Genomic DNA, 54,485 nt, shown 5'->3' on the forward strand with positions numbered 1-54,485 from the left:
TATAAGAGACAGAGCCAGGCGGGTGCGTACGAGGAGTGCGGCGCCGGCCACGGCGGCGGGCATGGCGATGACCGCCACGAACGGGATGAGGAAGAGCAGGAACACGGCCACCCCGAATCCCAGCGTGGCGGCCTTGTTGGCGCGGAGGAGGGCGAAGCGTTCCTTGCGGGCCATGCCGCGCCGTTCCAGGGACAGCGTGGTGAGCTCCACTGTCATGAAAAATCCGGAAACGGCCGCTCCCAGCACCGGCACCACCGTCTGCCCCACCACGGGTACGAACCCGAGCGCGAATAGCGGAACCGCGAAGAGCAGCATGTAGAGCAGGGTGACCAGGCTGTCGCGGATGGACCGCGGCAGCGTGCGCCACCAGGGCTGCTCGTCCTCCGTCTCCAGCACGTCGACCGCCGCCGACAACTTCTCGTAGAACGGATCACCGATCGCGAGCGTGAGCGCGACGAACGTCAGCACCGCCAGCGCCAGCCCTCCGAGGAACAGGGCGACGCCCACGAGCGCGCGGAACGCCTCCCGCCAGCTCCACGAGTCGGCGAACGGCGTCAGGAACGCGGCCAGGTCGGTCGCGTTGGTGCCGAGGAAGATCAGCGCGACCACATAGACGGCGAACGCGATGACCGCCGGGACGAGCCCGAACAACCACCATCGCCCGTTACGGGAGACCCAGCCGAACCCCTGGAGGAAGAAGCCCACGCCGGAGAAGAAGTCGCGCACTGATCGCATGTCCGGCAGGCTAACGCCAGAAGTCCGTCACCGCGTAGCCGAGCTCCGCGAACAGGTCTCGAAGGAGCGGCAGCGAGATGCCGAGCACGTTGCCGTGGTCGCCCTCGATCCCTTCGACGAACCATCCGCCGCGCCCTTCGATGCTGAAGGCTCCGGCCAGGCCGAGCGGCTCGCCGGTGTCGACGTAGGCGGCGATCTCCTCGGGGGAGGGCCGGCCGAAGTGCACCACGGTGGTGGCGCTCTCCGCCGCCTGCCGGCCGGCGACGACGTCGATGACGCAGTGACCGGTGACGAGCCGCCCCGTGCGGCCCCGCAGGAGCCGCCACCGCTCCAGGGCCTCCTCGGGCGTGGCCGGCTTGCCGTAGGGGCGGCCGTCGAGCTCGAGGATCGTGTCGCAGCCGATGACCAGCCCTTCGTCCAGCCCGCTCGCGACCGCCTCGGCCTTGGCCTTGGCCAGCACCAGGCTGAGCGCCGCCGGAGAGTATGCCGAATAGGCCTCCTCGTCCACGCCGCTGACGATGACCTTGGGGTCGAGGCCAGCACTGCGCAGGAGAGCCAGGCGGGCGGAGGATGCTGAGGCCAGAACGATCACTCGCACAGCCTACCGGTCACCAGTCGGGGGTCGCTGTGCCCGGTGTGATCTCACGCCTGCTCGCGTTCCTGCGGCCGCGAGTGAGGGCCGCCGTGTCGTACGGGCTGGTCCGCTGCGCGGGCATGCCGCCGAAGATGCCGTCGAGCAGGGTCGTGACGAGGTCCCCCAGCTTCTCGGGGAGGGTGGACCGTTCGTGGTCGAGCTCGTCGGCCAGGGCGCGCGCGTCCAGGCCACGCCCGGCGGCGCGGTCGGCGAGCAGCGACATGATCATGGGGGCGATCAGCGGCAGCAACTTCATCATGGCTCCGGGGTGCACCGCGGCGAGCTGCGACAGCCCGGCCGCCGCCCGCTCGGTGCCCTGGCCGCCGAACACGTGGCCGAGGATGCTGTGGCCGTCGCGGGTCAGCGAGGCCACGTCGCCGTTGAAGGGGTCGGTGTCCTTGTGGTCGTCCAGCGCGCTGAGCAGGGCGTCGGCGCCGTCAAGGTGCTCGGCGTCGCGGGCCATGCCACCGATGATCGTGCCAGCGACGGCCTGGATCACGATGCGGGCCGTGGCCGGGTCGGTGCCGAGCATCCCGGCGACCTGTTCCAGCCCTGAGTCTCCGAGCCCGGCGAGAAGCTCGTCAGTCAGTGTCACGACAAGTCCCCCGATCGTTGTCCGAACATCTGCCCCGGCCGCGATCGACGTCAACGTCCGGATTGCCTAATTCTCGGAAAATTCCCTCGGCCGGCTCCCGGCGGTGTCCGTGGACCGGCTCGGCAGGCCCGCGGCGGTGTACGCCCCGGCCTCGTCGAGGGTCTCGTGCTCCAGCAGAGCCTCCACGATCGCGTCGAGCTTGTCGCGGTTCTCGCTCAGCACCTGGACCGCGCGCTCGTAGCACTCGTCCACGATGCGCCGCGCCTCCTCGTCGACCATGGCGAGCGTGACCGGCGAGGCCTGGGGCTGCTGGCCGTCGCTGGGCAGGATGGTCAGCGGGCCGATCTTCTCCGACATGCCCCAGCGGCCGACCATGCCGCGGGCGATCATCGTGACCTGTTCGAGGTCGTTCTCGGCGCCGGTGGTGATCACGCCGAACACGACCTGCTCGGCCGCCATGCCGCCGAGCGCGCCGGTGATGCGCCCGCGGAGATATTGCTCGTCGTAGGCGTAGCGGTCGCTGTCGGGTGTGGACAGCGTGACGCCGAGCGCCCGGCCGCGCGGGATGATGGAGATCTTCCTGACCGGGTCGGCGCCCGGCTGGAGCATCCCGAGCAGCGCGTGCCCGGCCTCGTGGAAGGCGGTCCTGGTGCGCTCCTCCTCCGGCATGACGATGCTGCGGGCCGCGCCGAGCTGCAGTTTCTCCAGCGCATCGGTCAAGTCGGCCGTCGCGACCTTCTCCTTGCCGCGCTTGGCGGCGAGCAGGGCCGCCTCGTTGACGAGGTTGGCCAGGTCGGCGCCGGTCATGCCGGGGGTGGTCTTGGCGAGCTGGTCGAGGCCGACCTCGGGGTCGAGCGGCACGCCCCTCGTGTGCACCGCCAGGATCGCGGTGCGGCCGGCCGCGTCGGGCAGGCCCACCTGCACCGTACGGTCGAAGCGCCCGGGACGCAGCAGCGCCGGGTCGAGGATCTCGGGGCGGTTGGTGGCCCCGATGACGATCACGCCCTCGGCCCCGGAGAAGCCGTCCATCTCGGTGAGGATCTGGTTGAGCGTCTGCTCGCGCTCGTCGTGCCCGCCGACGCCACCGGCGCCGCCCCTGGCCCGGCCGATGGCGTCGATCTCGTCGATGAACACGATCGACGGCGCCACCTTCCGCGCCTCCTCGAACAGGTCGCGCACGCGTGAGGCGCCCACGCCGACGATCATCTCGATGAACTCGGAGGCGCTGGCCGAGAAGTACGGCACCTTGGCCTCGCCCGCGACCGCCCTGGCCAGCAGCGTCTTGCCGGTGCCGGGAGGGCCCGCGAGCAGCACGCCCTTGGGCAGCTTCGCGCCCAGCCTGCGGTATTTGCCGGGGTCTTTGAGGTAGTCGACGATCTCGACGAGCTCGTTCTCGACCTCGTCGATGCCCGCGACGTCCTCGAACGTGACGCGCACCTGCCCGGCCTCGACCGGCTTGGCCGCCTTCGACTTGCCGAGCCCGCCCAGGCCGCCGCCGCCCATCATGCTGGCGCCCCGCCGCATGATCCAGATCCACAGGCCCGCCAGCAGCAGCACGGGCAGCAGCGACAGCAGCAGGTTGGAGAAGAACCCGCGCGTGATCGGCTTGGAGGTGATCTCGACCTGCCCGGCGGCCAGCTGCTGGTCGAGCTGGTCGGTGTTGGCGAAGGCCGGGATCTCGGTGGCGAACTTGGTGTAGGACTCGTTGCTCTCGGGGTTCTTCGCCGCCGCCCTGAGGTCGCCCTCGACGGAAAGGCCCTCGGCGTAGATGTCCTTGACGTTCTTCGCGTTCACCTGCTTGGTGAACTCGGTGTACGAGATCGTCTCGACCGAGCCGCTGTCGACGAACGACGAGACCACGAAGAAGGCCGCGTACACGACGAGAAGGGTGACGGCGAACCGCCACCAGTTGATCTTGGGTCGCCCTCCGGGTGTGCCGGGCAGGCCCTCCGAGCGCCAGGGCGGCTTGCCCTTGCCGTTGTCGGATGCCTGCGGCGCTCCAGAGCGTTCCACGGCGTCACTCCCCCAAATCGCCGCATTCAATGATCTTTCTAGCCTAGGACACGCACCCCTGCGGCCATGCGGCCGACATCGGACCAGTGCTTTCGCTGCGTGTCAGGCACTGTGACGAACGCCAGGCCTGGCTTGCGCATTCCCCCGTCCATGACGACGACGGCCGCGCGGGAGGAGTGTTTTCCGTACTTGACCCGATAAATCAGCATCCATCCGCGCTTGACCGGTTGCGCGGCCAGCCAGGTGATCCGGGAGCCCTGGGGGTGGTGGTTGAGCGTCCAGCGGGCGGCCAGCAGCGCCGTGTCGCGCGGCGACTTCTGCTCCATGATCGGGAGCGGGCAGCTCACGAGGATCCCGCGCAGGCTCGTGCCGCGCTGCCTGGGCAGCACCTGCTTGGTGGTGAACGGCGCCGGGTTGTGCGCCTTCCACGGCAGGCCCAGCCTCGGCACGGCCAGCCCCGTGCGCCGGTCCTTGAGCACCCGCCTGGCGGGCGGGCGCGGTTCGATCTTCTTGACCTTGGGGGTCAGCTTGGGGACGCGCGGGTCGGCGTACAGAGCTTCCATGGCCGTGTAGCCGGGCGGGAGCGAGGCGCCGGGAGTGGGTGACGCCTTCGCCGCCTGGACGGGCTCGCCGGCCTCGGGAGAAGGTGCAGGGCCGGACGAGGACGGTGCGGCCGGCGGCGCGGTTACCGGCCCCGCCGCGACCTCGTCCGGCCCTGACGGGAGCACTGCCACGACCAGCGTCACGGCGACGGCCACGACGGCGACGGCCACGGCGAGCCCCCGGTACACCACCCGCATGCGGAGATCACCGATGCGGGAGCGTTTGGGCGGAGAATCAGGGATCCAAGGTCTGGAAGCGGTTCTCACGCGGGAACCCTTGATCACATCTTCCCCATCGAGCACGAGCGGAGCGTACGACATATCCCGCCATGGCGTCCTCGAAGCGACCGAAGTGCAATCATGGCGTCGTGGAACAGGTGGAGCTTCGCTTCGATCAAGCCTCCAGAGCAGCCCAAACCCATACAAATCTCTCAGCAATCAGGCAGAGCGCGACGGGGCTCTGGATCGCCGGCGACGAGACCGCGACGTTCGAGCACCTGGCGTGGACGGGCGACCACTTCGGCGCCCAGCGCACGTTCGAGCTGGCGGACTACGTCGACCTCCCGGCCGGACCCGTGGACGAAGCCGACATCGAGGGCCTCGCCCGCGCCGACGGCCACCTCTGGCTGGCCGGCTCGCACAGCCTCAAGCGCAAGAAGGTCAAGTCGAAGGACCCCGCCAAAGCCGCCGACCGGCTGGCCACGGTGGTCAGGGAGGAGAACCGCTTCATCCTCGTACGCCTGCCGCTCCTCGACGAGCAGACCCCGGGCCGGGGGGCGATCCTGTCCGGCGGGCAGGGCCTCACCGCGCACCTGCGCGACGACCGGCACCTCGGGGCGTTCCTCGATCTGCCTGGCAAGGACAACGGGTTCGACGTCGAAGGCATCGCCGTCGTGTCCGAGCAGGTCTACCTGGGGCTGCGCGGCCCCGTGCTGCGGGGCTGGGCGGTCGTGCTGGAGCTGCGGCTGGACGACGCGGGCAGCGGGCGGCTGCGGTTGCGCGAGCCGTACCGCAAACACTTCCTGGACCTGGACGGGCTGGGCGTGCGGGACCTGTGCCCCGACGGCGACTCGCTGCTGGTGCTCGCCGGGCCCACCATGAGCCTCGACGGGCCCGTACGCCTGGTCCGCTGGCGGCCGGGCCTGCGCCGCGACGTCGTTCCCGCCGACGAGCTCGAGACGGTGCTGGAACTGCCGTACGGCGCCGGCTGCGACCACCCCGAAGGGCTCGCGCTGCTGGCCGGCGGCCGGGTCATGGTCGTCTACGACAGCCCGTCGCCCGCGCGCATCACCCCGGCCGGCGGCGTGCTGGCCGACGTGTTCACGCTCTGAAGAAGCGCCCGGCGAGCCAGGGCGCGTCCGCGACGAACGTGCACGAACCCGCCTCGATCTCGGTGAACCCGGCGTCGCGCACCACGGGCAGCCCTGCGGCCGCCTTGGCGTCGAAGTCGCCCTGCGCGGGAGCCTGGCGCACCGACACCGCCAGCCCGCGCTCCCGCCAGGCGGCACGCTCGCCCGCGTCGCAGGCCCACCACGCGAGCTGAGCGGCGTGCCCGGCCTGCGCCATGGCCTTGCCCGCGGACATCTCCAGCTTGGGGTTCTCCCACAGGATCGGGGGCCCGACGGGAGGCGGCTCGGCGGTGTCGGCCAGTTCGGTGCCCGACACCTGCAGCCGCGCGAGGTCTCTCGGCCAGTCGTCGAGCGGCACCGGCGGATGCACGCGCATCTCCGCCGTGCGGTGCCCGATCGTGCGCCCCGGCAGCGCGAGCGCCCGCCGCCACTCGGCGCCCCGCGCCCGGCGCACGACCTTGCGGATCCTGCCGGTGGACTGCCAGGCGTGCAGCTCGGCGGCCCACTCGCCCGGGTCGGCCAGCAGGCTCAGCACGGCCATGGCGGCGGCTTCCAGGGCGTCGGTGCGCTCGGGGGGCGCGGCCCGCTCGATCCTGACGACCAGCGGCAGGACGTACAGCTCGGTGCTCATCGCTCTCAAGAGGTCATCGCTTGCTCAGGTTCGTCGCTCCCTAGCATGCCCGATCGCCAGGGACATGCCGGCGGCCACCAGGCAGAGGGCGCCGGCGGCGTACCAGGCGAGGTCGTAGGCGCCCAGGTGGTCGCGGGTGAGGCCGGCTCCGAACGCGGCGATCGCTGCCCCGACCTGGTGCGCGCCGAACACCCAGCCGAACACGACGGCTCCGTCGGCTCCGTAGACGCGCCGGCACAGGACGACGGTGGGCGGCACGGTCGCCACCCAGTCCAGGCCGTAGAAGATGATGAAGATCAGCATGCTCGGCTCGGTCGTGGCCGCGAACAGGCCGGGCAACACCATCAGGGAGAGCCCGCGCAGCCCGTAGTAGACGCCGAGCAGCACCTTCGGGTCGATCTTGTCGCTCAGCCAGCCGGACGCGACCGTGCCCACGATGTCGAAGATCCCGATGACCGCCAGGAGGCCGGCGGCGACCGGCTCGGCCATGCCGTGATCGTGCGCGGCGGGGATGAAGTGGGTGCCGACCAGGCCGTTCGTACTGGCTCCGCAGATCGCGAAACCGCCCGCCAGCAACCAGAACGGCCGCGTCCTCGCCGCCGCGGCGAGCACGGTGACGGCTCTGACGGCGGCGTTGGCCGTGCTGGGCGCCGCACGCACGGCGCCGGGCTGCGCGCCCAGCGCCGTGGTGCCCACGTCCTCGGGCCGGTCGCGCAGCAACCACCACACGCACGGCACCACGACCAGCGCGGCCGCGGCCACGGTCAGCGAGGCGAACCGCCATCCCGGACCCTGCGCGAGCTGCGCCAGCACGGGCAGGAAGACGAGCTGCCCGGTGGCGCCGCCCGCGGTCAGCACGCCGGTGACCAGCCCGCGGTGGCGGACGAACCAGCGGTCCACCACCGTCGCGGCGAACACCAGCGCCATCGACCCCGTGCCGAGCCCGACCAGCACGCCCCAGAGCAGCAGGAGGTGCCAGCTCGCCGTCATCAGCACGGTGAGCCCGCTGCCGCAGGCGATCAGCAGCAGGGCCACGGCGACCACGCGGCGCATGCCGAAGCGGTCCATCAGGGCGGCGGCGAAGGGCGCGGTCAGGCCGTAGAGCACCAGGTTGATCGAGACGGCCAGCGAGATCGTGCCGGCCGACCAGCCGAACTCGTTCCGCAGCGGGGTGATCAGCACACCGGGGGTGGCGCGGAAGCCGGCCGCGCCGAGGATCGTCACGAACGCCACGGCCGCGACGTACCAGGCCCGGTGCAGCCCGCGACGGGTGGGGGTGGTGCTCAAGGTCATGCGCCCATCCTGATCGACCTCCTCAAGCGGCCACGAGTGGCCGGAAAGCCAATATGTGAAAGAATCCAGCCATGGCCCATCGGATCGCGGTCGTGGTGCTGGACCACTTCGCCCCGCTCGACCTCGGCGTGCCCGGCCAGGTGTTCGTGAGTGCCCGCGACGCGGACGGCGAGCGGCTCTACGAGGTGGTGACCTGCTCCGAGGGCCGCATGCCGGTGCGCTGCTCGGCTGGCTACGCCGTGCAGCCCGACCATGACCTCGACGTGCTCGACACGGCCGGCACGGTCCTGGTGCCGGGCATCCACGGCGGCCGGGCGCTGGTGAAGGGCACGATCTCGGAGCGGCTGTCGGCGGCCCTGCGCGCCGGACGGAATGGACGGACGCGCACGATGTCGATCTGCACGGGCGCGTTCGTGCTGGCGGCCGCGGGCCTGCTCGACGGGCGGCGGGCCACCACGCACTGGCTGGAGGCGGCGCGCTTCGGCGCGCTGTTCCCGCAGGTGAAGCTGGATCCCGACGTGCTCTACGTGGACGACGGCGACCTACTGACCTCGGCCGGGGTGGCGGCGGGCATGGACCTGTGCCTGCACGTGATCAGGCGCGACCACGGCAGTGAGGTGGCCAACCGCGCCGCCCGCCGCTGCGTCATGCCGCCCTGGCGGGAGGGCGGCCAGGCACAGTACGTCGACCGGCCGCTCCCGGACGGCGACGGCGACGGCACGGCGGCCACCCGCGCCTGGATGCTGGCCAACCTCGACACCCCGCTCGACCTCAACGCGCTGGCCACGCACGCGAGGATGAGCGTGCGCACGTTCACCCGGCGCTTTCGCGAGGAGAGCGGCGTGAGCCCGGCCAAGTGGCTCAACCGGCAGCGCGTGCAGCACGCCAGGCACCTGCTGGAGACGACGGACCTGGGTGTGGAGGAGGTGGCCAGACGGGCCGGCTTCGGCACGGCGGTCTCGCTCCGCCAGCACCTGCACGCGGCCGTGGGCGTCGCGCCGCTGGCCTATCGGCGTACCTTCCGGCGCACCTGATCGGCCGATCGCCGCAGGGCCCCCGGATCCCGGCAGGTTCCCCGCCTAGAATCGGCGCCAAAGATCGACGTCCGAAGGATCGTGACATGGCCGAGGTTGACCGCTTACCTTCAGAGATCAACCCTCACATCCCCAGTGTCGCCCGCATGTACGACTACTATCTCGGCGGCCGCGACAACTTCCCCGCCGATCGCGAGGCGGCCGAGAAGATGATCGAGATCGGCCGCCGGATGGGCAACGACACCCGGCAGATCGCGCTGGCCAACCGCGCCTTCCTGCGACAGGCGGTGCGCGTGATCGCCGAGGCCGGCGTGCGCCAGTTCGTCGACATCGGCGCCGGGCTGCCCACCCAGGACAACGTGCACCAGGTGGCCCACCGGCACGCCCCCGGCTCCCGCGTCGTCTACGTCGACAACGACCCGATCGTGTTGTCCCACGCCCGTGCGCTGCTGGCCAGGGACCCCGACGTCGTCGCGGTGGAGGGCGACCTCAGGGACCCCGACGCGATCCTGGACGACCCGCGCGTCACCGGGCGCATCGACATGGCCGAGCCGTACGCGGTCCTGCTGGTCGCGGTGCTGCACTTCGTGCCCGACGACGACGAGGCCGCCAGGATCGTCGCCCGCGTCAGGGAGCGGCTGCGGCCCGGCGGCCATCTCGTGCTCTCGCACCTGTACGCGGGCAACGCCGCGGCCGACGTGACCGACGCGGGCCAGTCGGTCTACCGCGGCACCGCCGCCGGCGGCCTGGCCGGCCGCGATCACGGCCAGATCGCCGCCTATTTCGACGGTCTCGACCTGATCGGCCCCGGGGTCGTCCCGGTCGCCGACTGGACGCCCGACGCCTCCCCCGAAGGCCCGTACGACTACGTCAGGCCGGGCATCCTCGCCGGCGTCGGCCGCGCCTGAGCCGGGTCGCTCAGCGCTGGTCCCGCGCGCAGGGCACACGGCTGCCACAGGACGCCGCCCTTCGGGAACACCTCGGTGGTGGCGGCGCGCACGGCCCCGAAGGGGACGCCGAGCAGGGCCGTAGTCGTCGATCCGGGCGCCCGCCGGGACGAAGTGGTGGACGCGGTGTTCCGCGTCGTGCGGCGCGCGGGCTTCGAGCAGGCGTCGCTGCGCAATGTGGCCGAGGGAGGCGGGGCTGGCCATCGGCTCGGTCCGGCACTATTTCGAGGGCCACACCGACCTGGACGTTCACGACGGCGGCCCGCACCCGGCCCGAGCTCCAGCCGCTGGCGCGGGAGGTGTACGACGGCACGCGCAGGCTCGTGTCGACGGCATCGCCCGGCACCGGCCGCGGGCACGGACGCCGGGGTGAACACCGGGCGGCTGGCCGCGCTGATCGACGGGCTCACCCTCGCGGCCGTGCTCCGTCCCGAGCGGATGACGCCCGAGCTGACGCGCGACGCGCTACGCCGCCACCTCCAGGCTTTCGCCGAACCACGTCCTCAGCGCCTCGTCGAGCGTCTCGCCGGGCGTGCCGGCCCAGGCCACGTAGCCGTCGGGACGCACCAGCACGGCATCGGGGCCCTCGGACGCCACCACGTCGACCCGCCCGTGACGCACCCGCAGCCGCCCTGCCGGGTCGAGCAGGACCGGCCTGGCGCGGGCGGCAGGCCCGGCAGGCAGGTCGGGCAGGAAGCGTCCGAGCAGCGGATGCGGCGGCGCGGGCATCGGATAGACCACGTCAGAGCCGGCCAGCAGGGAGGCGATGCGGCGCCGGGCCGCCTCGTCGTCCAGCAACTCGCCGAACACCGCGCGCAGCGCCGTGACCTCGGCCCCGGGAGCGGCCAGCGCGAGCTGGGCCTGCGTGTGCAGGGCGACCCGCTCGGCGGCCGGGCGGCGCTCGGCCTCATAGCTGTCGAGCAGCCGCGGCGGCGCCCATCCGCGCACCTGGGCCGCGAGCTTCCAGGCCAGGTTCACGCAATCCTGCAGGCCCACGTTGAGCCCGGGCGCGCCCATGGCCGAGTGGACGTGCGCGGCGTCGCCCGCCACGAACACCCTGCCCGCGCGGTACCGCCCGGCCACCCGCGTGTTGCGCCCGTTCAGCCGCCTGAGCAGGTGAGGGCCCGCACCGCCGGGGCCGGCCAGCGGCAGGTCGGCACCGGTCACGCGGGCGAGGCTCGCGCGCAGTTCCTCGACGGTCATGGGCACGTCGTCGCCGGGCGCGCCGGGCTCCCACTCCATCACGCTGATCATCAGCGTCCCCGGGCCCGCCGGCATGATCGCGTACGCGCCGCGCTCGGTGCGGTGCCAGGCGTAGAGCCCGAACGTGCCCGCCCCCGGCACCTCCACCTCGGCCCGCTCCATCCGCAGCACCGCACCCGGGACGCTGACGTGGGCGGCGCGGCTCACGACGTCGGCCGTGACCACCCCCGGGAAGCCGATGCCGGCGAGCTTCCGCACCGTGCTGTGCGCGCCGTCGCAACCGACCAGATAGCGGGTGCGCAGAACGTGGGGCCCCGCGGGCCCTTCGAGGCGCAACGTGACGCCCGCGGCGTCCCGGTCGAAGCCGGTCAGCTCGTGCCCGCGCCGGATCTCCGCGCCCAGATCGACCGCCCGCTTCTCGAACAGCTCCTCCAGCCCGGACTGCTTGATCCCGTGCCCGTGGAGCGGGTTGTCGTCGAGCCCCGACAGGTCCAGCGGCAGCGCGCCGAACACGAACGCGCGCACCGGGGCCTCCTCAGCGGCGAGGCCACGCCGGCGCAGCAGCCGCACGACCTGGCCGACGATGCCGTTGGCCTTGGGCTGGTCACTGCGGTGTGGCAGGCGTTCGACGACGAGCGGCCGGACCCCGGCCAGGCTCAGCTCGCAGGCCAGCATCAGCCCGTTGGGACCGCCGCCGGCGATGACGACGTCGAAGTCGCCGTCAATGTCAATGTCACTGTCCATGTCACGGGCTCCTCAGGTGGACGGGGCGGGCAGCCCGGCCGCCAGCGCGCGCAGGGCGTCGCGCAGCAGCGGTGCGAGCGGGATCGGCGGGTCGGCGCGCAGCCAGTGGCCGACGGCCGCCTGGACGGCCGCGGTCGCGGCGCCGGCGACGAGGTGGGGGTAGAGGTCACGGGAGCAGTCGGTGCCGGTGCGCTCGGCGATGGCCGCGGCCAGGGCGCCGTCGGCGGCGAAGGCCACCCGCAGCGACTCGGCCCGCAGCGCGGGCTCCCTGGACAACATCCGGATGCTCGCCAGCACCTCTGGAGGCGGCGGCGAGTGGGCGTCGCCCGCGTGCTGCTCCCACGGCTCGACCATGGCCTCCGTCAGCGCCTCCCAGAGCGTCTCCTCGGGGGGCCGCGCGCGCAGCACCGCCACCGACCGCTCGATCCGGTCGGTGTGGCGGGCGGCGATCGCTTCGTGCTTGCCGGCGAAGTAGTTGTTGAACGTCCGGGGCGAGACGCCGGCCTCGGCGGCGATGTCGTCGACGCGGACGCCCTCCAGCCCGCGCTCCAGTGCGAGCCGGAGCGCGGCTGCCATCAGCGCCTCACGTGTGGCACGCTTCTTCCGCTCTCTCAGCCCGCTCATGAGAGCAGCTTAGACAAATGTGCGGATTGCGCAAATTTTCTGATCTCGCATAATTCAAGGAGAGACGAGTCTCACAGCAGCGGGTCCGTGACGGGGACCGCACTGTAGTCCTCTCCCGCGACCGGGCGGATCTCAGCCCAGTGCACCCACCGGGCCCGCCGGTCGCGCGACTGCGGGGGCCCCAGCAGAAAGCCCCATCGTGCACCCCTGGCGTCGTCGCCCCAGGCCAGCAGATAGCGCGCCTCACCAGCGCGGATCGTCGCGGCATGCTCCACAATGGGCGGCCTCCAGAGCTCGGGAAGTTCTTCGGGACTGAGATCCATGCCGACCATTATACGAACTTGTGTTCGAGAAACCTAGGAGACACTCTCCATGTTCAGCACAACGTCTCTCCAGAACCCGGTACGGTGCGCAGAACACATAACATCGTCGGACCATCAAAGTCAGCCTGAGAAGTCATGCTCAATTAATGAGAACCCGTTTAGCGTGTGATAAGGCTGGTTAGCTGCAAGCTGCGGACAACCCGTAGGCGACACACCGACGCAGGACCGCGGGATGCGGATGCGTCTACAACAAGTCAGGATGGATTTATGCGGATCTTGGTCCTCGGCGGCGACGGATACCTCGGATGGCCGACGGCTCTCCACCTGTCGCAATGCGGCCACGAGGTGGCGGTGGCCGACAACTTCGTGCGCCGCCAGTACGACCTCGAGCTCGGCGTGGACAGCCTCGTTCCGATCGAGTCCCTGCACACGCGCGTCACGGCGTGGCAGGAGCGGACCGGCAAGACCATCGAGATGTTCATCGGCGACCTCACCGACGCCGACTTCACGTACGAGATGATCCGCGAGTTCCGCCCCGACGCCGTGGTCCACTTCGCCGAGCAGCGGGCCGCCCCCTATTCGATGATCGACCGCAAGCACGCGGTCTACACGCAGACCAACAACGTCGTCGGCACGCTCAACCTGCTCTACGCGATCGCCGAGATCGACCCGGAGATCCACCTGGTCAAGCTCGGCACGATGGGCGAATACGGCACGCCCAACATCGACATCGAGGAGGGCTGGCTGGAGCTGGAGCACAAGGGGCGCAAGGACCGTGTGCTCTATCCCAAGCGGCCGGGCTCGTTCTACCACCTGTCCAAGGTGCACGACAGCCACAACATGGAGTTCGCCTGCCGCATCTGGGGCCTGCGCGCCACCGACCTCAACCAGGGCGTGGTCTACGGCCAGGAGACGCCCGAGACGACGCTCGACGACCGGCTGGCCACCCGGTTCGACTACGACGCCGTCTTCGGCACCGTGCTCAACCGGTTCGTCATCCAGGCGGTGCTCGGCCATCCTCTGACGGTCTACGGCTCCGGCACCCAGACCCGGGGCATCATCGACATCCGCGACACGGTCCGCTGCATCCAGCTCGCCTGCGAAAACCCGGCAGAGCGCGGTGAGTTCCGGGTGTTCAACCAGATGACGGAGTCCATGTCGGTCAGAGACATCGCCGCCACGGTCTCCGAGTCCTTCCCCGGCGAGGTGACCATCGACAACCTCGACAACCCCCGCGTCGAGAAGGAGGAGCACTACTACAAGGTGACCCACACGGGCCTGGTGGAGCTGGGCCTGGTTCCGCACATGCTGTCCGACACGCTCATCACGTCGCTGTTCGACGTGGCCAAGCGCCATGTCGACCGGGTCCGTGAGGCAGCGCTCATGCCGGGCGTCAACTGGCGCAGCCCGGGGGCGGAGCGGACCAGTGAGCGCTGACGAGGGAGCCTTCGCCCGCGCCACCGGCCGTACGGCGGAGCGCGAGGACGGCGGCCCCGACAAGCCCCGTTACCGCCGTTACCAGTACGACCTGATCGCCCCCCATTGCGGGCGCAGCGTGCTGGAGGTCGGTGCCGGGCTGGGCGAGTTCGCCGCGCAGTTCACCGGCCTCGACCGGCTGGTCGTCACCGACGTCGACCCCGACGCGGTGGCGCTGCTGAAAGAGCGCTTCGCGAGCGCCCCCGAGGTCGAGGCCATGCAGTTCGACCTCTCCTCCGGCGCGCAGCTGGAGCGCCCGGTCGAGACGGTGATCGCCATCAACGTGCTCGAACATTTCGAGGACGACGCCGCGATCCTCACCCTGCTGGCCGGTTCCGTCGCGCCTGGCGGCACGATCGTGTTGTGGGTGCCCGCCTACATGAGCCTGTACGGAGAGTTCGACCGGAAGGTCGGCCACTTCCGCCGCTACACGCCCGCCACTTTGCGCGACGCCGCCCGCCGCGCCGGACTGGGCGTGACGCTGGCCAGGCCGGTCAACCTGCTGGGCGGGCTCGCCTGGTGGGCCGCGGTGCGCATGGGCAAGGCGGGCTCGCCCAAGGCGGGCGCCGTCGGCCTGTACGACAAGGTCATCGTGCCGGTCACCCGGGTGCTCGACCGGGTGCTCCCGATCCCCTTCGGCCAGTCGGTGCTTGGCGTGCTCCGCGTGCCGCACGACGGGGAGCGCACCGGCCGTGATTGACCTCCACCGCTTCCTCCGTGGCGCACTGCCACGCATCTTCACGCGCTACACGCTCGGCTCCGTGCTCGCGGCCGTGGTGAGCGAGGTGACGCTGCTGGTGACCTACGGTCAGGAGCTGCTGGGAGCCCAGCCGGCCGCGGTGGCCGGCTGGGTCCTGGGCGCGGTGACCAACTACGTGCTCGCCCGCTGGGCGTGGCGGCGCAGGGGACGTCCCCGGGTGCTGCGCGAGCTGCTGCCGTTCTGGCTGACGTCAGTGGCGGGGCTGCTGCTCTCCACGTGGGCGACCGGGGTCGCCCACGATGTCGGGCCCCGGCTGTTCGCCACCGACGGAGCGCGCGTTCTGTTCGTGGGCGCGGTCTTCCTCGGCGTTTACGGCGTCCTGTTCATGGCGAAGTTCTGCTTCTTCCACTACTTCGTCTTCGCCGACCCCCGCGCGGGCTCCGCCGGCGAGGCGGACGAAGAAGGCGAGGCGGAGGCGGAGGCGGACGGCGCGGAGGACCCTGACGGCGCGGTGCCGCGGCGCTCCCGGAGCCAGGTGCCGAGCACCACGCGCAAATAGCGGTAACCGTAGACCAGGTTGCCGCCCTTCTTGGTGGTGCCGGCGACCCGCAACCGCATCGTCGCCGGCACCTCCACCACCTTGTAGCCCCGCGAGATGACGCCGATGAGCAGCTCGGACGACTGATACTGAGGCTGCTTCAGCGTGACGGCCCCGGTGACCTCGGCGCGCATCGCGCGCATGCCGAAGGAGGTGTCGGTGATGCGCTGCCCGGTCAGCAGGCTGATCATCCGGGCGAAGACGTGCACGCCCAGGCGGCGCACGCGGTCGTAGGTCTCCTGGCGCCCCAGCACCCGCGAGCCGGTGACGAAGTCGGCCTCCCCCTTCAGCAGGGGAGCGAGGATGCGCTCGATGTCGGCCGGGTCGTATTGCCCGTCGGCGTCGGTGGTCACGATGTAGCGGGCGCCGCCCGCCCTGGCGATGCGGTAGCCGAGCCGCAGGGCCGCGCCCTGCCCCCGGTTGACGGGGACGTCGCAGACCAGCGCGCCGGCCTTGCGGGCCACGGCCGCCGTGTCGTCGGAGGCGCCGTCGACGACCACGACGGTCGCCGTCTCGTGCCCGGCGATGACGGCCGGGATCGCGCTGACCACGTCGCCGATGCCGCGTTCTTCGTTGTAGGCGGCGATGACGATCGCGATGGGAGGAAGGTCGCCGCCGTGCTCGGCGGTGAACTCCGCCATCGCGGCGGCGTCGATCCGCGCGTCGGTGTTCGCCATGTGATCGGCGGTCATGCCAGGCCCTCCACACCACCGGGCACGAAGTCCGGCCACACGGTCGGCAGGCCGGTGGTCAGATCGTGCCGCGGTTCGTACCCGAGTGTCTTGGCCAGCGACGTGTCGAGCACGACCGCCGGCATCTCTCCTTGCTTGGCGGCGACGTGCTCGACCGGGATCGGCGCCCCGGTGACGTCGCGGGCCGCCTCGATCAGCTCGTTCACGCTCACCGAACGCCCCGAGCCGACCACCAGAGGGCCGTTGTGGCCCGTGCGCCAGGTCACCTGGACGGCCTGGACGATGTCGTCCACGTGGACGTAGTCGCGCAGTTGGGTGCCGTCGCCGTACACCTGGACGCCGGTGCCCTCGGCGGCGGCGCGCATCAGCCGGGGCACGAAGCTGTCCTTGTGCCGCATCCCCTGGCCGTAGACGTTGGCGAAACGCAGCGCGCAGGTCTGCATGCCGTACACGCCGGAGTAGGCGCTCAGCAACATCTCGCCCGCCGCCTTGGTCGCGCCGTAGGGGGTGAGCGGGCGCAGCGCCTGCCATTCGGTGATGGGCGCGCTGCCCACGTCGCCCGTCACGGCGTTGGTGGACGCGAACGTGAATCTGGGCACCTCCCGCTCGCGGGCGAGTTCGAGCAGCCCCGCTGTCGCCGCGACGTTCACCTCATAGGTTCCGGCGGGGTCCTCGACCGAGCGCAACACCGACGTGACCGCCGCGAGGTGCACGACGCCGTCGAGCCCCGCGGACACGGCCTCACCGCGGACCCCGGGATCGCGCAGATCTCCCACCACAGAGCGCACCGCGGGGTCGGGATGGGCGTTCAGATCGGCCACCACGACCTCGGCACCTTCTGCGAGCAGAGCCGCGACCAGGCGTCTGCCGATGAAGCCTGACCCTCCCGTGACGAGCACACGAGCTCCGGCGAACTCCGACATTCGCCGCTCCTTTCGCTTGACGTTCTGGAGACCCTACCGGCGCAACCTGTAGATTCGCTCAATCCGGCTGCCCAGGTTCGGGGTGTTCAGACGCATCGCACGGAGCCGTCGCGCACTTCACGTAGGCTACGGTTTTCTTCAACGTGATCGTGACAGCCGAGAACGGAGCCACCCCATGGAGTGCCGGTGACCCCCGAGGTGATGATGGGGCCGCCGCTGGCCGTCGGTTTCGCTCTGGCGGTGCTCGCCCAGCGCAAGGGCTGGGCCCCGCCGCTGTGGCTGGCGCTCTGCGCAGGAGCCGCCCTGCGTGTGCTCGCCATGCTGCTGGCCCCCCAGATGGCCGTCCAGCCCTACGACTTCGAGCACGACTTCCGCGACGCCGCCAACGCGGTGCTCGACGGGCTCAACCCGACGATGCACCTGCGTGAGGGGGGCTGGCATTTCTTGCCACTGCTCGCCTACGTGCTGGCCGGGCAGCAGGAGCTGGGCGAGACGCTGGGGCTGTCGTGGGCCGTCGCCGGCCGGATCGTGCCGATCGTCGCCGACCTCGCGCTCATTCCCCTGATCAGCAGGCTCGCGACCGAGCGCGGTGCGCTGCGCGGCTTCCAGTACGCGTGCCTGCCCGTCGGAGTCCTGGTGAGCGGGCTGCACGGGCAGTTCCCGCCGATCACGCTGCTGTTCGGCGTGGCCGCGCTCCTGGCCGCCCGCCGGGGTCGCGTCCAGCTCGCGGGGCTGCTCATCGGCCTGTCGGTGTCATGCACCCACTGGTCGCTGCTGCTCGTGCCGGGCGTCGTGCTGGCGGTGCCCGGCCTGCGCCGGCGGGTCACGGTGCTCGTCTGGACCGCGGTGGCGCCCCTCGCCATGCTGGCCAGCAGTGCGGTCTTCCTCGACACCGCGGTCAGCGAGCTGCCCGCCCTGGTGCGCGCCATCATGTCGACCCGCCCGGTGGTCGGCGACTGGGGCTGGACGGCCGTGGCGACCGGCGGGGAGCAGATGGTCTCGCCCGCCTTCGGCCGGACCGGCCTGGTCATCCTGGCCGCCGCGCTCCTGGCCGCGCTCTGGTGGTGGCGGCGGGCCGAGCCTGAGGTGCTGACCCTCGCCCTGCTCCTGGTCTTCCTCATCGTGACCTACCGGCTGGGCGCCCAGTATCTGCTCTGGCCGCTGCCCTATCTCCTCGCCCGGCCGCCGCGCCGAGCCTGGGCGGCCATCACCGCCACGAGCCTCTGGGTGGTGGTCGGCTATCTTCACCTGCTCTATTTCATGGCGGGGCTGGAGTGGGGGGTTGCCCACCGGCTGTGGGTGCTCTCGTCGCTCGTCGTCATCGCCGCGCTCGTCTGCGGCCTGCCCTGGCGGGAACGCGGCCCGCTCACAACAGGCCCGGCTACCGGCGCGGATGAAACCGGTCCCCGCCCGGCCGAACACGCCGCCCAGAAGGGCCGGGGTGCACCAAGCCGTAGATAGTGCCGGGGTTTCCTGTGAACCATAAAACCGTCGGACATTCCGCCCAGCGTGACGGTTGTGGACTTAGCATCTCTACATGGACGCCCACCGATGGGCCGAGGGCGGCGTAAAGCGGAGAGACGCACTCATCGTCGGAGTGGTTCATCTCATTGCGCTTCTCCTCGGGATAGCAGCCGGTCCAGGTTGGCTGGATTTGGACCTGGCCGCTCTGTTTGTCGGATATGCCGCATTAGCCGCAGCCGTGCTCGTGATCATCCGTAAGCCGTTGCTGGACCCGCCTCCCGCGACCCTGGCCATCGTGATCCTCACTGTTGTCACGCCGGCTCTGGTCGGGCTGACAGCCCACGCGATAGTGCAGGCGGTCGCCGTGGCGGATGGCAAGGCCGTGGTGGTGAAATGGTCTCCAGAGCTCCTCCACCCGGGCAACAAGGCCCGGACGAACGTTCGCGTTGAGAATGGATACACACGGCTGCGTGTTCCCGTGTCGTACGCGGACCCTGATGAGGAGCAAGGATCCTGTCCAGGCAACCGGGTCAATGTTCTGATGAACGGCCGTCAGCCGGACGGGAAGGAAAAAGAATTCACCGACGGAGAATCCGCCGAGTTCGACATCGAGGGAGAGAGCAGCGTCACCCTGTCCATGCAGCTGGTTTCCACCCAGAATTGCTCGGTGACCATCACGGCCAAAAATGTCACACTCTATCGGTAGTCAGGGGCCAAGATGAAGTCCGGTAAGCGCTCACGGAGTGCCGGCGCCCTCGCGGCGGCGCTCCTCCTCGTGACGGCCTGCGGGAGCAGCTCTGCGAAACTTCCTTCCCCCTTGGACCTGGATATCGTCACGGTGGGCGTCAAGGAATATCCAGGACTGTTTCAGAACGAGGGCCCCGACCCGGTCGGCTTCGAGGAATCCGCTCGGAACAAGATCATGGAGAACGCAGGGGTCAAACAGTCCACACCCACGTGGACACGGACGAACAACTGGCAGAGCCAACTGGCCGACAATAAGGTGCACATGGTGATGGGGATGATTTCCGACACCGACACCAGGGCGGACGATTTCCGGCTTGCCCGCTCCTATCTGAGGACCGATATCGGACTGCTGACCCTTGCCAATGCCAAGCAGGTCCGCAATGTCAAGGAACTCGCCGGCGAGACCATATGCACGGTGGAAAGAACCTCGGCAGACGAAACAATAAAAATGATAAAGCAGGCCGTTCCGCTGGTCCCCACCACCGCTCTTACCCCGGAAGCGTGCATCGAGAAAGTCAAGCAAGGGGAGGCTTTCGCCTACAGCACAGACCGGATCATCCTCATGGGATACACCATCGACGACAATAATGTCATCCGAGGAAAGTCCGTCCTCCAGGTGCTCGACCTGCCCTTGGGGAGGGAGCAGCACATCTCCATAGCGCTGCGTAAAGAGCATGAGGAAGCGTGTCGGCAACTGGTGAAGGCCATCGACACATATGTTAAGAGCAACCACTGGCTCGCCGATCTGCGAGCCCATCTCATCAATGAATACGAGAGGCTGGCGCCCGGCAACCCGCGTATGACCGACAAACAGATCAGGGACAAGTTCCAGCCGAGCGTGATCGACGCCGAGCGCTGCACCGACCAGGACTGACGTCAGGAAGCGAAGACGCGTTTCCAGCCGTAGACGATCTGGGTGGAGCTATGGGGATTCGAACCCCAGACCTCCTCCATGCCATGGAGGCGCGCTACCAGCTGCGCCATAGCCCCTTGCCGCGTGTACGAGTGTAGCCGACTTCCCGACCACCCAAGCACGCACATACATCCGGCAAAACCGGGGGCCGGCTCGGCGCGCGCCCGTGACGCCGAACCGGCCCCCGGTGGTCAGCCGACCGACCTGGCCTTCTCGATGAGCGTGGCCAGCTCCGCCACCATCGGGTCCTCGGAGTCGGCGGCCAGCCGGGAGGCGTGCTCCCCGAGCGTCGACAGGTCCAGGCCGAACGCCTTCTTGTCCCGCAGGTAGCCGGCGAACGCGGCGACGACCACGTCCACCTGGAGCCGGACCGGCGCCTCGTCCCACACGGACCCGGCCAGATCGTCCGCCCCCAACGACGCGCTCTCCTCGGACGCGGCCCTGGTGTCGGGGTCCTGCCAGCGCACGGTGGCCTGGGCGAGCTGGCCTTCGGCGCCGGGCTTGAGCCGCAGCGCGTACAGCGCGGTGACGGAGTGGCCCGGCCCGATCTCGCCGCCGTCGCGGGTGTCGTCGCGGAACTCCTCGGCGTCCAGCGCGCGGTTCTCGTATCCGACGAGCTGGTAACTGTCCACCACGGACGGGTTGAACACGACCTGTGCCTTGGCGTCGCGCGCCCGCAGCTCGATGGTGGCGGGCAGCTGCGTGGTGAAGATCTTGTCGGCCTCCTCCTGGGAGCTGACGTAGACGGCCATGCCGTCGCCATTGTCGGCGAGCTGCTCCATGAGCTCGTCCCCGTAGTCCCTGCCGACGCCGACGGTGAGCAGCGTGACCTGCTTGCCCGCGTGTTCCTTGACCCGGTCGAGGATGGTCCGCCACTCGGTGCTGCCCTGGTTGGCCAGGCCGTCGGAGAGCAGGATGACCCGGTTCGTGGCGGCGGTCCTGAACGCCTTGGACGCCTCCTCGTAGCCGGCGACCAGGCCGCTCTCCAGGTTGGTGCCGCCGTCGACGGCCAGCTCGTCCACGGCGCTCCGCAGCTCCTCCCTGGCGGTCAGCGGGGTCATCGAGGCCAGTACGGTGGCCTCGTCGCTGAACGCCACGATCGACACCTGGTCGCCGGGCGCGAGCTGGTCGAGCAGCTTGTTCAGGGCCGACTTGACGAGGTCGAGCCTGCCCGTCTCGGCCATCGAGCCGGACACGTCCACGACGAACGTGAGGTTGGCGGGCCGCCGCTGGGCGGCGTCCGTGCCGCGCGTCTGCAGGCCCACGCGCATGACCGCCTCGTCGCGGGACGGCAGCTTCGCGCCGTCCACGTGCACGGCGAAGCCGTCGCCCGACGGCTGCGCGTAGTCCTGCCGGAACGCGTTGACCCACTCCTCGGGACGGACCTCGGCCGGCGCGGGCCAGCGGCCCTCCTGGAGGGTACGGCGGGCGTAGCCGTACGACGCGGTGTCCACGTCCAGGGCGAACGTGGAGATCTGCGCCGTGGTGGTGTCCTTGTCGCCGTCCTCCTCGGCGTTCGCCGTCTGGGTCGCCGATGGGGCCGGCCGCCGGTCGGCGCGGCCCGCCTGTTCCACCGCTCGCTCTCCGGCCGCCGAACCGCCTGGGCCACCGCAGGCGGCGAGCGTCAGTACGGTCACCAGCCCTACACCGACCACCAAGGGACGAAACTTCATCACTTCCACCTCCGCCCCGTACGACGGAATCGATCAGGCCGTGGCCGGGCCGGTGACGTAAGCGAGCGCAAACCGCGACCGTCGCGTGATCAGTTGTGACAGATAGGGCATTTGAGGTAGGCATGACGCCGTGCGCGTGTATCTGGCTTTGGCCGCGAAGCGACATGACGTTCCCGCTGATGTCCTGAGCAGGGCCCGAACCGTTATCGAAACGGCCTTTCCGGTGCCCGCCGACGTCATCCGCGCGCGGGAATGGCACGGCAGAGGCGTGTCGCTGCTCGCGTGGACGAACGAACCCGGCGACACGCGGCAGCCGCCGCTGATCTCCGAGCACGACGGCCGGGTCATCGGGCTCAACGGCCACCTGGCCGACCCGGCCGACGTGACCAGGCTGCCCGGCGACTCCGTGGGCGGCTGCTTCTCCGCGTGGATCGCCCGCGACGGCGAGCTGACCGCGAGCACCGCCGTCAACCGGGTGTGCCCCGTCTTCTACGCCGAGACGCCCGACCTGCACGTCGTCGGCAGCCGCGCCCTGCTCGTGCACCTGGCGGCCCAGCCGGTCGACCGGATCGAACACGACGTGCTCGCCCTGCAGACCATGATCAGGCAGGGGTTCTTCCTGTCGGATGAGACGCCGTACAAGGGGGTGACGGCGTTGCGGCCGAACGCGCGGCTCGACGTCCAGGACGGGCGGCGCACCATAGCCGAGACCCCGCTGCCGGAGGCGGCGCCGGCGCCCACCTCAGCGCGGGCCAAGCGGGCCGCGATCGGCGAGCTGGCTGAGGCGCTGCTGGCCACCGTCACACCGCTGCGCGACCTGAGCGAGCCGGTCAACCTGGCGCTGACCGGCGGGCGCGACACCCGGATCCTCGCGGCGCTGCTGCACGCGGCGCGGGTGCCGTTCCGGGTGACGACCAACGGGCTCGACACGCACCCCGACGTGATCATCGCGCGGCAGATCGCGGCCCGGCTGAAGGTCGAGCACACCGTCATCGCGCCCCAGCAGACCGCCCAGAAGGACGCCGTGCTGGTGGAGCACCCGCTGAGCCGGACCTGGGAGACGCTGCGCACGTGCGAGGGCATGACGTCGGCGTACGAGTCGATCGTGAGCTATCTGCCGTACTCCGGCAAGCCCACCATGTCAGGGCAGAGCGGCGAGACGCTGCGCGCGGGCAGCCTGAACCTGCTCCAGACCGACCTCGGCGACAAGGCGCTGCTGCGGCGGATCACCACCACCTTCGCCAAGGACGAGAAGATGTTCACGGCGGACGCCAACGAGCACGCTCGCGAGCTGGCCAGGCCGTGGCTGGCCCGGCCGAACCGGCTGGAGGCTCTCGACCACCTCTATATCTGGTACAAAGTGGGCCGCTGGCAGGCCAGCGCCCGCGCGGGGTCGCTGCGGCGCGGCGATCCGGTGCGGCCGTTCCTGGACAACCGGGTGGTGCGCGCGGCGCTCAGCCTGGACCAGGGCTGGCGCCTGTCCGAAGGGGTGATCTATGACCTCATCCTGCGATTCGCCCCTCAGCTGCGTGATGTGCCGATCGAGGGGAAACCGTGGCGGTTCGCGGAGGGCATGACCAAACGGTGGTTCTGGTCCCGCCTGCCGGCCGGGCACATGCCCACCGCGAGGACCGACGGCGGGTGGAGCTGGCGCACCAGCCCCGGACCCGCGCTGACGGACATCCTGCGCAGGCAGGTGCTCGGCAACCTGGACGTCCTGACTCCCGTCGTGAACGCGGACGAGGTGCGCGCGTTGTTCGCCGACCCCGTGGTCAGGAAACCGGCCCAGGCCTGGCACCTCTACACGGTCAGCACCCTGCTCACCGGCCTCTATCCCGGCAAGGAGCCCGAGGGGCTCGAGCAGATCACGGTTTCCACGCCGGATCCCGCCCGATGACCCCGAGGAAACGGTCGAGCACGGACGCGCTTTCCGGCACCGGAACCTCCTGGCCGAACGCACCGCGCTCGCGGCCCGTCGGCGCCATCTGCCGGGCGAAGGCCAGCAGCGCGGCCGCCGTCTCCTCCTCCACCTCGTAGGTCCTCCCCGTCGCGCGGGCCAGATCCCACCCGTGGGCCACCAGGTCGGTCAGCGCCATATTGGCCAGCACGCTCTTCGGCAGGCCCAGCCCCTGGCTGACGCCCTCCCACGACTCCGGCCGGGCCCAGACGGCCAGCATCCGCCCGACCCGGTCGGGGAAGTCACCGGTGTATTCCTTCTCCGGGAGGAACTCGCCGTCCTGAGCCAGCGACTCGAACAGGGTGGCGCCCCACTCCAGGTGGTTGATCAGCGCTTTCACGTCGTAGTCGGCGCAGGGGGTGGGCAGCGGGAACTCGTCCTCGCCGATCTCGGTGACCAGCTTCGACGTATGGTCGGCCGCGCCACGCAGCATCGTCAGCGTCTCGTTCATGGCCAACAGCTTGCCAGCCCCCGTCCTCCACGCGCACGCGCCCGTACGGTCGGCAGCGCCCTGGCCATGCCGATCGGCAGCGTGTACGCGATCACCAGTGCAGCAGGAGCAGCTCGGCGGAGAACCCCGGGCCCAGCGCCATGAGCACGGCGGGCGTGCCGGGCCGGCCGCGAGTCTCCTGGAGGACGTGGAGCACCGACACCGACGACAGGTTGCCGTGCTCGCGCAACGACCGCCACGTCACGTCGAGCGCCCTGGGCGGCAGGCCAAGGGTTGCCACGATCTTGTCGATGACCCTCGGACCGCCCGGGTGGCAGACCCAGGTGGCAACCTGCTCGGGGAGCAGGCCGTAGTCGGCCAGGAATGCCTTGATGTCGGCGGCCAGCACCTGCTCGACGAACCCGGTCAGCTCGGGGTCCAGCATGATCCTGAAGCCGTGGTCGCCGACGGCCCAGCCCATGAGGTGCTCGGTGCCGGGATAGAGCCTGCTGCGGGTGGCGACGACCTCGGGGCCCTGTCCGCGCCCCGTCGCCACGACGGCCGCCGCGCCGTCGCCGAACAGGCCGCTCGCGACCAGGTTCGCGATCGAGGTGTCGTCACGCTGGATCGTCAGCGAGCACAGCTCCACGCAGACCAGCATCGCGACGTGGTCGGGCCAGCCGCGCAGGTAGTCGTACAGGCGCGACAGGCCGGACGCGCCCGCCGCGCAGCCGAGCCCGAACACCGGCGCCCGCTTGACGTCCGACCGCAGGCCCACCCGCTGGGCCAGCTTCGCGTCGAGCGAGGGAGTGGCCAGGCCGGTGGTCGAGCAGAACAGCAGGTGGTCGATCTTCTCCGGGCGCACGTCGGCCTTCTTGAGCGCGGCCCGCATCGCCTGCTCGCCGAGATCGAGGGCGGCCTCGACGTACGCGTCGTTCGCGCGGGAGAAGGATTCGAGCTTGGGATAGTCGGCCAGCGGAAGAGCGAGGTTGCGGCCTTCCACACCTGCTGCGGTGTGGAAGCGCCGCAGCAGGTCCTCATCGCACTCCGTCAGCCGGGAGAACGCCTCGGTGATCTCCGCCTGCTCGTAGCGGTGATCAGGGAAAACGATCTGCACCCCCGAAATATGCATGGATATCTCCTGCCGCTGAACGGCCCTGGCTAACATGCCGGCCCACACCCGCCGCGTCCTTCAGGTCAGCGGGGTCAGCCGCCAGAGAGAGGTCACCTCGGCGGCTCGGGCCGCGTGCAGCGGGTCGTCCTCATCCTTCGGCCGGTCGTGCCGCGGCGCGACGTCCATGTGGTCCACCACGCGCAGCCCCGCCTCCTCGAACCCGGCCAGCAGGGCGGCGCGCGTGCGCAGGCCCAGGTGCTCGGCGAGGTCGGACAGGACGAGCCAGCCCTCGCCCGCCGGCTCCAGATGCTCGGCCAAGCCGTCGAGGAACCCGCGCACCATCCGCCCGCCGGGGTCGTAGACGGCCTGGTCGAGCGGGGAGACCGGCTTGGCGGGCAACCACGGCGGGTTGCAGACGACGAGCTGGGCGCGTCCGGGCGGGAACAGGTCGGTGCGCACGACCTCCACCTGCTCGGCCAGGCCCAGCCGGGCGATGTTGGCGCCGGCGCACGCGACGGCCCGCTCGTCGAGGTCGGTGGCGACGACGTGGCGGACGCCGCGCCTGGCCAGCACGGCCGCCAGCACGCCCGTGCCCGTGCCGACGTCGAACGCCAGCCGGTCGCCGGGCAGCGGCGCCTCGGCCACGAGATCGACGTATTCGCCCCTGATCGGGGAGAAGACTCCGTGATGGGGGTGGATGCGCGCGCCGAGCGCCGGCACGTACACGCCCTTCTTGCGCCATTCGTGGGCGCCGATCACGCCGAGCAACTCGCGCAGCTGGCCGACCGCGGGAGGGGCGTCGGGGCCGTAGGCCTCGGTGCACGCCTCCCGCACGTCGGGCGCCCGGCGCAGCGGCACCACGTGGCCGTCGGCGTACGGGATGAGCAGCATGCCGAGCGTGCGGGCGCGCTGGGACTGCGCCTGGCGGTAGCGGTGGAAGCCGCTGCCGGGCGCGGCGGGCTTGCAGCGGCGGCCCATGGCGCGCAGGAGCTGCCGGGCGTTCTGGAAGTCACCCCGCCACAGCAGCGCGGTGCCCTCACAGGCCAGCCGGTAGGCGGTGTCGGCCTTCATGCGGTCGTCGGCCGTCACCACGCGCGCCGGAGGCGGCGCGCCCAGCGCCGTGCGCCACGGCGCCGATCGTTCCTGCCCCGCCTCGCTCCAGTGGATCTTGACTTCCTCCCCACGGCCGAGGCCGGGGGATTCCAGCCCGTCACCGGGCCGGGGTTCCTGTTTCATCGGGCCATGCCTCCCCGGAAGACTCCGAAGCCGGTCTTACCAGCTCTCCGCAGGCGTTTCACCTGTCCGCCAGCCCGGCGGCCAGAATGTTGATCGCGGCGTTGACGTCCCGGTCGTGCACGGCCCCGTCGGGTAGAAGCGGTACCTGTAGGCCCGCTTCACGATCTTGGACACGCTTAACATGATAGGCCATGATCATGTCAGTGCTGGTCGAGGCTGAAGTATGGTGCCCGGGGTCCGCCTCCGCCACCCGGGAGTTGGCCATCACGAAGAACGCCAGATCGACCGGCCCGACGTCGGCCCGCAGCGTCCCGGCCCTCTGCACCCGCTCCACCAGCTGCACGATGAGCCGATCTGCCGGCGATGCTGGAGCGCGGCTCCGGCACCCTGCTGTTCGCCTCGGGCATCTCGGCCGTGCACCCGCTGGCGTTGCTGGGCAACATCGGGATCGCGGCTGAGATCACGAGGCAGGGCCGCCGTTACCGGTCCACCGTCCGCCTGGGCCGTTTCGTCCCAAGATCGGCAGGATGTCCCGGCTCCTCGCGGTCCGGCGATGGTGATCGTACTGTTTGGTGCATGAGCTTCACCGGCACTCCCCGGCCGCGCCCGCGCTGGTACCACGCGCAGACCGAACTCGACAACTTCGCGATCATCAGCTATCCGGTGGACGCCGACGTGCTGGCCCGGCATCTGCCTGACGGCTTCGAGCCGATGAAGACGACCTTCGCGGACGGCCCGGGCGCCCTCGTCTCGGCTGTGGCCTTCCGCGATCGCGACTTCCACTTCCGTTTCCTGCCGCCGGCCGCCATCAGCTGCGGGCAGATCAACTACCGCACCTACGTCACCGCGTACGGCAGGCCGGGCGTCTGGTTCTTCGGCACCAGCCTCGACCACCCGGTGGTCGCCATCCCCCAGCACGTGTGGGGCATGCCGTGGCGCCGCGACCGCATCCGCATCGAGGCCGACTGGGGCGCCGCCCCAGCCCGCTGGCGTCTGGAGGCGGGACGCGCCCACTGCGAGGCCACCGAGTCACCGGAGCCTCCCGCCCTGCTGGACGGCTTCGACGGCGAGTCCGACTGGCTGGAGCGCCTGACCCACCCCACCCGGGGCTGGTATCTCCGCAGAGACGGGAAGATCGGCGTTTACAGCATCTGGCACCCGGTCATGCGGCCCCGCCACCTCGCCGCCACCTCGGCAAGGTTCCCCGTCTTCGAACGCCTCGGCCTGATCACGCCCGGCACACGCCCCCACTCCGTCCTGGCCCAGCCCCACCTGCACTTCGACATCCACACCCCGCCCCGCCGCCTCAGCCCGCAGTGAACCGGGGTGCGCCGGGCGGATCAGAGCCGGTAGTCGAAGGTGTAGGAGTGGCCGCCGTCGGAGGCGATGACGATGGCCAGTTCACCCCTGAGGCCGCGCAGCTCCCCCGTCGCCGAATCGGGCACGACCGTGATGCGCAGCGACTGGTCGCCCGCGTCGCTGACGGCATTGTGCTGGACGACGAAACTGCCCGAGCGCCCGTGCAGGGTGCCCTCGATGCGTTCCAGCGCCACGTACGAGCGAGAGTCCTCCACGGGGGTGGTGGCCACCATCATGGTGACCACGCCGGTGCCGGTCAGGTCTCCGTGGAAGGTCTTGGTCAGGGTCACGAGCCCGAGCGAGACGCCGTCACGCTCGTCGAAGGGCGGCTTGGCGTCCCAGCCGGCGGTGTCGAAGGTTCCCTTGGCGGTCATGGGCTCATCGTGCCGGTCATACCTGACAGATCCCGTCAGGTACCGGCGAGCCTTTCGACCACGGGCGCGAAGGCGTCCAGGCACGCGGCGTTCACCGTCACGTACGAGATCCCGAGCCTGTCGCGGCGGCGCCGCAGGACATCGGCCATCTCGTCGGCCGTGCCGGTGAGGATCCCGCTGCCGGTGCGGCCGAAACGGCCGAGCAGCCGGCCGGGCGGCTCGCCGCCCGCGACCGCGAGGTTCATGCTGAGCTCCAGCTCGTCGTAGCGGTCGCCGGCCAGCTCGTACAGCTCGTCCAGCTTCGCCGCCACCTGCTCCTCCGGGTGGTGCGGCGGCACGCCGATCGCGACCGTGTCGGCCTTCCTTGCGGCCAGCCTGAGCAGCTTCGTCCCGGCCGCGGCCACCAGCACGCGCACGTTCTTGACCGCGTCGATGGTCCTGGCGATCCGCTCGATGCGCTGGCTCGGCGTGCCGAACCTGACGCCGAGCGCGGCGGCGTCCTGCTCGGCGGCGGGCCGGCCGGCCCCGAGGCCCAGCTCGAACCGGCCGCCGGTGAGCGTGTGCAGGGTCGCGGTCTCCCACGCGACGGTCTCCGGCGTCCGGTACGGGGCGCTCACGACGTACGTACCGACGCGCAGGGTCGTCGTGACCGTGGCGGCGACGGCGGCGGCGGTGAAGGGCGAGAGCGTGGCGATCGTGTCGGGCACCAGCAGCGTGGCGTAGCCCAGGCTCTCCGCCCGGCAGGCCAGGCCGGTCCACGAGGCGGCGTCGGGCGCTTGTCCGGCGACCACGCCGAAGCGGAACGGGAGATCGTTCATGGTCCAACGATCGTGGACGGCCGGGCCCGGCGCATCGTCCCCCGGACCTGTGATCCGCTACACCAGGGGGCGCAAGCCCCGGGGGCTTGCTACTCCCGCAGCAGTATCCGGGTGAAGTCGTTGGCGAACTTGCCCTCCGGGTCGAGCCGCCCCACCAGCGTGCGGAACCTTTCGGGGCAGGGCGGCCAGACGGTGAACAGCTTGCCCCAGTGGGGCCGCGGCTCGAACGGCGCCAGCGTCTCCTCCACCAGCTCCAGCACCGGCAGCACCGCGGCGACGTCGCGCACCCAGGTGAAGTGGATGCCCACGCTGTCACGGCCGTGGAACGGGCTGAGCCACAGGTCGTCGGCGGCGACTGTGCGCACCTCCGAGATGTGCAGGACGGGCCGGATCCGGTCGCCGATCGTGAACAGCTCGCGCAGCGCCTTGACCGCGTGTTCCCTGGGCAGCAGCAACTCCGACTGCAGCTCGTCGCCGGCGCCGCTCGGCGGGTGGTCGGCGCGGAAGTGCGGCAGCCGATCGTGCCACGGGCCGGGCACGCCGAGCTGGGTCGTGCAGTTGTCGGCCGGCATGGCGGGCAGCGGGTGGCGGGGGCCATCGGCCGGGCGGGTGGCGTACCAGTCGGGGCTGGTCAGCTCGTCGGCGCGCTTCAGCCAGACGCGGGTGTCGCGCCAGTCGGTGAAGAGGCTGACGCTGTAGCCGCTGGCCATGATCTCGTCGAAGTCGCCGAGCGCCTCCAGGGCCAGCCCTTCGCGGACGTACTGGCGCAGTTCGAAGGCGGGCACGAGGTCGAGCGTCAGCGACGTGACGACGCCGAGCGCGCCGAGCGCCACCACCGCGCCGGGAAAGCCGGCGTCGCCGCGGGAGATCGTCAGCACCGAGCCGTCGGCGGTGACGAGGTCGAGCGAGGACACGGCGGCGGCCAGGCCGGGGATGCCCTCCCCCGAGCCGTGGGTGCCGGTCGCGACGGAGCCCGCGACCGAGATGTGCGGCAGCGAGGCCATGTTCGTCAGCGCGAACCCGGCCTTGTGCAGCACGGGAGCGAGCCGCGCGTACGTCATGCGCGCCGGAACCCTGGCCGTGGCCGCCGCGCTGTCGATCTCCACGGCGCCGGGCATACGGTCCAGGACCACGAGGTCGCCGGTAGCGTCGGCGACCTCGTTGAACGAATGAGCGCTGCCCAGCGCCCGCACCTGGGCACTGGCGGCGACGAGCCGCTGGAGCTCGTCGAGGGAGGTGGGATGGTGCACGTTTTGAGCCCGGAAGGCGGTGTTGCCCGCCCAGTTGGTCAACGTCACGGCCCTCACCTTGCCACAGTCGTCCTCTGTCGATCCTGCTGGGGTTGCCGCGGTCCCGCCGCCCTGGTGCCCCCGTGGTGCCGCGGCGGGTCAGAAGCCCTGGGCCAGGCGGTAGTACGCCTGGTTCCAGCGCAGCTCCTTGGCGAGCCGCTCGGTGGTCGTCTCGGTGTCGATGATCACGAGCTCGACGCCGAGCATGTCGGCCAGGTCGGTCAGCTCGTCCCGGCCGACGGCCGTGGACAACACCGTGTGGTGAGGCGCGCCCGCGGTGAGCCACGACTCCGTGGACGTGCGCAGGTTGGGGCGGGGACGCCACACCGCGCGGGCCACGGGCAGCTTGGGCAACGGCTCGGGCGGGGCCACGACATCGATCTCGTTGGCCACCAGCCGGAACCTGTCACCCATGTCGGCCAGGCCGACCACGATGCCGGGGCCGGGCTCGGCGTCGAAGACGAGCCTGACCGGGTCCTCCCTGCCGCCGATGCTCAGCGGGTGGATCTCGCACGACGGGGTGCCGGCGGCGATGGACGGGCAGACCTCCAGCATGTGCGCGCCCAGGATCAGCTCCTGGCCGGGCGTCAGATGGTAGGTGTAGTCCTCCATGAACGAGGTGCCGCCGGGCGACATCGCCTTGAGGGTACGCAGCAACACCGACGTCTTCCAGTCGCCCTCTCCGCCGAAGCCGTGGCCGTCGGCCATCAGCCGCTGCACGGCCAGGCCGGGCAGCTGGCGCAGGCCGCCGAGGTCCTCGAAGTTGGTGGTGAACGCCTTGAAACCGCCGGCCTCCAGGAAGCCGCGCAGGCCCAGCTCGACCCTGGCCGCGTAACGCAGCGACTCGTGACGCTCGCCGAGCAGCTCGGGGGCGACGGTGTACTGCTCGGCGTACTCCTTGACCAGCCCCGTCACATCGGCGTCTGCGGCGGCGTCCACCACCTCGACGAGGTCGTTGACACCGTAGGTGTTGACGGAGACGCCGAAGCGCAGCTGCGCCTCGACCTTGTCGCCCTCGGTGACGGCCACGTCGCGCATGTTGTCGCCGAAGCGCGCCAGCTTCAGCGTGCGCACCTCGGCCAGGCCACGGGCGGCGCGGACCCAGGTGAGGATGCGCTCGGCCACGGCCGGGTCGCTGACGTGCCCCGCCACGGTCTTACGCGGAACCCCCAGGCGGGTCTGCACGTGGCCGAACTCGCGGTCTCCGTGCGCGGCCTGGTTGAGGTTCATGAAGTCCATGTCGATGGAACTCCACGGCAGCTCCACGTTGGCCTGCGTGTGCAGGTGCAGCAGCGGCTTGCGCAGCGCGTCCAGCCCGGCGATCCACATCTTGGCCGGCGAGAACGTGTGCATCCACGCGATCACGCCCCCGCACGAGTCGTCGGCGTTGGCCTCGAGCATGATACGCCGGATCGCCGCCGCGTCCGTGAGCACGGGCTTCCACTCCACCGGCATGGGCAGCTGCTCGGCGATCCGCCGGGACTGCTCGGCCACCTGGCGCAGCGTGTCGTCGCCGTAAAGTCCCTGGCTACCGGTCAGAAACCAGATCTTCAACGCGGGCTCCTCTGTCCGTAAACGTTCTGATAGCGGTCGTAGAGGCGGTCGATGTCGTCCTGCGGGATGGGCAGCGGCTCGCCGAGCTGCCTGGCCACGTGGACGGTGCGGGCCACGTCCTCGCACATCACCGCCGCCTTCACGGCGGCCTTGGGGTCCTTGCCGATGCTGAACACCCCGTGGTTCTGCATGAGCACGGCCTTCGAACGGTGGCCCTTGAGCGTCTCCACGATGCCCTGGCCGATCGAGTCGTCGCCGATCAGGGCGAACGGGCCCAGCGGGATCTCGCCGCCGAACTCGTCGGCCATCGCGGTCAGCACGCAGGGGACGGCCTCGCCGCGGGCGGCCCACGCCGAGGCGTAGGTGGAGTGGGTGTGCACGACGCCGCCCACGTCGGGCATGTTGCGGTAGACGTACGCGTGCGCGGCGGTGTCGCTGGACGGCGAATGCGCACCTTCGACGAGGTTGCCGTCGAGGTCGCACACGACCATGTTCTCCACGGTCAGCTCGTCGTAGGAGACGCCGGACGGCTTGATGACGAACAGGTCCCCACCCGGGATCCGCCCCGAGACGTTCCCGGCGGTCCAGACGACCAGGCCGTAGCGGACCAACTCGGCGTGCAGGTCGGCGACGATCGTTTTCATGGCCTCACTCCGTTCGGCGGCTCGGTCGCCCAACGCCGCCGCCTTCCCCCGCTCTGGTCGCTCCGCTCCCGCCGCTCCTCCAGACGTCGGCGCTCCCTCTCTGCTCATGGCCTCACTCCGTTCGGCGGCTCGGTCGCCCAACGCCGCCGCCTTCCCCCGCTCTGGTCGCTCCGCTCCCGCCGCTCCTCCAGACGTCGGCGCTCCCTCGCGGCTCACGGGTGGGCCTCGTTCCTGATCGCGCGCAGGGTGTGCAGCATCTGTCCGTCTCCGAAGAAGTCGTGGAGTTTGCGGTATTCGGCGTAGAGCCGGTCGTAGGCGTCGGCGCGGGCCTCGTCGGGCACGTACGCGGCCTCTGTGCGCTTGCCCATGGCCGCGGCCGCCTCCTCGATGCCCGGGTAGGCGCCGGCGGCGACGGCGGCGTGGATGGCCGAGCCGAGCGCGGGCCCCTGGTCGGAGCCGATGGCCGACAGGGGGCGGCGCAGCACGTCGGCGTAGACCTGCATGAGGAAGGGGTTCTTCAGCAGGCCACCGGCGACGACGAACTCCTCGACCGGCACCCCGGACTTCTCGAACGTCTCCACGATCATGCGGGCGCCGTACGCGGTGGACTCGATGAGCGCGCGGTAGACGTCCTCCGGCTTGGTGGCCAGCGTCTGGCCGACGATCACTCCGGAGAGGTTGTGGTCCACGAGGACCGAGCGGTTACCGCCGAACCAGTCGAGCGCCACCAGCCCGTGCTGCCCCACGGCCTGCTTCTCGGCCAGCGACGTGAGCTGCTCGTGCCCGTCCGCGCCGAAGGAGTCGACGAACCAGGCGAAGATGTCGCCGACCGCGGACTGCCCGGCCTCGTAGCCCCACAGGCCGGGCACGATGCCGTCCTGGACGACGCCGCACATGCCGGGCACCTCGGCGAGCTGGTCGCTGGGCATGATGTGGCAGGTCGAGGTGCCCATGATGGCCACCATCTGGCCGGGCCGTACGGCGTCCGCGGCGGCGGCGGTGACGTGGGCGTCCACGTTGCCGACGGCGACGGCCACACCCTCGGGCAGCCCGGTCCATCCGGCGGCCCGCGCGGTCAGGCGGCCGGCGAGGCCGCCGAGCGGGGCCAGCGTGGCGCCGTCGCCGGCACCGTCGCCGACCTCGCCGGTGGCGAGTTTGGCGGCGAACCCGGCGAACCCGGGGTTGAGCGCGGCGAGGAACTCTTCCGACGGGTAGTGACCGTCCTGGAAGACGCCCTTGTAGCCGGCGGTGCAGATGTTGCGGCTCTCGACGCCGGTGAGCTGCCAGATGATCCAGTCGGCGGCCTCGATCCAGCGCTCGGATCTGGCGTACACCTCGGGGGCCTCTTCGAGGACCTGAAGGCCCTTGGCGAACTCCCACTCGGAGGAGATCTTGCCGCCGTAGCGGGGCAGCCAGCCCTCGCCCCGGCGCGCGGCCAGGTCGTTGATCCGGTCGGCGTGCGGCTGCGCGGCGTGGTGTTTCCAGAGTTTGGGCCAGGCGTGCGGCTCGGCGGGCGTCTCGAAGCACAGCGGCGTGCCGTCGGCGGTGGTGGGCAGCACGGTGCAGGCGGTGAAGTCGGTGCCGATGCCGATCACCTGCTCGGGCGCGACGCCCGCGGTGGCGACCGCCTCGGGCACGGCGGTTCTGAGCACGTCGATCCAGTCCTGCGGCGATTGCAGCGCCCAATCGGGGCCGAGCCGTACGCCGGAGCCGGGCAGTTCCGTCTCGATGACGCGATGGGTGTACTCGTGGACGGCGCTGCCCAGCTCGGCGCCGTCGTGCACGCGGACGACGACGGCACGCCCTGAGAGGGTGCCGAAGTCCACTCCGACCACGTAGGTGTTAGCGTTCACATTGGACTCCAGGGGTTATCCGGGGGCATCCCCATCATCTACCGAGTTGGGGCGGTGCTCGACCTGACGACGAAGGTGGGACGCACGACCAGACGCTCGTACGCGGAGGACCCCCCATCGATCAGCCCGTCGATCTGCCGCAGCAGCACCTCGATGCAGTGCCTGCCCACCACGTCGAAGTCCTGCCTGACCGTGGTGAGCGGCGGCGAGAAGAACTCCGACTCGGGGATGTCGTCGAAGCCCACCACACTGATCTGGTCGGGGACGCGCACTCCCGCCTCGCTGAGGCCGCGCAGCACGCCGAGCGCCATCTGGTCGTTGGCCGCGAAGACGGCGGTGGCGCCGTCCATCCGCGCCAGGCTCTTGCCCGCCTCGTAGCCGGCGCGCGGGCTCCAGTCGCCGGCCAGCGGCTCGGGCACGTCCCGGCCGGCCTCCTCGAGCGCGGCGCGCCAGCCCTGGAGCCGGCCCTCGGTCTCCAGCCAGTCGGGCGGGCCGCTGACGTGCCACACGGTCTCGTGGCCCAGCTGGAGCAGGTGCCGCGTGGCGAGCCTGGCGCCCTCGATCTGGTCGATGCACACCACCGAGACGTCCGCGCTGTGTGTGCCCTCGACCGCCACCGCCGGCATGCCGGACGGCAGGTTCTCCAGGGCACGCGCGGCCGAGCGCTGCGGGGCGACCACGACCACGCCGTCGACGCCCTGCTCGGCGAGGTAGTCGATGGCGTCGCGGACGCCGGCCGCGTCGATCGACTTCAGGCTGACGATGCTGACGAAGTAGCCGGCGCTCCTGGCCGCCTGCTCGATGCCGTAGATCGTGCTGGCCGGGCCGTACAGCGTGGTGTCGAAGCTCACCACGCCGAGCGTCCTCGACCGCTTGGTGACCAGGGCTCGAGCGACCAGGTTGCGCCGGTAGCCCAGCCGGATGATCGCCTCCTCCACCCTGGCGCGGGTGTCGGCCCGGACGTTCGGGTGGTCGTTGAGCACCCGGGAGACCGTCTGGTGCGAGACGCCCGCCTCTTTGGCCACGTCAGCCATGACCGGCAGACGGCGCTTGGGGGTCGTCACGGTCTCTCCTTTCACTCGGCTGGCCGGCTCGCGCTAGCGCGCGGCGCCCGCCCTGCGCTTGGTCCACACGTCGAAGGCCACCGCGGCGAGGAGCACGGCGCCCTTGACGAGCATGACCCGCTCGCTCGGCGAGCCGATCAGGGACATGCCGTTGTTGATGACGGCCATGATCAGACCGCCGGTGATCGCGCCGACGATCTTACCGACGCCGCCCTGGACGGCCGCGCCGCCAATGAACGCCGCCGCGATGGCGTCCAGTTCGAAGGCGTTGCCCGCCGTGGGACCCGCCTGGTTGAGCCGGCCGGCGAAGATGATGCCGGCGATAGCCGACAGCACGCCCATGTTCACAAAGATCCAGAAAACCACCGACTTGACGCGTACGCCGGACATGACCGCCGCCTGGAGGTTGCCGCCGAGCGCGTAGATCTGCCGGCCGAACACGGTCCTGCCGGCCATCAGCGAGTACGCCAGCACGAGCACGGCCAGCAGGACCAGCACCCACGGGAGGTTGTTGAACCGGGCCAGTTGCACCACGAGGAAGAGGATCAGCGCGGCGCCGGCCACCATCTTCAGCACGAACAACACCATCGGCTCGACCACCTGCCCGTACCCCTGACGGGCGGTGCGCGAGCGCCACTGGGCGGCGACCATGCCGGCGACGGCGATGACGCCGACGAGCAGGCTGAACAGGTCGGCGCCGCCGAGCAGACCGAGGCCGATGTTGCCGAGATAGCCGCTGGTGAAGCCGTTGGCGAGTGTGCGGACCTGGTCGGGGAACGGGCCGATGCCCTGGTTGCCGAGCACGGTCAGCGTCAGCGCCCGGAACAGCAGCATGCCGGCCAGCGTCACGATGAACGCCGGGATGCCGAAATAGGCGATCCAGTAACCCTGCCAGGCCCCGATGAGGGCTCCGGCCACCAGCGTGATCAGCAGGGCCAGCGGCCACGGCACGCTCATGTTGACCATGAGCACCGCGGCCAGCCCGCCCGTGACCGCGACCACCGAGCCGACGGACAGGTCGATGTGCCCGGCGATGATGACGAGGATCATCCCGATCGCGAGGATCAGCACGTAGGAGTTCTGGACAATGATGTTCGAGATGTTCTGCGGTGTGAGCAGGGCTCCGTCGGTCAGCACCGAGAACAGCGCGACGATCAGCGCGAAGGCGATGTAGATGCCGCTCGATCGCAGGTTGAGCGACAGTCCGCCGAGCGACACCCGGCCCGGCTGCCGTGGCGATCCTCCGTCGCCCTTGGCGCCGACCTCCACGTCGGCGGGCGTGATGCTGCTCATGTGAGCTACTCCTGTCCCTTGGTCATGAGGTGCATGAGGCGTTCCTGCGTGGCGTCCCGGCGCGGCACCTCGCCCGTGATGCGGCCCTCGGAGAGCGTGTAGATGCGGTCGCACAGGCCCAGCAGCTCAGGCAGCTCGGAGGAGATCACGAGCACGGCCCTACCCTGGTCGGCCAGGCGGTTGATGATCGTGTAGATCTCGTACTTGGCGCCGACGTCGATGCCGCGGGTGGGCTCGTCGAGGATGAGCACGTCGGGCTCGGTGAGGATCCACTTGGAGAGCACGACCTTCTGCTGGTTGCCGCCGCTCAGCTGGCCGACGATGCTCGACACGCTGGGCGCCTTGATGTTCATGCTCTTGTGGAACTCTTCGGCGACGCGATATTCCTCCATCTCGTCGACCCAGCCGCGCTTCGACATCCCGCGCAGCCCGGCGGCGCTGATGTTGCGCTTGACGTCCTCGATCAGGTTGAGCCCGTACCTCTTGCGGTCCTCGGTGGCGTAGGCGATGCCGTGCCTGATGGCGTCCTGGACGTTGCGAATCTCGATCGGCTTGCCGTCCTTGAAGATCTTGCCGGTGATGTGCACGCCGTACGTCCGCCCGAACACGCTCATCGCGAGCTCCGTGCGACCGGCGCCCATCAGCCCGGCCAGGCCGACGATCTCGCCGCGGCGCAGCGAGAGCGCGGCGCCGTCGACCACCTTCCTGCCGGGCTGGCTGGGGCTGTGCACCGTCCAGTCCTCGATGCGCAGCACCTCGTCGCCGATCGTCGGCTCGTGCGGCGGGAACCGGTTGTCGAGCGCGCGGCCGACCATGCCGGAGATGATGCGGTCCTCCGTGACCTGGTCGGTGGCCATGTCCAGGGTCTCGATCGTGCGGCCGTCGCGGATGATCGTGACGGAGTCGGCGATCGCGGTCACCTCGTTGAGCTTGTGAGAGATGATCACGCAGGTGATGCCCTCGTCGCGCAGGCCGCGCAGCAGGTCGAGCAGGTGCGCGGAGTCGTCGTCGTTGAGCGCGGCGGTGGGCTCGTCGAGGATGAGCAGTTTCACCTCCTTCGCCAGCGCCTTGGCGATCTCCACGAGCTGCTGCTTGCCCACGCCGATGTCGGCGATCGCCGTCGTCGGGTTCTCGCGCAGCCCGACCCGCTTCATCAGCGTGGCGGCCTCGTAGTTGGTACGGTTCCAGTCGATGAGGCCGCGCCTCGCGCGCTCGTTGCCGAGGAAGATGTTCTCGGCGATCGACAACTGCGGGCTGAGCGCCAACTCCTGGTGGATGATGACGATGCCGGCGCGCTCGCTGTCGCGGATCCCGCCGAACTCGCACCGCCGTCCCTCGAAGGTGATCTCACCCTCGTAGTCGCCGTGCGGGTAGACGCCCGACAGCACCTTCATCAGCGTCGACTTGCCGGCGCCGTTCTCACCGCAGATGGCATGGATCTCGCCCCGCCGGACGGACAGATTGACGTCCTGCAGCGCCTTGACGCCGGGGAACGTCTTGGTGATCCCGCGCATCCGCAAGATTTGTTCGGTCATATGCCCCTCGCTCACAGCCGGGAGGGCCCGGGGACCTCGCCGGTCCCCGGGGCGCCCGGTCTTACTTGAGCTGGTCCTCGGTGTAGTAGTTGCCGCCGATGATGACGTCCTTGTAGTTGCTCTTGTCCACGATCACCGGGTCGAGCAGGTACGAGGGCACGACCTTGTTGCCGTTGTCGTAGTCCTTGGTGTTGTTCACCTCGGGCTTGCCGCCCTTGAGCACGGCGTCGGCCATCTTCACAGTCTGCTCGGCGAGCTTGCGGGTGTCCTTGAAGATGGTGGAGTACTGCTCGTCGGCGATGATCGACTTGACCGAGGCGAGCTCGGCGTCCTGGCCGGTCACGACCGGATACGCCTGGCCGCTGCGGCCGTAGCCGGAGCTCTTGAGCGCCGACAGGATGCCGATCGACAGGCCGTCGTACGGCGAGAGCACGCCGTCGACCTTGGCGCCGCCGGTGTAGGTCTTGGTGAGGATGTCCTCCATGCGCTTCTGCGCGGTGGCCGGGTCCCAGCGCAGGATCGCGGCGGTCTTGAAGTCGGTCTGGCCGCTCTTCACCACGAGGGTGCCGTCGTCGATCTTCGGCTGGAGTACGGACATGGCGCCGTTCCAGAAGAACGTGGCGTTGTTGTCGTCGGGCGAGCCGCCGAACAGCTCGACGTTGAACGGACCCTTCTCGCCGTCCTCGACGCCGAGGCCCTTCAGCAGCGAGGTCGCCTGCTGCACGCCGACCTTGTAGTTGTCGAACGTGGCGTAGTAGTCGACGTTGGGGCTGTTGCGGATCAACCGGTCATAGGCGATGACCGGGATCTTGTTGTCGGCGGCCTGCTGGAGCTGGGAGGTGATCGCGGTGCCGTCGATCGAGGCGATGATCAGCAGCTTGGCGCCCTTGGTGATCTGGTTCTCGATCTGGTTGGCCTGCGTGGGGATGTCGTTCTCCGCGTACTGCAGGTCGACCTTGTAGCCCAGCTTCTCGAGCTGCTCCTTGACGTTGTCGCCGTCGTGGATCCAGCGCTCCGACGACTTGGTGGGCATCGTGACGCCGACCAGGGCGCCGGCGTTGCCGGCCGCAGCGGAGGCGGAGGCTTCCGCGTCGATCGTCTTCGTGCTCGAACCGCAGGCCGTCATGGTCACGGCGAGCGCGATGGCGGACACCACGCCCCCGATTCGTCCCAACCTCATGTCATCTCCTTGCGAAGGGGTCGCGGCAGCGCTGGACGCGGCGGCTGCCGATGGAGCGGTGATTCCGATCACATAACGTGACGAATATCAACAAATTTCGCGTTCACCACCGCCCGATTGTTATCGCTAACAAAGCCCTTGTCAACGGTCGTCCATAACCGACAGGTAACTATCCCGAAACGTCTCCTCGCAGGTCAACGGCTTGAGCGGGCCGAGAACACCCGCTGCAACAGGATGAAGACGAACAACAGCAGGCCGATGAAGATCTTCGTCCACCACGAGGAGAGCGTGCCCTCGAAACTGATGATCGTCTGGATCAGGCCGAGCACGAGCACGCCGAGCACGGTGCCGAGCAGGAAACCGCTGCCGCCCGTCAGCAGCGTGCCGCCGATGACCACCGCCGCGATCGCGTCCAGCTCCATGCCCACGGCGTGCAGCCCATAGCCGGAGAGCATGTAGAACGACAGCAGCACCCCGCCGAGCGCCGAGCAGAAGCCGCTGATGGTGTAGACCGCGATCTTCGTCCGGCCCACGGGCAGGCCCATCAGCATCGCCGACTGCTCGCTGCCGCCGGTGGCGTAGACCGAGCGGCCCAGCCGGGTGTAGTGCAGCACGTACGCCGCCACGAGCACGACCACCACCGCGATGACCACACTGGGTGAGATCCACAGATCGGCGAACAGGTCGATCCTGGTCTGCGCGAACGCCGTGAACGTCGCGTCCTCGATCGGGATCGAGTCGGTCCCGATCGTGTAGCACAGCCCTCGGGCCAGGAACATGCCCGCCAGCGTCACGATGAACGGCTGGATGTCGAAGGCGTGCACGATGGCGCCCATCACCAGCCCCAGCCCCGATCCGATCGCCAGCACCAGCGGGATCACCACGTACGGCGGCCACCCCGGCCCGGCCATCAGGCTGGCCGCGATCATCGTCGACAGCGCCACCACCGAGCCCACCGACAGGTCGATGCCCCCCGTCAGAATCACGAACGTCATCCCCACCGCCACGACCAGCAGGAACGCGTTGTCGATGAAGACGTTGAGCACCACCTGCCCGCTGGCGAACCCCTCGTAGCGGATTCCGCCCGCCACGAACATGGCCGCGAACAGGCAGCCGGTCACCAGCACCGGCAGGTATTTCGCGGGCACGGCCGCGCGGCCCAGCGTCATCGTGCTCATGCTCATCGCCTCACTCCGTCCGGCGCGCCCGGTCGCCATCCGCCGCCCCCGCTCATCGCCTCACTCCGTCCGGCGGGCTCGGCCGCCATCCGCCGCCCGCTCATGACCTCACTCCGTCCGGCGGCACTTCCTGGCGCACCCGCGCGGGCTCCTCGGCCACGGCGCCGGGCGGAGCGTTCCTGCCCCGCCTGCGGAACACCTTCTCGCGGAAGGACGGCGACTGGATGAGGCAGACCGCCGTCACGACCAGCGCCTTGAACAACAACGTCGTCTCCGGCGGCACGCCGATCGAGTAGACGGTCGTGGTCAGGGTCTGGATGATGAGCGCGCCCAGCACGGTGCCGGCCAGTGAGAACCTGCCGCCGGCCAGCGACGTGCCGCCGATCACGACGGCCAGGATGGCGTCCAGCTCGATCCACAACCCGGCGTTGTTGCCGTCGGCGCTGGAGACGTTCGAGCTGATCATCAAGCCGGCCACGCCGGCGCACAGCGCGGCGAACGTGTACACCATGAGAATGATCCCGCGCGACCTGATGCCGGCCAGCCGGCTCGCCTCGGCGTTGCCGCCGACCGACTCGATCAGCATCCCCAGCGCCAGCCGCCGGGTCAGGAACGCGGTGATCCCCAGCACGGCGAGCACGATCAGGACGCCGAACGGCACGGTCAGCCAGTAGCCGCCGCCGATCACCTTGTACGCCTCGCTGTTGACGGTGATGATCTGCCCGCCGGTGATGAGCTGGGCCAGGCCGCGCCCGGCCACCATGAGGATGAGCGTGGCGATGATCGGCTGGATGCCGATGCCCGCGACGAGGAACCCGTTCCACGCTCCCAGCACCAGGCACAGCCCGAGCGCCAGCGCCACCGCCGTGAACACGCCGGCGTCCTGGCTGATCTGCAGGCACGCCAGCGCGCCCGAGATCGCCACCACCGAGCCCACCGACAGGTCGATGCCGCCGGTGGCGATGACGAGCGTCATGCCGAGCGCGACCAGGATCAGCGGGGCGCCGAACCGCAGGATGTCGATCAGGCTGCCGTACAGGTGACCGTCCCTGACCTGGATCGAGAGGAAGCTCGGGGTGAAGAACACGTTGAGCGCCAGCAGCAGCACGAGGACCACCGCCGGCCAGAGCAGCCGTCTCATGAGCCCCGGCCCCCGCTCGCGATCGTCTCCATGAGCACGTCCGTGGTCAGCTCGTCGTCGTTGGGCAACTCGGCCACCAGCCGCCGATCGCGCAGCACCTCGACCTTGTGGCTGAGCCGCAGCACCTCCTCCAGTTCGGCCGAGATGAACAACACCGCCACGCCGCCGTCGGACAACTCCGCCACGAGCCGCTGGATCTCGGTCTTCGCGCCGACGTCGATCCCCCGGGTGGGCTCGTCGAGGATGAGCAGGCGCGGCTCCAGGATGAGCCACCTGGCCAGCACCACCTTCTGCTGGTTGCCGCCGCTGAGGTCGCGTACGAGGTGCTCGGGGTTGGGCGGGCTGATCCTCAGAGCCTTGACGTACCTGCCGACCAGTTCGTCCTGCTGTTCTCTCGGCACCGGTCGCGTCCAGCCCCGGGTGGCCTGGAGAGCCAGGATGATGTTCTCGCGCACGGTGAGGTCGGGAATGAGCCCGTCCGCCTTGCGGTTCTCCGAGCAGAACGCGATCTTGTGATGCATGGCCGCGCGCGGCGTGCGCAACGACGCCGGCGATCCGCCGACCGCGATCTCGCCCGTGCCCGCGTGGTCCGCGCCGAACAACAACCGCGCGATCTCCGTACGGCCGGAGCCGAGCAGCCCGGCCAGGCCCACGACCTCGCCCTCGTGGACGGTGAGCGAGAACGGCTCGATGGCGCCCGCCCTGCCGAGCTCGCGCGCCTCGATCAGCGGGCGGTCGAAGACCCTGGCCTCGCCGTGCAGGCGTTCGAGCGCGTCCAGTTCCTGGCCGATCATCTTGGCGACGAGCTGCACCTGGCTGAGCTCGCTGGTCAGGTATTCGCCGACGAGCCGGCCGTTGCGAAGGACCGTCATACGATCCGAGATCTCGTAGATCTGGTCGAGGAAGTGGGAGACGAAGAGGATGGCGATGCCCTCCTCCTTGAGCCGCCTCATCACCATGAAGAGCTGCTCGACCTCCCCCGCGTCCAGGCTGGACGTGGGCTCGTCGAGGATCAGCACCCTCGCGTCGACGTCGAGCGCCCGCGCGATGGCCACCATCTGCTGGATCGCCAGCGAGTACGACGACAGCGGCGCCGACACGTCCAGGCTCAGCTCCAGCCGCGACAGCAGTTCGGCGGCCCTGGCCCGCATCCGCTTCCAGTCGATGCGGCCCAGGCGGCGCGGCTCCCGGCCGATGAGGATGTTCTCGGCGACCGAGAGGTTCGTGCAGAGGTTGACCTCCTGGTAGACCGTGCTGATGCCGGCCTGCCGCGCCTCCAGCGGGCTGCCGAACGCCACGGCGGCGCCGTCCAGTTCGATGGTGCCCGTGTCGGCGGGGTACACACCGGTGAGCACCTTGATCAGGGTGGACTTGCCCGCGCCGTTCTCTCCCATGAGCGCGTGCACCTCTCCGGGTGTCAACCGCAGGTCCACGCCGTCCAGGGCCTTCACGCCCGGAAACTGTTTGCCGATCCCGCTCATCGTCAGGACCGGCGCGGGTACGGCCATACGCCCTCCCCTTCGTATGTGACGGCCGGGCCCGGGTGGGGACGGCCCCCCGGGCTGCGAGCCGGGCGGTCAGTACTGGCGGGTGGAAAGGACCTGCTTGGCCTGCTCCTGGGTGAACGTCGTCTCCTCGGTCACGACGCGGGCGGGCACCTGCTCGCCCTTGACGACCTTCTTGGCCAGGTCCATCAGCTGCGGGCCGAGCAGCGGGGAACACTCGACGATGAAGTTGATCTTCCCGTCGGCGAGCGCCTGCATGCCGTCCTTGACGGCGTCCACAGTGATGATCTTGATGTCCTGGCCGGGCGTCTTGCCCGCGCCCTCGATCGCCTCGATCGCTCCCAGGCCCATGTCGTCGTTGTGCGCGTAGAGCACGTCGATGTCCGGGTTCGACTTCAGGAAGGCCTCCATGACTTCCTTGCCCTTGGCCCTGGTGAAGTCACCGGTCTGCGAAGCGATGATCTTGAACTTCGGCTCCGCCCCGATGACCTCCGCGAACCCGGCCTTGCGGTCGTTCGCCGGCGCCGAGCCGGTCGTGCCCTGCAACTCGACGATGTTCACCGTCTCGGTGGTGTCCTTGTACTCCTCCACCAGCCACTGGCCGGCCTTCTTTCCTTCCTCGATGAAGTCCGAGCCGAGGAAGGTCTTGTACAGGGTCGTGTCCTTGGAGTCCACGGCGCGGTCGGTCAGGATGACCGGGATCTTCGCGTTCTGGGCCTCCTTGAGCACCGTGTCCCAGCCCGACTCCACTACCGGAGAGAAGGCGATGACGTCCACCCTCTGCTGGACGAAGGAGCGGATGGCCTTGATCTGGTTCTCCTGCTTCTGCTGGGCGTCGGAGAACTTGAGCGTGATGCCCGCCGCCTTGGCCGACTCCTGGACGGATTTCGTGTTCGCGGTGCGCCATCCGCTCTCCGCTCCCACCTGGGAGAAGCCCATGGTGATCGAGCCGTCTCCGCCGCCCGAGCCGTCTGCGCCGTCCGAGCCGGCGCTGCCGCTGCCGCCGCTGCCGCACGCCGCCACCGACATCGCGGTGAGCCCGGCGAGCAGCAGCGCCGAGATCCTCTTCAACACGTGGGGGGTCCCTTCTTATGTGAGCGCTAACATGCCGAGGGGGATGCCAGCGCCTCCTACCTTCCTGCCGGTCACTCTCTCCTGCCTGACACGTCGTGAGCGCCGGCCGGAACCCCAGGACGGGTTCTGCGGCCGCGCTCCTTCCCGGCCTGGCCCCGACTGTGAACGTTAACAACGGGTCTCGTCAAGGGCCCGCCGGATTACGGTCAGGTCACGCGGATCCACCCTTGACGGGGCCCTGGACGGTCCTTAACGTGTCGCGAATCGGCACTGTTAGCGTTCACTTCTTTGATAACGCCAACTTTCATGGAGGAGCCTCCGCTCATGATGCGCATCGCCGCAGGATCACGACCCTGGCTGAACGGCCAGAAGATCAACGACTTCGCGGACGGGCGGCGCCGTCCTGGCTAGGGGACGAGGCGGTAGTGGGTGGTCATCCGGCCCTCGCCGTCGAGCACGTGGAACGCCAGCGCCGGCGGCAGGCCGTCATCGATGCAGTTGCCGAACGTCGTGCCGCCCTCCCACGGAAGCCTCACCGTGGACACGACCCCGGGGGCGACCAGCAGCGGACGTCCGGCGAACGTGGTGGCGGCCGGCATGTGCGCGTGGCCGACCAGCACGGCCGGCACGTCCGCACGGCCGGCGAGCACCTCTTCCAGGCGCCCCGGCCGGTGCAACATGATCTCGTCCAGCGGCGGGCTCTGCAACGTCACCGGCGGGTGGTGGAAGGCCACGAACACCGGGCGGTCGGCGCCGTCCAGCACTCCTTCGAGCCAGGTGATCGTCTCGTCCTCCAGCCGCCCGGCGTTCTCGCCGGGGATGGACGAGTCGCACATGGCGTAGATTGCGCGGTCGGTGCGCAACACCTGGTTGACGGGCCCCGGCCTGGGCTCCGCCTCACCGAGCAGAACCCGGCGGAACTCCTCCCGCACGTCGTGGTTGCCGGGCCCGGTCAGTACGGGGTGACGCGAGGTGAGCAGCTTCCCGGCCTGCTCGTACTCCTCTGCCAGGCCGTGGTCGGCGATGTCGCCGGTCACCAGCACCGCGTCGAGGTCGTACGGCAGCGCGTCCAGGTAGCGCATGACCCTGTCGGCGCGGGCGACGGCTGCGGGCGTGGCGCCGATGTGGATGTCGCTCACATGGGCGATCACGATCATGAGCGCAAATCCTTCCGATGGTCACGGCCCGGCGGGACGAGGAACCCCGCGGGCGGCCCGGTCGTTCTTCCGGGTGAGCACACGAAGCCGGAGGAGGGGCATTGGGCTGGCACTACAGAAAGTCGATCAAGGTGGGGCCGTTCCGGATCAATCTGTCGCGGCGCGGCGTCGGCCACAGTTTCGGCAACCGGCGTTTCCGGGTCACCACCGGCCCCGACGGCCGCCGCCACGTGTCCGTGCACCTGCCGGGCGGGTTCCACATAGGCAAGACGTTGGGGTCGCGGAGACATCACCGGCACTACTAGATCCTAACCCGCTCGCCCACGCCCGGCCGGGGGCGACCCCTCCGGCCCCGCGCACGTTCACTCGCCGTAACGCTCGACGAGCTCGGCGCCGATCCTGGCCAGCTCGGCCCTGACCGGCGCCGGGCCCACCACCTCCACCACCGCGCCCCATCCGGCCAGCTGCTCGGCCAGCGAGCGGGCCGTGGGCGCCGCCACCCGCAAGCTGACCCGGCCGTCGGCCCGCCCGCCCGCCGGGCTCCCCTCGCTCTCGCAGTGGCGCCCGAAGTGGTCGCGCAGGATCGGCGCGAACCTCTCGGCGACCAGCACCGTCGCCGACGTCTGCGAGCGCCGCTGCTCCATCTCTCCGACGACCCGCTCCCACGCCCGCGCCAGCTCGAAGCCCTCCGGCCGCTCGAAGGGCAGGTCCGTCACGGTGGCGGAGACGATCCGGTCCACCCGGAACGTCCGCTGCCCCCGCTCGGTCCCGGCCACCAGATACCAGATGTCGTCCTTGTCCACGAGCCCCCAGGGGTCGGCCAGCCGCTGCGTACGCTCGCCGGCGCGGCGTTCGTACACCAGCCTGACCTTGCGGCGGCGTACGGTGGCGCTCTGCAGGGCCCGCACCAGCTCGGGCCGGTCAGGCTCGCGGTCGCCCCAGCCCGCGGGGTCGACCAGCACGGCGTCGGCGGCGGCCACGGCGTCGGCCCTGAAGGTCTGCGGCAGGGCCCGCAGCAGCTTGCGGAGTGCGGACTTCACCTCGGGCGCGGCCCCCGCAGCCGGGCCCGCGAGCAGGAAGAGCGCCTGCGCCTCGTCCGCGGTGAGCCCGCTGAGGTCGGTGCGCGCGCCGCCCAGCAGCTGCCAGCCGCCCCCGCGCCCGGCCTGCGGATAGACGGGGATGCCCGCCGCCGACAGCGCCTCCAGGTCGCGGCGCGCGGTGGCCACGGACACCTCCAGCTCCTCCGCCAGCTCGGCCGCGGTCACCCGGCCGCGGGCCTGCATGAGGAGCAGGGCGGCGACAAGTCGGTCGGCTCGCATGATTTGCAGTCTAAAGTGCTCAGCCGATGCGCACTTTGGCCGGGAACCGGCCGTCGCCGGCCACGCTCAGGCGACGATCGCCAGCAGCGTGGTCACCGCCGCGGCGAGCGCCGGGTCACCCGTCATGTCGGCGCGCTCGCGAGCCTGCTCAGGGGTGACTCCCCTGGTGGCCAGGCGCCAGAACGTGTCCTGGCCCATCAGGACGCGGGCGGCGGGCTCCGGACCGGCCGGGGACATCCTCCACCGGCCCTCGCGCCTGGTGGCGGACCACCGGCCGCCGGCGGGCCCGGTCACCTCCAGCGTGACCGTCGTCCCCTCCGGACGCTCCTCCGAGCGGAGCGTGTACGGCAGCGCCCGGGCGAAGACGTCGAGCACCGGCCCCATCAGCGCCGGGTCGCCGGCCCCTGGAGCGGAGACGGCGTCGCGCACCTGCTGCTGGTGCACCCAGAACTCGGTGTACTCGCGCCCGATGTCGAGCCACGCCGGGCTGCCGACGTCCGTGGCGGCCCAGGACACGTCCAGGTCGGCGGGCCCGCCCAGGTCGCGGGCCGCCCACAGGTCGTCGAGCTGCCCGCCGAGATGGCCGAGCAGGTCGATCATCACGTGCGGGCTGATCTGGCGCAGCGCCTCGGCGAACTGGCCGTTGACGCGGGCCAGGTAGGCGGGCAACGTCTCGTCGCCGGCGAAGACGGCGCCGCCGTAGCCGTCGCGGCTGCCGGACAGCCGCCGCATGTAGTCGTTGAGCACGTGGGCGACGACGTCATGGACGTCCCATCCGGGGCAGACCGTCGGCCTCGACCAGTCCTCGGGGGCGAGCCCGCCGAGCAGGTCCAGCAGGGCCCGCCGCTCGCGCGGGAACAGCGGGCGCACGTCGATGACAGGGCCGAAGATCGTCATACCTCCGACAGTACGCGGCCGGTGGAGCACTCAGGTGTCCCCGACCCTCAACCCGAACGCCGACAACTTCTGCTCGTGGTGTTCGATGAGGCCGAGACGCCGGTAGAAGGCGTGGTTCGCCACTCCTTCCCGCGTGGACTCGTGGTCGGTGGTCAGCATGAAATAGCGACAGTGCGCGTATCGTTCTTTCAGGTGCTCCAGCAGCCGCCGCCCGATGCCCTGACCGTGGAACTCCTTGTCGACCAGCAGCTCCTGGACATAGCAGATCATCTCGTCGTCCGACACCGTCCGCGCCAGGCCGAGGAGCCGCCCCGACTCGTCCCTGGCGGTGATGACGAGATGCGAGTTGGCCAGGCTCCGGCAGACCCTGGCGATGTCACGTGTCCACGGTCCCCAGCCGACCGAGTCGTAGAGTGCGAAGATCTCGGCTTCGTCGAACGACCACTCGGGAGCGATGACCACCATTTATGGGATTCCTCGACCTCTCACTGTGAAGGACATCTCCGATTATGCGGGAAACGCGGACACGACCTCCTGGCGCGGGGCGGTTGATCCTGGTGTGCGGCCTGCCGGGCGCGGGCAAGACGACGCTCGCCCGCCGCCTGGCCGCCGAGCTCCCGGCCGTGCGGCTGTGCCCGGACGAATGGCTGGCGCACCTGGGCCTCGATCTCTTCGACGACGCGGCCCGCGACCGGCTGGAGCGGCAACTCTGGCAGCACGCCCAGGACCTGCTGCGGCTCGGTCAGGTCGTCGTCCTGGAGTACGGCTTCTGGTCGCGGACCGAGCGCGACGGGCTACGGCTGGCCGCCCGAGCCCTCGGGGCGGCCGTGGAGCTGCGCTATCTCGCGGCGCCGATCGACGAGCTCTGCCGCCGTCTGGAGTCGCGCAACGCGAGCGGAGCCCGCGACACGGTGCCGATCCCGCGGGACATGCTGGAGGAGTGGGCCGGCCTCTTCGAGCCTCCTGATCGGGACGAGCTCGCCCTCTTCGACCCGCCCTGACGGCGGGGGCCCGGCGGCCGCGCGGGCCGTCGCGGACCCCGCGAACGGCGACCGGGCTGGGCTGGCCTGGAGATGAAACCGGCCCTCCGTCATCAGACGGAGGGCCGGTTTCGCTTGTCTCGACTTATGTGGAGCTATGGGGATTCGAACCCCAGACCTCCTCCATGCCATGGAGGCGCGCTACCAACTGCGCCATAGCCCCTTGCGATCACCAAGTGTATCCGAGTTCCGGAGCCCTCGTGTCACAGCGAAGCCCTCGTGATACGTCTTAGACGTTATGTCGACCTTTGAGGAGCACAGAAGCCTGCTGGTCGGAGTCGCGTACCGGATCCTCGGCAGCGTCGCCGACGCCGAGGACGTTGTCCAGGAGACGTGGCTGCGCTGGTCAGGGGTGGACAAGGCGGGCGTCGGCGACGCCAAGGCCTATCTGATCAGGGTGACGTCGCGGCTGGCCGTCGACCGGCTGCGGTGGGCGAAGTCACGGCGCGAGTCGTACGTTGGGCCGTGGCTGCCCGAGCCGATCAGCACGGCCCCTGACGCCGCCGAGCACGCCGAGCTGGCCGAATCCGTGGAGATGGCGCTGCTCGTGGTTCTGGAGACGCTGTCGCCGCTTGAGCGGGCCGTGTTCGTGTTGCGGGAGGCGTTCGACCTGCCGTTCGCCGAGATCGCGGAGATCATCGCACGCAGCGAGCCGGCCACCAGGCAGCTCGCCCGGCGGGCGCGCGAGCACGTACGGGAGAAGCGGCCGCGGTTCGACGTGGACCGTGGGCAGCGCAGGCGGATGACGGAACGGTTCGCCAGCGCCTCGGAGGAAGGAGACCTGGAGACGCTGATCGCGATGTTCGCCGACGAGATCACGATGGTCACCGACGGCGGCGGCAAGGCCAGGGCCGCGCTGCGGGTCATCACCGGGGTGGAGAACGTCGGCCGCTACCTGCTGTCGATCAGCCGCCCCGCGAACGTCGCCCGCTTCATGAACTCGGTCGGCCTGGCGCGGACGGAGGGGTTCTCCTTCGGCTCCGCGGTGTTGAACAACGCTCCGGCGATCGTCCTCTCGGCGGCCGGGCGGGTGGTGACGGTCATCTCGCTGGAGGTCTCGGAGGGGAGGATCAGCGCGATCTACCTCATCGCCAACCCGGAGAAGATCGCCCATCTGGAGCCGGCGGCGAGCAAGGCCGGCTGACCGGTCAGGCGGCACGGCGGGTGGGTATGCCCGCCTCTCGGACGAGTGCCGGCAGGTCCACGCCCGCGTCCGCCAGGATCGCGGCGGCGCCGTTGGCGGGATCGGCGAGCAGACCCCACAGCAGCCGCTCCCCCGTGACCGGCCCCGGCCGCCACGCCGCCACCTCGATGACCTTTCTGGCGTGCATGGCCAGCGGGAGCTGCCCGAGCGGCCCGTACAGGGTGACGCGGAGTGGGCGGAGCCGCGAGCGGCGCAGGCTCCACAGGCCGGGTTCGTCCGTGCCCGCCCTGGTGCGGCGGTGCACCGCGTCGAGGTCGATGCCGATCGTGGCCAGCAGCGCCCGCGGGTCGCCCGCGCCGGCGCGGTCGCGCACGTCGGCCTCGCGGGCGGTGAACGACGCTAGGGCGAACGGGCGCACCTCGGCCAGCGCCAGCAGCATCAGATCGGCGCCGAGCGCGGGCCGCCCGGCGTCGAGTGCGAGGATCCCCGCCCGCACCACGGCGCTGCGGGCTCCTTCCGTGAACCTGGCGAACACGTGTTACCTCCTCGTCCTGCGGGCGTGCTTGCGGTGTGCGGTCTGCCGCCGCACTCCCAGCGCGTCGGCGATCTGCTCCCAGGACCACCCCTGCGCGCGGGCGTTGGAGACGTGCGCCGCCTCCAACTCCTCCAGCAGGGCTCTGAGCGCGGCCACCGCCGCCAGCCCCACTCCGGGGTCGCGGTCGGCGGCCCTCCCTGCCATTTCGGTGACGTCCATACCGTCAGCATATGCTGACAAGCGCCACCGTGTCAGCACATGCTGACGAAATACCGCAACCTGCCCGGCTACCGCGCGTCGCGCTGGACGCAAGTGGTGCGCATGGTCAGGGCCGCCTCTTCCAGCGCGAGCGTGACCTCGACCCGGCCCAGCTCCGCCGTGCCGACCACGTGCGTGCCGCCGCACGGGATGGACGCCGCGCCCTCCGGCAACGAGCACCGCCAGGTGCGACGCGCCGTCAGCTCCGGCCCCGGCACGTCGATGGCGACCGGCGCCCCGGCGGCCACCCAGGCGGCGAGTTGCTCGTTCACGCGCCGGGTGACCTGCGCCAGGTCCAGCCCTTCGGCGGAGAAGCCCTTCTTCCGCAACGACTTGCCCAGGCGGTAGACGTCCACGCTGCCGCGCGGCACGATCCGCGACGAGGTGATCGCCGCCTGGTCGAAGTCGGGACGCCCGAGCCCGTCGAGCGCCGGCTCCTTGCGCCAGCGATCGGCCAGCGCCGCGTTGAGGGCGAGCGCGGCCAGGTGGCAGGCGGTGTGGCCGGCCGAGAGCCCCGCGCGGAAGCCGGCGTCCACCTCCAGCTCCACCTCGGCCCCCACGGGCACCGGCGACTCGGTGACGTGCAGGACCAGCCACTCCCACCCCTCGGCGCCGCGCCGCACCGGGATGTCCCCGCCCACGAAAACCTCGCCGGTGCTCGACTGGGCCCCTGTAACGCAGTCGACGACCGGCAGGCCCGCGATCATGCCCCGATCGGCGGGCTGGTCGGGCCAGGTGTGGTCGAGGGGATGGAAGGGCGTCTCGGCGACGACCAGGCCGTGCCGGTCCCCCACCGGCACGGCTCCCGCGATCCGCGAGCGGCCGCTGACCCGGCCGGACGGGAAGGTGACGAGGGTGGATCTCATGCGCCGATCCTCCCAGCCGTGGCGGGCGGCCGTTCGTCCTCCAGGTAGCGGTCGCGGCCCGCGTACAGGCCGGTGCAGAGCTGCGCCACGAGGACCAGGAAGATCATCGTGTACGGCAGCGCCCACCCGCCTGTGGCCTCGCGCAGCACGCCGACCAGCAGCGGTCCCGCACCCGCGATGAGGTAGCCGGCGCTCTGCCCGAAGGCCGACAACCCGGCCGTGGCCTCCGGCGTGCGGGTGCGCAACGCCAGCATCATCAGCGCCAGCGGGAACGACCCCATGCCCACGGCCACCAGCACGATCCAGCCCGGCGCCATGGACGCGGGCCCGAGCCACAATCCGAGGAACCCCGCCGTGTAGAACGCCACGAGCCCCACCACGACGGGTCGCTGGTCGCGGAAGCGGGAGGCGACCATGGGCGTGGCGATGGAGACCGGGATGTTCAGCGCGGTGAACACCCCCAGGATCAGCCCGGCCTGCGACGTCGTGTACCCGCCGTCGGTGAGGATGGTGGGGAGCCAGCCGAACATGATGTACGCGATCATCGACTGGGTGCCGAAATAGATCGCCACCATCCACGCCAGCCGGCTTCCCACCAGGCGGCGGATGCCCGCGTCCCCGGCGCCCGTGTCCCGCTCCGGCTCACTGCGCAGCAGCGCAAGCCACGGAATGGCGGCCACGGCGGCCAGGGCCGCCCACACGCCGAGCGCGATGTGCCAGTCGCCCGACGCGCGCTCGATCGGCACGGTCGCCGCGGCGGCGAGCATGGTGCCGACGGCCAGGGCCGTGGTGTAGACGGTGGTCATGATCCCGGTGCGGGCCGGGAAGTGCCGCTTGATCAGCGTCGGGATGAGCACGTTGCCGACGGCTCCGCCGGACAGCGCGACCGCGCTGCTCAGCAGGAATATCTCGGCCGAGCCCACCATTGACCTGATGAGCATGCCCACGCCGAGCGTGACGAGGGCGAGCAGCAGCAGCCGGTGCTCGCCCACGCGCCTGGCCAGCGTAGGGGTGATCGCGCCGACGCTGGCGAAGGCCAGCACCGGCAGCGTCGTGAGCACTCCGGTGCCGACGCTCGTCATGCCGAGCGCGCCGGCGAGCTGGTCGAGCAGAGGCCCCACGCTGGTGACGGCGGTGCGCAGGTTGAGCGCGGCGAGGACGATCCCCAGCACGAGCAGCCAGGCGAGAGAGCTGGTACGGCCTCTGGTCTCTTGGGCGAGCACGCTCATGCGCCGGAGATCCTCCGTTCATCAAGTCATGGGACGAATCACCAGCCTAACAGGACCTAAGGGGCGATTTATTCCTGTCCCATGACGAGCCCCCGAGCCTCGTGGGCCCGGGGGCGATACCGCGCCGCACGAGCGGGGCGCCCCGCATCGAGACCGCGGATCAGAGAACGGGACGCGGGCCCTCGGGGGGCTGGTCGCGCGGCGGCACCGGCCCGGGAGGCGGGAGCGTGCCACCGGGAGGCGCGCCACCGCCGCCCACGGTGCCGGGCGGCACCGACTGCTCCCCGCCGTACGTGGAGCCGCGCTGGTGCGGCCCCGGCACGTCGCCGCGCCAGCCGCCCGTCTCGCGGCCTCGCGACTCGATGAATTCCTTGAAGCGGCCGAGGTCGTTCGTGACGCGCATGCGGACGATCTGCAGCCAGTCGCCCGCGGTCTCGACCAAGCCCTCGGGGTCGTACTCCATCTGGAGCGTGACCTTGGTCTTCGTGTCGTCGATGCGGTGGAAGGTCACCACGCCCGCCTGGTGCGGCTTGTCGGCCGACCGCCAGGCCACACGCTCGTCGGGGTGCTGCTCGGTGATCTCGGCCTCGAACTCGCGCCTGACCCCGGCGATCTCCACCACCCACGCCGTACGTGTGTCGCCGATCTGCTTGACCGACTCCACGCCCTCCATGAACTCGGGGAAGCTCTCGAACTGCGTCCACTGGTTGTAGGCCGCCGAGATGGGGACCTCTACGTCTACGGAGTGTTCGATACTGCTCATGGGATCAACCCCTGCCCCGGCCGGCACGGCGATAACGCCGCGCGGGCCGCCGTCACCGACGGCGCAGCAGCCAGTAGAGGCCCACCAGCGGCAACACGAGCGGGATGAACAGGTAGCCCCTGCCGTACGCCGACCAGACCGTCTCGTCGGGGAACGCCGCCGGATCCACCAGGCTGGCGGTACCGATGATCAGCACGCCGGCCAGCTCGATGCCGAGCGCGGCCAGCGCCAGGCTGCGCGCACCACGCGCGAGCGCCACGGTGAGCACGATGTAGACGAGCGCCGCGAAGGCCGACAGCGAGTAGGCCAGCGGCGCCTCGGAGAACCGGCCGGCGATCTGCACGGCCGCCCGCGCGCCCGCGGCCAGCGAGAACAGCCCGTAGACGGCGATCAGGGCGCGCCCGGGCCCGGAGCCGATGGCGTCGGTCATGCCACGCCCTGCCAGATCTGCAGCAGCCGCCCGTTCATCACCGCGATCGCGAACCCGGCCACGACCAGGATGGCAGGCCCCCACCTGCTCCGCTCGGCCAGCGCCAGGAACACCACGGCGGGCGGGATCAGCACCCCGCCGCCGATGTAGCCGAACAACGTCACCTTGTCGCCGGGCCCCGCTCCGCCGGCCACCGCCGCGATCACGAGGCCGGCCTGAACGAGCAGGGCCACCTCGAGCAGGGCGAACCCGGACAGCAGCACCATGCCCATCGGCCGGTTGCGGATCGCGACGACCAGGCTCGCCAGCATGAGCAGCAGGGAGCCGGCGATGACG

55 protein-coding genes, 2 tRNA genes and 2 pseudogenes (1 of these 59 running past the window's edge) are annotated in these 54,485 nt (G+C 70.4%); 15 read left to right on the forward strand and 44 right to left on the reverse strand.

Going from position 1 to position 54,485, the window contains the following annotated elements; all coding sequences use genetic code 11:
• From E1294_RS13745 to E1294_RS13765, 5 genes are all read right to left on the reverse strand, one after another.
• Positions 1-735: EI24 domain-containing protein (locus E1294_RS13745; protein WP_246083004.1), on the reverse strand; the 735-nt coding region annotated here is incomplete at its 3' end.
• Between the two features lie 10 nt (positions 736-745).
• Positions 746-1,327, reverse strand: a complete 582-nt coding sequence (locus E1294_RS13750; protein ID WP_132508475.1) for a Maf family protein — start codon at positions 1,325-1,327, stop codon at positions 746-748.
• A 16-nt stretch (positions 1,328-1,343) separates the two neighbouring features.
• Entirely contained in the window at positions 1,344-1,964 is a 621-nt protein-coding gene (locus E1294_RS13755; RefSeq protein WP_165977264.1) for a DUF937 domain-containing protein, read from the reverse strand.
• 66 nt (positions 1,965-2,030) lie between these two features.
• Positions 2,031-3,977 carry an ATP-dependent zinc metalloprotease FtsH gene (gene ftsH, locus E1294_RS13760; protein ID WP_132508478.1) on the reverse strand — a complete coding sequence of 649 codons (1,947 nt, stop codon included), beginning with the start codon at positions 3,975-3,977 and terminating at the stop codon, positions 2,031-2,033.
• Positions 3,978-4,015: 38 nt separating this feature from the next.
• Positions 4,016-4,777, reverse strand: a complete 762-nt coding sequence (locus E1294_RS13765; protein ID WP_132508480.1) for a hypothetical protein — start codon at positions 4,775-4,777, stop codon at positions 4,016-4,018.
• Positions 4,778-4,947: 170 nt separating this feature from the next.
• Here E1294_RS13765 and E1294_RS13770 point away from each other — a divergent pair, with 170 nt between their 5' ends.
• The gene (locus E1294_RS13770) at positions 4,948-5,910 is read left to right on the forward strand and encodes a DUF3616 domain-containing protein (RefSeq protein ID WP_246083005.1); all 963 of its coding nucleotides are present in this window, start codon (positions 4,948-4,950) and stop codon (positions 5,908-5,910) included.
• Here E1294_RS13770 and E1294_RS13775 read toward each other — a convergent pair.
• Positions 5,900-6,559: a peptidyl-tRNA hydrolase gene (locus E1294_RS13775; RefSeq protein ID WP_132508484.1), complete on the reverse strand. Its 660-nt coding sequence runs from the start codon at positions 6,557-6,559 to the stop codon at positions 5,900-5,902. The genes E1294_RS13770 and E1294_RS13775 overlap by 11 nt on opposite strands.
• A gap of 24 nt (positions 6,560-6,583) precedes the next feature.
• Complete coding sequence (locus E1294_RS13780; RefSeq protein WP_132508486.1) at positions 6,584-7,852, reverse strand: MFS transporter; 1,269 nt, start codon at positions 7,850-7,852, stop codon at positions 6,584-6,586.
• Between the two features lie 71 nt (positions 7,853-7,923).
• On the opposite strand from E1294_RS13780, the gene E1294_RS13785 reads away from it, so the two are divergent.
• From E1294_RS13785 to E1294_RS58000, 3 genes and pseudogenes are all read left to right on the forward strand, one after another.
• Positions 7,924-8,886: a GlxA family transcriptional regulator gene (locus E1294_RS13785; RefSeq protein WP_132508488.1), complete on the forward strand. Its 963-nt coding sequence runs from the start codon at positions 7,924-7,926 to the stop codon at positions 8,884-8,886.
• 86 nt (positions 8,887-8,972) lie between these two features.
• A complete protein-coding gene (locus E1294_RS13790) occupies positions 8,973-9,794 on the forward strand; it encodes an SAM-dependent methyltransferase (RefSeq protein WP_132508490.1) in 822 nt (273 codons plus the stop codon).
• 408 nt (positions 9,795-10,202) lie between these two features.
• Positions 10,203-10,262, forward strand: a pseudogene (locus E1294_RS58000) (hypothetical protein); the annotation flags it as partial.
• 36 nt (positions 10,263-10,298) lie between these two features.
• Here E1294_RS58000 and E1294_RS13800 read toward each other — a convergent pair.
• The 3 genes from E1294_RS13800 to E1294_RS13810 form a co-directional block, all read right to left on the reverse strand.
• Positions 10,299-11,780, reverse strand: coding sequence for an FAD-dependent monooxygenase (locus E1294_RS13800; protein WP_132508493.1), 1,482 nt, complete (start codon positions 11,778-11,780; stop codon positions 10,299-10,301).
• 12 nt (positions 11,781-11,792) lie between these two features.
• The gene (locus E1294_RS13805; protein ID WP_132508495.1) at positions 11,793-12,404 is read right to left on the reverse strand and encodes a TetR/AcrR family transcriptional regulator; all 612 of its coding nucleotides are present in this window, start codon (positions 12,402-12,404) and stop codon (positions 11,793-11,795) included.
• Between the two features lie 71 nt (positions 12,405-12,475).
• Positions 12,476-12,727: a hypothetical protein gene (locus tag E1294_RS13810; protein WP_132508497.1), complete on the reverse strand. Its 252-nt coding sequence runs from the start codon at positions 12,725-12,727 to the stop codon at positions 12,476-12,478.
• A 267-nt stretch (positions 12,728-12,994) separates the two neighbouring features.
• Here E1294_RS13810 and E1294_RS13815 point away from each other — a divergent pair, with 267 nt between their 5' ends.
• Genes E1294_RS13815 through E1294_RS57725 form a run of 3 tightly spaced genes read left to right on the forward strand, consistent with a single transcriptional unit; the run spans position 12,995 to position 15,462 of the window.
• A complete protein-coding gene (locus tag E1294_RS13815) occupies positions 12,995-14,164 on the forward strand; it encodes an NAD-dependent epimerase/dehydratase family protein (protein ID WP_132508499.1) in 1,170 nt (389 codons plus the stop codon).
• Positions 14,154-14,903: a class I SAM-dependent methyltransferase gene (locus E1294_RS13820; protein ID WP_246083006.1), complete on the forward strand. Its 750-nt coding sequence runs from the start codon at positions 14,154-14,156 to the stop codon at positions 14,901-14,903. The genes E1294_RS13815 and E1294_RS13820 overlap by 11 nt, the downstream gene beginning before the upstream one ends.
• Positions 14,896-15,462: a GtrA family protein gene (locus E1294_RS57725; protein WP_342775050.1), complete on the forward strand. Its 567-nt coding sequence runs from the start codon at positions 14,896-14,898 to the stop codon at positions 15,460-15,462. The genes E1294_RS13820 and E1294_RS57725 overlap by 8 nt, the downstream gene beginning before the upstream one ends.
• A 167-nt stretch (positions 15,463-15,629) precedes the next feature.
• Here E1294_RS57725 and E1294_RS57730 read toward each other — a convergent pair.
• Together E1294_RS57730 and E1294_RS13835 are read right to left on the reverse strand one after the other, a co-directional pair.
• Positions 15,630-16,193, reverse strand: a pseudogene (locus tag E1294_RS57730) (glycosyltransferase family 2 protein); the annotation flags it as partial.
• Positions 16,190-17,116 (reverse strand): NAD-dependent epimerase/dehydratase family protein, encoded by a 927-nt coding sequence (locus tag E1294_RS13835; protein WP_132508507.1) that lies wholly within the window; start codon positions 17,114-17,116, stop codon positions 16,190-16,192. The gene E1294_RS13835 and the pseudogene E1294_RS57730, both read right to left, overlap by 4 nt.
• Positions 17,117-17,302: 186 nt before the next feature.
• Here E1294_RS13835 and E1294_RS13840 point away from each other — a divergent pair, with 186 nt between their 5' ends.
• From E1294_RS13840 to E1294_RS13850, 3 genes are all read left to right on the forward strand, one after another.
• Positions 17,303-18,577: a hypothetical protein gene (locus E1294_RS13840; protein WP_132508509.1), complete on the forward strand. Its 1,275-nt coding sequence runs from the start codon at positions 17,303-17,305 to the stop codon at positions 18,575-18,577.
• A 76-nt stretch (positions 18,578-18,653) separates the two neighbouring features.
• The gene (locus E1294_RS13845; RefSeq protein ID WP_132508511.1) at positions 18,654-19,286 is read left to right on the forward strand and encodes a hypothetical protein; all 633 of its coding nucleotides are present in this window, start codon (positions 18,654-18,656) and stop codon (positions 19,284-19,286) included.
• Between the two features lie 12 nt (positions 19,287-19,298).
• Positions 19,299-20,201 carry a substrate-binding periplasmic protein gene (locus tag E1294_RS13850; protein WP_132508513.1) on the forward strand — a complete coding sequence of 301 codons (903 nt, stop codon included), beginning with the start codon at positions 19,299-19,301 and terminating at the stop codon, positions 20,199-20,201.
• A 43-nt stretch (positions 20,202-20,244) separates the two neighbouring features.
• Here E1294_RS13850 and E1294_RS13855 read toward each other — a convergent pair.
• A tRNA-Ala gene (locus tag E1294_RS13855) sits at positions 20,245-20,317 on the reverse strand.
• 114 nt (positions 20,318-20,431) lie between these two features.
• A complete protein-coding gene (locus E1294_RS13860; protein WP_246083007.1) occupies positions 20,432-21,913 on the reverse strand; it encodes a vWA domain-containing protein in 1,482 nt (493 codons plus the stop codon).
• Positions 21,914-22,136: 223 nt separating this feature from the next.
• On the opposite strand from E1294_RS13860, the gene E1294_RS13865 reads away from it, so the two are divergent.
• Positions 22,137-23,810 (forward strand): asparagine synthase-related protein, encoded by a 1,674-nt coding sequence (locus E1294_RS13865; RefSeq protein WP_246083008.1) that lies wholly within the window; start codon positions 22,137-22,139, stop codon positions 23,808-23,810.
• Here the strand turns inward: E1294_RS13865 and E1294_RS13870 are convergent.
• The 4 genes from E1294_RS13870 to E1294_RS55715 form a co-directional block, all read right to left on the reverse strand.
• Complete coding sequence (locus E1294_RS13870) at positions 23,779-24,321, reverse strand: TIGR03086 family metal-binding protein (protein WP_132508517.1); 543 nt, start codon at positions 24,319-24,321, stop codon at positions 23,779-23,781. The genes E1294_RS13865 and E1294_RS13870 overlap by 32 nt on opposite strands.
• A gap of 91 nt (positions 24,322-24,412) precedes the next feature.
• Complete coding sequence (locus E1294_RS13875; protein WP_132508519.1) at positions 24,413-25,432, reverse strand: type III polyketide synthase; 1,020 nt, start codon at positions 25,430-25,432, stop codon at positions 24,413-24,415.
• Between the two features lie 60 nt (positions 25,433-25,492).
• A complete protein-coding gene (locus E1294_RS13880; protein ID WP_132508521.1) occupies positions 25,493-26,650 on the reverse strand; it encodes a methyltransferase in 1,158 nt (385 codons plus the stop codon).
• A 58-nt stretch (positions 26,651-26,708) separates the two neighbouring features.
• Positions 26,709-26,984, reverse strand: a complete 276-nt coding sequence (locus E1294_RS55715; protein WP_132508523.1) for a hypothetical protein — start codon at positions 26,982-26,984, stop codon at positions 26,709-26,711.
• Between the two features lie 29 nt (positions 26,985-27,013).
• Here E1294_RS55715 and E1294_RS13890 point away from each other — a divergent pair, with 29 nt between their 5' ends.
• Complete coding sequence (locus tag E1294_RS13890) at positions 27,014-27,970, forward strand: DUF2071 domain-containing protein (protein WP_132508525.1); 957 nt, start codon at positions 27,014-27,016, stop codon at positions 27,968-27,970.
• Positions 27,971-27,990: 20 nt separating this feature from the next.
• Here E1294_RS13890 and E1294_RS13895 read toward each other — a convergent pair whose 3' ends face one another.
• From E1294_RS13895 to E1294_RS13965, 15 genes are all read right to left on the reverse strand, one after another.
• A complete protein-coding gene (locus E1294_RS13895) occupies positions 27,991-28,383 on the reverse strand; it encodes a DUF3224 domain-containing protein (protein ID WP_132508526.1) in 393 nt (130 codons plus the stop codon).
• A 35-nt stretch (positions 28,384-28,418) separates the two neighbouring features.
• Entirely contained in the window at positions 28,419-29,201 is a 783-nt protein-coding gene (locus E1294_RS13900; RefSeq protein ID WP_132508527.1) for an LLM class flavin-dependent oxidoreductase, read from the reverse strand.
• An 89-nt stretch (positions 29,202-29,290) separates the two neighbouring features.
• A complete protein-coding gene (locus E1294_RS13905; protein WP_132508528.1) occupies positions 29,291-30,499 on the reverse strand; it encodes an FAD-binding protein in 1,209 nt (402 codons plus the stop codon).
• Positions 30,500-30,589: 90 nt separating this feature from the next.
• Positions 30,590-32,044 (reverse strand): L-arabinose isomerase, encoded by a 1,455-nt coding sequence (araA, locus tag E1294_RS13910; RefSeq protein ID WP_132508529.1) that lies wholly within the window; start codon positions 32,042-32,044, stop codon positions 30,590-30,592.
• Entirely contained in the window at positions 32,041-32,721 is a 681-nt protein-coding gene (locus E1294_RS13915) for an L-ribulose-5-phosphate 4-epimerase (RefSeq protein WP_425465205.1), read from the reverse strand. Before E1294_RS13915 ends, araA begins: the two co-directional genes overlap by 4 nt.
• Before the next feature lie 179 nt (positions 32,722-32,900).
• On the reverse strand, positions 32,901-34,523 hold the full coding sequence (gene araB / locus E1294_RS13920) for a ribulokinase (protein ID WP_220447720.1): 1,623 nt from the start codon (positions 34,521-34,523) through the stop codon (positions 32,901-32,903).
• Positions 34,524-34,579: 56 nt separating this feature from the next.
• Entirely contained in the window at positions 34,580-35,575 is a 996-nt protein-coding gene (locus E1294_RS13925; RefSeq protein ID WP_132508603.1) for a LacI family DNA-binding transcriptional regulator, read from the reverse strand.
• Between the two features lie 63 nt (positions 35,576-35,638).
• Complete coding sequence (gene mmsB, locus E1294_RS13930; RefSeq protein WP_181958493.1) at positions 35,639-36,898, reverse strand: multiple monosaccharide ABC transporter permease; 1,260 nt, start codon at positions 36,896-36,898, stop codon at positions 35,639-35,641.
• A gap of 5 nt (positions 36,899-36,903) precedes the next feature.
• Positions 36,904-38,433, reverse strand: a complete 1,530-nt coding sequence (gene mmsA / locus E1294_RS13935; RefSeq protein ID WP_132508533.1) for a multiple monosaccharide ABC transporter ATP-binding protein — start codon at positions 38,431-38,433, stop codon at positions 36,904-36,906.
• Positions 38,434-38,494: 61 nt separating this feature from the next.
• The gene (chvE, locus tag E1294_RS13940; protein ID WP_132508535.1) at positions 38,495-39,613 is read right to left on the reverse strand and encodes a multiple monosaccharide ABC transporter substrate-binding protein; all 1,119 of its coding nucleotides are present in this window, start codon (positions 39,611-39,613) and stop codon (positions 38,495-38,497) included.
• A gap of 194 nt (positions 39,614-39,807) precedes the next feature.
• Positions 39,808-40,797: a galactofuranose ABC transporter, permease protein YjfF gene (yjfF, locus tag E1294_RS13945; protein ID WP_246083009.1), complete on the reverse strand. Its 990-nt coding sequence runs from the start codon at positions 40,795-40,797 to the stop codon at positions 39,808-39,810.
• A gap of 94 nt (positions 40,798-40,891) precedes the next feature.
• Positions 40,892-41,932 carry an ABC transporter permease gene (locus E1294_RS13950; protein WP_132508537.1) on the reverse strand — a complete coding sequence of 347 codons (1,041 nt, stop codon included), beginning with the start codon at positions 41,930-41,932 and terminating at the stop codon, positions 40,892-40,894.
• The gene (locus E1294_RS13955) at positions 41,929-43,440 is read right to left on the reverse strand and encodes a sugar ABC transporter ATP-binding protein (protein WP_132508539.1); all 1,512 of its coding nucleotides are present in this window, start codon (positions 43,438-43,440) and stop codon (positions 41,929-41,931) included. The genes E1294_RS13950 and E1294_RS13955 overlap by 4 nt, the downstream gene beginning before the upstream one ends.
• Positions 43,441-43,509: 69 nt before the next feature.
• Positions 43,510-44,511 (reverse strand): ABC transporter substrate-binding protein, encoded by a 1,002-nt coding sequence (locus E1294_RS13960; RefSeq protein ID WP_181958494.1) that lies wholly within the window; start codon positions 44,509-44,511, stop codon positions 43,510-43,512.
• A gap of 407 nt (positions 44,512-44,918) precedes the next feature.
• Positions 44,919-45,668, reverse strand: coding sequence for a metallophosphoesterase (locus E1294_RS13965; protein ID WP_132508541.1), 750 nt, complete (start codon positions 45,666-45,668; stop codon positions 44,919-44,921).
• A 101-nt stretch (positions 45,669-45,769) separates the two neighbouring features.
• On the opposite strand from E1294_RS13965, the gene E1294_RS13970 reads away from it, so the two are divergent.
• On the forward strand, positions 45,770-45,973 hold the full coding sequence (locus E1294_RS13970) for a DUF4236 domain-containing protein (RefSeq protein ID WP_132508543.1): 204 nt from the start codon (positions 45,770-45,772) through the stop codon (positions 45,971-45,973).
• Positions 45,974-46,030: 57 nt separating this feature from the next.
• Here the strand turns inward: E1294_RS13970 and E1294_RS13975 are convergent, their stop codons facing one another.
• From E1294_RS13975 to E1294_RS13985, 3 genes are all read right to left on the reverse strand, one after another.
• On the reverse strand, positions 46,031-46,987 hold the full coding sequence (locus tag E1294_RS13975; protein WP_132508545.1) for a helix-turn-helix transcriptional regulator: 957 nt from the start codon (positions 46,985-46,987) through the stop codon (positions 46,031-46,033).
• Positions 46,988-47,053: 66 nt separating this feature from the next.
• Entirely contained in the window at positions 47,054-47,884 is an 831-nt protein-coding gene (locus E1294_RS13980; RefSeq protein ID WP_132508547.1) for a maleylpyruvate isomerase family mycothiol-dependent enzyme, read from the reverse strand.
• Between the two features lie 30 nt (positions 47,885-47,914).
• Positions 47,915-48,349 (reverse strand): GNAT family N-acetyltransferase, encoded by a 435-nt coding sequence (locus E1294_RS13985; protein WP_132508549.1) that lies wholly within the window; start codon positions 48,347-48,349, stop codon positions 47,915-47,917.
• A gap of 44 nt (positions 48,350-48,393) precedes the next feature.
• Here E1294_RS13985 and E1294_RS13990 point away from each other — a divergent pair, with 44 nt between their 5' ends.
• A complete protein-coding gene (locus E1294_RS13990; protein ID WP_132508551.1) occupies positions 48,394-48,885 on the forward strand; it encodes a P-loop nucleotide/nucleoside kinase family protein in 492 nt (163 codons plus the stop codon).
• A 129-nt stretch (positions 48,886-49,014) separates the two neighbouring features.
• Here the strand turns inward: E1294_RS13990 and E1294_RS13995 are convergent.
• A tRNA-Ala gene (locus tag E1294_RS13995) sits at positions 49,015-49,087 on the reverse strand.
• A 75-nt stretch (positions 49,088-49,162) separates the two neighbouring features.
• Between E1294_RS13995 and E1294_RS14000 the strand changes: the two genes are divergently transcribed.
• Positions 49,163-50,068 (forward strand): RNA polymerase sigma-70 factor, encoded by a 906-nt coding sequence (locus tag E1294_RS14000; RefSeq protein WP_132508553.1) that lies wholly within the window; start codon positions 49,163-49,165, stop codon positions 50,066-50,068.
• Positions 50,069-50,072: 4 nt separating this feature from the next.
• Here the strand turns inward: E1294_RS14000 and E1294_RS14005 are convergent, their stop codons facing one another.
• From E1294_RS14005 to E1294_RS14035, 7 genes are all read right to left on the reverse strand, one after another.
• The gene (locus E1294_RS14005) at positions 50,073-50,603 is read right to left on the reverse strand and encodes a Clp protease N-terminal domain-containing protein (RefSeq protein WP_132508555.1); all 531 of its coding nucleotides are present in this window, start codon (positions 50,601-50,603) and stop codon (positions 50,073-50,075) included.
• A gap of 3 nt (positions 50,604-50,606) precedes the next feature.
• Complete coding sequence (locus tag E1294_RS14010) at positions 50,607-50,822, reverse strand: helix-turn-helix domain-containing protein (RefSeq protein ID WP_132508557.1); 216 nt, start codon at positions 50,820-50,822, stop codon at positions 50,607-50,609.
• Between the two features lie 68 nt (positions 50,823-50,890).
• The gene (locus E1294_RS14015) at positions 50,891-51,727 is read right to left on the reverse strand and encodes an alanyl-tRNA editing protein (RefSeq protein WP_132508559.1); all 837 of its coding nucleotides are present in this window, start codon (positions 51,725-51,727) and stop codon (positions 50,891-50,893) included.
• Entirely contained in the window at positions 51,724-52,956 is a 1,233-nt protein-coding gene (locus E1294_RS14020) for a CynX/NimT family MFS transporter (RefSeq protein WP_132508561.1), read from the reverse strand. Before E1294_RS14020 ends, E1294_RS14015 begins: the two co-directional genes overlap by 4 nt.
• 160 nt (positions 52,957-53,116) lie before the next feature.
• The gene (locus tag E1294_RS14025; protein WP_132508563.1) at positions 53,117-53,719 is read right to left on the reverse strand and encodes an SRPBCC family protein; all 603 of its coding nucleotides are present in this window, start codon (positions 53,717-53,719) and stop codon (positions 53,117-53,119) included.
• Between the two features lie 52 nt (positions 53,720-53,771).
• Positions 53,772-54,149 carry a hypothetical protein gene (locus E1294_RS14030; RefSeq protein WP_132508565.1) on the reverse strand — a complete coding sequence of 126 codons (378 nt, stop codon included), beginning with the start codon at positions 54,147-54,149 and terminating at the stop codon, positions 53,772-53,774.
• Positions 54,146-54,485: the 3' portion of a hypothetical protein gene (locus tag E1294_RS14035; RefSeq protein WP_132508567.1), read on the reverse strand. 23 nt of this gene lie beyond the right edge of the window; 340 of the gene's 363 nt are visible here — the last part of the coding sequence; the start codon falls outside the window, past its right edge; it ends in the stop codon at positions 54,146-54,148. The genes E1294_RS14030 and E1294_RS14035 overlap by 4 nt, the downstream gene beginning before the upstream one ends.

Origin of the sequence: Nonomuraea diastatica (genome assembly GCF_004349015.1) — a bacterium.
Classification (GTDB): Bacteria; Actinomycetota; Actinomycetes; order Streptosporangiales; family Streptosporangiaceae; genus Nonomuraea; species Nonomuraea diastatica.

What these genes read in the sequence shown, in the direction of transcription:
- E1294_RS13765 (WP_132508480.1), bottom strand. Translation starts at nt 4,777, where the DNA reads ATGCGGGTGGTGTACCGGGGGCTCGCCGTGGCCGTCGCCGTCGTGGCC.
- E1294_RS13775 (WP_132508484.1), bottom strand. Translation starts at nt 6,559, where the DNA reads ATGAGCACCGAGCTGTACGTCCTGCCGCTGGTCGTCAGGATCGAGCGG.
- E1294_RS13780 (WP_132508486.1), bottom strand. Translation starts at nt 7,852, where the DNA reads ATGACCTTGAGCACCACCCCCACCCGTCGCGGGCTGCACCGGGCCTGG.
- E1294_RS13785 (WP_132508488.1), top strand. Translation starts at nt 7,924, where the DNA reads ATGGCCCATCGGATCGCGGTCGTGGTGCTGGACCACTTCGCCCCGCTC.
- E1294_RS13790 (WP_132508490.1), top strand. Translation starts at nt 8,973, where the DNA reads ATGGCCGAGGTTGACCGCTTACCTTCAGAGATCAACCCTCACATCCCC.
- E1294_RS13800 (WP_132508493.1), bottom strand. Translation starts at nt 11,780, where the DNA reads ATGGACAGTGACATTGACATTGACGGCGACTTCGACGTCGTCATCGCC.
- E1294_RS13805 (WP_132508495.1), bottom strand. Translation starts at nt 12,404, where the DNA reads ATGAGCGGGCTGAGAGAGCGGAAGAAGCGTGCCACACGTGAGGCGCTG.
- E1294_RS13810 (WP_132508497.1), bottom strand. Translation starts at nt 12,727, where the DNA reads ATGGATCTCAGTCCCGAAGAACTTCCCGAGCTCTGGAGGCCGCCCATT.
- E1294_RS13815 (WP_132508499.1), top strand. Translation starts at nt 12,995, where the DNA reads ATGCGGATCTTGGTCCTCGGCGGCGACGGATACCTCGGATGGCCGACG.
- E1294_RS13835 (WP_132508507.1), bottom strand. Translation starts at nt 17,116, where the DNA reads ATGTCGGAGTTCGCCGGAGCTCGTGTGCTCGTCACGGGAGGGTCAGGC.
- E1294_RS13845 (WP_132508511.1), top strand. Translation starts at nt 18,654, where the DNA reads ATGGACGCCCACCGATGGGCCGAGGGCGGCGTAAAGCGGAGAGACGCA.
- E1294_RS13850 (WP_132508513.1), top strand. Translation starts at nt 19,299, where the DNA reads ATGAAGTCCGGTAAGCGCTCACGGAGTGCCGGCGCCCTCGCGGCGGCG.
- E1294_RS13860 (WP_246083007.1), bottom strand. Translation starts at nt 21,913, where the DNA reads ATGAAGTTTCGTCCCTTGGTGGTCGGTGTAGGGCTGGTGACCGTACTG.
- E1294_RS13870 (WP_132508517.1), bottom strand. Translation starts at nt 24,321, where the DNA reads ATGAACGAGACGCTGACGATGCTGCGTGGCGCGGCCGACCATACGTCG.
- E1294_RS13875 (WP_132508519.1), bottom strand. Translation starts at nt 25,432, where the DNA reads ATGCATATTTCGGGGGTGCAGATCGTTTTCCCTGATCACCGCTACGAG.
- E1294_RS13880 (WP_132508521.1), bottom strand. Translation starts at nt 26,650, where the DNA reads ATGAAACAGGAACCCCGGCCCGGTGACGGGCTGGAATCCCCCGGCCTC.
- E1294_RS13890 (WP_132508525.1), top strand. Translation starts at nt 27,014, where the DNA reads ATGCTGGAGCGCGGCTCCGGCACCCTGCTGTTCGCCTCGGGCATCTCG.
- E1294_RS13895 (WP_132508526.1), bottom strand. Translation starts at nt 28,383, where the DNA reads ATGACCGCCAAGGGAACCTTCGACACCGCCGGCTGGGACGCCAAGCCG.
- E1294_RS13900 (WP_132508527.1), bottom strand. Translation starts at nt 29,201, where the DNA reads ATGAACGATCTCCCGTTCCGCTTCGGCGTGGTCGCCGGACAAGCGCCC.
- E1294_RS13925 (WP_132508603.1), bottom strand. Translation starts at nt 35,575, where the DNA reads ATGGCTGACGTGGCCAAAGAGGCGGGCGTCTCGCACCAGACGGTCTCC.
- mmsB (WP_181958493.1), bottom strand. Translation starts at nt 36,898, where the DNA reads ATGAGCAGCATCACGCCCGCCGACGTGGAGGTCGGCGCCAAGGGCGAC.
- mmsA (WP_132508533.1), bottom strand. Translation starts at nt 38,433, where the DNA reads ATGACCGAACAAATCTTGCGGATGCGCGGGATCACCAAGACGTTCCCC.
- chvE (WP_132508535.1), bottom strand. Translation starts at nt 39,613, where the DNA reads ATGAGGTTGGGACGAATCGGGGGCGTGGTGTCCGCCATCGCGCTCGCC.
- yjfF (WP_246083009.1), bottom strand. Translation starts at nt 40,797, where the DNA reads ATGAGCATGAGCACGATGACGCTGGGCCGCGCGGCCGTGCCCGCGAAA.
- E1294_RS13950 (WP_132508537.1), bottom strand. Translation starts at nt 41,932, where the DNA reads ATGAGACGGCTGCTCTGGCCGGCGGTGGTCCTCGTGCTGCTGCTGGCG.
- E1294_RS13955 (WP_132508539.1), bottom strand. Translation starts at nt 43,440, where the DNA reads ATGGCCGTACCCGCGCCGGTCCTGACGATGAGCGGGATCGGCAAACAG.
- E1294_RS13965 (WP_132508541.1), bottom strand. Translation starts at nt 45,668, where the DNA reads ATGATCGTGATCGCCCATGTGAGCGACATCCACATCGGCGCCACGCCC.
- E1294_RS13975 (WP_132508545.1), bottom strand. Translation starts at nt 46,987, where the DNA reads ATGCGAGCCGACCGACTTGTCGCCGCCCTGCTCCTCATGCAGGCCCGC.
- E1294_RS13980 (WP_132508547.1), bottom strand. Translation starts at nt 47,884, where the DNA reads ATGACGATCTTCGGCCCTGTCATCGACGTGCGCCCGCTGTTCCCGCGC.
- E1294_RS13985 (WP_132508549.1), bottom strand. Translation starts at nt 48,349, where the DNA reads ATGGTGGTCATCGCTCCCGAGTGGTCGTTCGACGAAGCCGAGATCTTC.
- E1294_RS13990 (WP_132508551.1), top strand. Translation starts at nt 48,394, where the DNA reads ATGCGGGAAACGCGGACACGACCTCCTGGCGCGGGGCGGTTGATCCTG.
- E1294_RS14000 (WP_132508553.1), top strand. Translation starts at nt 49,163, where the DNA reads ATGTCGACCTTTGAGGAGCACAGAAGCCTGCTGGTCGGAGTCGCGTAC.
- E1294_RS14010 (WP_132508557.1), bottom strand. Translation starts at nt 50,822, where the DNA reads ATGGACGTCACCGAAATGGCAGGGAGGGCCGCCGACCGCGACCCCGGA.
- E1294_RS14015 (WP_132508559.1), bottom strand. Translation starts at nt 51,727, where the DNA reads ATGAGATCCACCCTCGTCACCTTCCCGTCCGGCCGGGTCAGCGGCCGC.
- E1294_RS14020 (WP_132508561.1), bottom strand. Translation starts at nt 52,956, where the DNA reads ATGAGCGTGCTCGCCCAAGAGACCAGAGGCCGTACCAGCTCTCTCGCC.
- E1294_RS14025 (WP_132508563.1), bottom strand. Translation starts at nt 53,719, where the DNA reads ATGAGCAGTATCGAACACTCCGTAGACGTAGAGGTCCCCATCTCGGCG.
- E1294_RS14030 (WP_132508565.1), bottom strand. Translation starts at nt 54,149, where the DNA reads ATGACCGACGCCATCGGCTCCGGGCCCGGGCGCGCCCTGATCGCCGTC.